General features: G+C 55.7%; 51 protein-coding genes (1 of these 51 running past the window's edge). 34 read left to right on the top strand and 17 right to left on the bottom strand.

Annotation, left to right across the window (positions count from 1 at the left end; genetic code table 11):
- Positions 1 to 39: the start of an AraC family transcriptional regulator gene (locus tag BM395_RS12745; RefSeq protein ID WP_090512374.1), read on the bottom strand. The gene continues 951 nt to the left of window position 1, outside the view; the window shows 39 of its 990 coding nt (coding positions 1–39); the start codon lies at positions 37 to 39; the stop codon falls past the left edge of the window.
- 157 nt (positions 40 to 196) lie between these two features.
- Complete coding sequence (gene adhP / locus BM395_RS12740; protein WP_090512371.1) at positions 197 to 1,219, bottom strand: alcohol dehydrogenase AdhP; 1,023 nt, start codon at positions 1,217 to 1,219, stop codon at positions 197 to 199.
- A gap of 274 nt (positions 1,220 to 1,493) precedes the next feature.
- Here adhP and purE point away from each other — a divergent pair, with 274 nt between their 5' ends.
- The 4 genes from purE (at position 1,494) to BM395_RS12720 (ending at position 4,155) form a co-directional block, all read left to right on the top strand.
- A complete protein-coding gene (purE, locus tag BM395_RS12735; protein WP_069899964.1) occupies positions 1,494 to 1,985 on the top strand; it encodes a 5-(carboxyamino)imidazole ribonucleotide mutase in 492 nt (163 codons plus the stop codon).
- A gap of 87 nt (positions 1,986 to 2,072) precedes the next feature.
- Positions 2,073 to 3,158: a 5-(carboxyamino)imidazole ribonucleotide synthase gene (locus BM395_RS12730; protein ID WP_090512369.1), complete on the top strand. Its 1,086-nt coding sequence runs from the start codon at positions 2,073 to 2,075 to the stop codon at positions 3,156 to 3,158.
- Positions 3,159 to 3,333: 175 nt separating this feature from the next.
- Complete coding sequence (locus tag BM395_RS12725; RefSeq protein ID WP_069899962.1) at positions 3,334 to 3,579, top strand: GlsB/YeaQ/YmgE family stress response membrane protein; 246 nt, start codon at positions 3,334 to 3,336, stop codon at positions 3,577 to 3,579.
- Between the two features lie 39 nt (positions 3,580 to 3,618).
- Positions 3,619 to 4,155 carry a DUF3299 domain-containing protein gene (locus tag BM395_RS12720; protein WP_090512366.1) on the top strand — a complete coding sequence of 179 codons (537 nt, stop codon included), beginning with the start codon at positions 3,619 to 3,621 and terminating at the stop codon, positions 4,153 to 4,155.
- Positions 4,156 to 4,238: 83 nt separating this feature from the next.
- Here the strand turns inward: BM395_RS12720 and BM395_RS12715 are convergent, their stop codons facing one another.
- Positions 4,239 to 5,522 (bottom strand): glycosyltransferase, encoded by a 1,284-nt coding sequence (locus tag BM395_RS12715; RefSeq protein ID WP_090512363.1) that lies wholly within the window; start codon positions 5,520 to 5,522, stop codon positions 4,239 to 4,241.
- Between the two features lie 139 nt (positions 5,523 to 5,661).
- Between BM395_RS12715 and BM395_RS12710 the strand changes: the two genes are divergently transcribed.
- A complete protein-coding gene (locus tag BM395_RS12710) occupies positions 5,662 to 6,147 on the top strand; it encodes an FAD/FMN-containing dehydrogenase (RefSeq protein WP_090512360.1) in 486 nt (161 codons plus the stop codon).
- 2 nt (positions 6,148 to 6,149) lie between these two features.
- Here BM395_RS12710 and BM395_RS12705 read toward each other — a convergent pair whose 3' ends face one another.
- The 3 genes from BM395_RS12705 to BM395_RS12695 form a co-directional block, all read right to left on the bottom strand.
- Positions 6,150 to 7,055 (bottom strand): D-hexose-6-phosphate mutarotase, encoded by a 906-nt coding sequence (locus BM395_RS12705; protein WP_090512358.1) that lies wholly within the window; start codon positions 7,053 to 7,055, stop codon positions 6,150 to 6,152.
- 528 nt (positions 7,056 to 7,583) lie between these two features.
- Positions 7,584 to 8,960, bottom strand: a complete 1,377-nt coding sequence (locus BM395_RS12700) for a TRAP transporter large permease (RefSeq protein ID WP_069899957.1) — start codon at positions 8,958 to 8,960, stop codon at positions 7,584 to 7,586.
- A complete protein-coding gene (locus BM395_RS12695) occupies positions 8,953 to 9,498 on the bottom strand; it encodes a TRAP transporter small permease subunit (RefSeq protein ID WP_090512355.1) in 546 nt (181 codons plus the stop codon). Before BM395_RS12695 ends, BM395_RS12700 begins: the two co-directional genes overlap by 8 nt.
- 396 nt (positions 9,499 to 9,894) lie before the next feature.
- Here BM395_RS12695 and BM395_RS12690 point away from each other — a divergent pair, with 396 nt between their 5' ends.
- Complete coding sequence (locus BM395_RS12690; protein ID WP_069899955.1) at positions 9,895 to 10,995, top strand: TRAP transporter substrate-binding protein; 1,101 nt, start codon at positions 9,895 to 9,897, stop codon at positions 10,993 to 10,995.
- A gap of 73 nt (positions 10,996 to 11,068) precedes the next feature.
- Here BM395_RS12690 and BM395_RS12685 read toward each other — a convergent pair whose 3' ends face one another.
- Positions 11,069 to 11,470, bottom strand: coding sequence for an acyl-CoA thioesterase (locus BM395_RS12685; RefSeq protein WP_090512353.1), 402 nt, complete (start codon positions 11,468 to 11,470; stop codon positions 11,069 to 11,071).
- Between the two features lie 367 nt (positions 11,471 to 11,837).
- On the opposite strand from BM395_RS12685, the gene BM395_RS12680 reads away from it, so the two are divergent.
- The 6 genes from BM395_RS12680 to BM395_RS12655 all read left to right on the top strand — a co-directional run bounded on the left by BM395_RS12680 (position 11,838) and on the right by BM395_RS12655 (position 19,866).
- On the top strand, positions 11,838 to 12,806 hold the full coding sequence (locus BM395_RS12680) for a phosphate ABC transporter substrate-binding protein PstS (protein WP_069899952.1): 969 nt from the start codon (positions 11,838 to 11,840) through the stop codon (positions 12,804 to 12,806).
- A 170-nt stretch (positions 12,807 to 12,976) separates the two neighbouring features.
- Complete coding sequence (locus tag BM395_RS12675) at positions 12,977 to 15,262, top strand: ABC transporter permease subunit (RefSeq protein WP_090512350.1); 2,286 nt, start codon at positions 12,977 to 12,979, stop codon at positions 15,260 to 15,262.
- A 75-nt stretch (positions 15,263 to 15,337) separates the two neighbouring features.
- A complete protein-coding gene (gene pstA / locus BM395_RS12670; RefSeq protein WP_090512347.1) occupies positions 15,338 to 16,954 on the top strand; it encodes a phosphate ABC transporter permease PstA in 1,617 nt (538 codons plus the stop codon).
- 105 nt (positions 16,955 to 17,059) lie between these two features.
- Entirely contained in the window at positions 17,060 to 17,893 is an 834-nt protein-coding gene (pstB, locus tag BM395_RS12665) for a phosphate ABC transporter ATP-binding protein PstB (protein WP_090512345.1), read from the top strand.
- A gap of 214 nt (positions 17,894 to 18,107) precedes the next feature.
- Positions 18,108 to 18,854, top strand: a complete 747-nt coding sequence (gene phoU, locus BM395_RS12660; protein WP_090512342.1) for a phosphate signaling complex protein PhoU — start codon at positions 18,108 to 18,110, stop codon at positions 18,852 to 18,854.
- A gap of 118 nt (positions 18,855 to 18,972) precedes the next feature.
- Positions 18,973 to 19,866, top strand: coding sequence for a response regulator (locus tag BM395_RS12655; RefSeq protein WP_069899947.1), 894 nt, complete (start codon positions 18,973 to 18,975; stop codon positions 19,864 to 19,866).
- A 157-nt stretch (positions 19,867 to 20,023) separates the two neighbouring features.
- Here the strand turns inward: BM395_RS12655 and BM395_RS12650 are convergent, their stop codons facing one another.
- Positions 20,024 to 21,511: a succinyl-CoA:acetate CoA-transferase ScpC gene (locus BM395_RS12650; protein ID WP_069899946.1), complete on the bottom strand. Its 1,488-nt coding sequence runs from the start codon at positions 21,509 to 21,511 to the stop codon at positions 20,024 to 20,026.
- 234 nt (positions 21,512 to 21,745) lie between these two features.
- Here BM395_RS12650 and BM395_RS12645 point away from each other — a divergent pair, with 234 nt between their 5' ends.
- Positions 21,746 to 22,642, top strand: a complete 897-nt coding sequence (locus tag BM395_RS12645; protein ID WP_069899945.1) for a peptidoglycan DD-metalloendopeptidase family protein — start codon at positions 21,746 to 21,748, stop codon at positions 22,640 to 22,642.
- 263 nt (positions 22,643 to 22,905) lie between these two features.
- Here the strand turns inward: BM395_RS12645 and BM395_RS12640 are convergent, their stop codons facing one another.
- The gene (locus BM395_RS12640; RefSeq protein WP_069899944.1) at positions 22,906 to 23,820 is read right to left on the bottom strand and encodes a LysR substrate-binding domain-containing protein; all 915 of its coding nucleotides are present in this window, start codon (positions 23,818 to 23,820) and stop codon (positions 22,906 to 22,908) included.
- 382 nt (positions 23,821 to 24,202) lie between these two features.
- Between BM395_RS12640 and BM395_RS12635 the strand changes: the two genes are divergently transcribed.
- The 5 genes from BM395_RS12635 (at position 24,203) to BM395_RS12615 (ending at position 29,955) form a co-directional block, all read left to right on the top strand.
- Complete coding sequence (locus tag BM395_RS12635; RefSeq protein ID WP_090512702.1) at positions 24,203 to 25,693, top strand: aldehyde dehydrogenase; 1,491 nt, start codon at positions 24,203 to 24,205, stop codon at positions 25,691 to 25,693.
- Positions 25,694 to 25,745: 52 nt separating this feature from the next.
- The gene (locus BM395_RS12630) at positions 25,746 to 27,128 is read left to right on the top strand and encodes an aspartate aminotransferase family protein (RefSeq protein WP_069899943.1); all 1,383 of its coding nucleotides are present in this window, start codon (positions 25,746 to 25,748) and stop codon (positions 27,126 to 27,128) included.
- A 141-nt stretch (positions 27,129 to 27,269) separates the two neighbouring features.
- Positions 27,270 to 28,256, top strand: coding sequence for an ABC transporter substrate-binding protein (locus BM395_RS12625; RefSeq protein WP_090512340.1), 987 nt, complete (start codon positions 27,270 to 27,272; stop codon positions 28,254 to 28,256).
- A gap of 71 nt (positions 28,257 to 28,327) precedes the next feature.
- On the top strand, positions 28,328 to 29,131 hold the full coding sequence (locus tag BM395_RS12620) for an ABC transporter permease (protein WP_090512337.1): 804 nt from the start codon (positions 28,328 to 28,330) through the stop codon (positions 29,129 to 29,131).
- A complete protein-coding gene (locus BM395_RS12615) occupies positions 29,119 to 29,955 on the top strand; it encodes an ABC transporter ATP-binding protein (RefSeq protein WP_069899940.1) in 837 nt (278 codons plus the stop codon). Before BM395_RS12620 ends, BM395_RS12615 begins: the two co-directional genes overlap by 13 nt.
- 78 nt (positions 29,956 to 30,033) lie before the next feature.
- On the opposite strand, the gene BM395_RS12610 is transcribed toward BM395_RS12615, so the two are convergent.
- The 7 genes from BM395_RS12610 to glcC all read right to left on the bottom strand — a co-directional run bounded on the left by BM395_RS12610 (position 30,034) and on the right by glcC (position 37,117).
- Positions 30,034 to 30,828 carry a hypothetical protein gene (locus BM395_RS12610; RefSeq protein WP_069899939.1) on the bottom strand — a complete coding sequence of 265 codons (795 nt, stop codon included), beginning with the start codon at positions 30,826 to 30,828 and terminating at the stop codon, positions 30,034 to 30,036.
- Positions 30,829 to 31,059: 231 nt separating this feature from the next.
- A complete protein-coding gene (locus BM395_RS12605; RefSeq protein WP_090512335.1) occupies positions 31,060 to 32,400 on the bottom strand; it encodes a hemolysin family protein in 1,341 nt (446 codons plus the stop codon).
- A 127-nt stretch (positions 32,401 to 32,527) separates the two neighbouring features.
- Positions 32,528 to 33,835, bottom strand: a complete 1,308-nt coding sequence (phoR, locus tag BM395_RS12600) for a phosphate regulon sensor histidine kinase PhoR (RefSeq protein WP_090512332.1) — start codon at positions 33,833 to 33,835, stop codon at positions 32,528 to 32,530.
- Between the two features lie 113 nt (positions 33,836 to 33,948).
- On the bottom strand, positions 33,949 to 34,638 hold the full coding sequence (gene phoB / locus BM395_RS12595; protein WP_069899936.1) for a phosphate regulon transcriptional regulator PhoB: 690 nt from the start codon (positions 34,636 to 34,638) through the stop codon (positions 33,949 to 33,951).
- Positions 34,639 to 34,730: 92 nt separating this feature from the next.
- Positions 34,731 to 35,621 carry a 4-hydroxybenzoate octaprenyltransferase gene (gene ubiA / locus BM395_RS12590; protein ID WP_090512330.1) on the bottom strand — a complete coding sequence of 297 codons (891 nt, stop codon included), beginning with the start codon at positions 35,619 to 35,621 and terminating at the stop codon, positions 34,731 to 34,733.
- Positions 35,622 to 35,737: 116 nt separating this feature from the next.
- Positions 35,738 to 36,292: a chorismate--pyruvate lyase family protein gene (locus BM395_RS12585; RefSeq protein WP_090512327.1), complete on the bottom strand. Its 555-nt coding sequence runs from the start codon at positions 36,290 to 36,292 to the stop codon at positions 35,738 to 35,740.
- Positions 36,293 to 36,343: 51 nt separating this feature from the next.
- On the bottom strand, positions 36,344 to 37,117 hold the full coding sequence (gene glcC, locus BM395_RS12580; RefSeq protein ID WP_069899933.1) for a transcriptional regulator GlcC: 774 nt from the start codon (positions 37,115 to 37,117) through the stop codon (positions 36,344 to 36,346).
- A 254-nt stretch (positions 37,118 to 37,371) separates the two neighbouring features.
- Between glcC and glcD the strand changes: the two genes are divergently transcribed.
- The 16 genes from glcD to BM395_RS12495 all read left to right on the top strand — a co-directional run bounded on the left by glcD (position 37,372) and on the right by BM395_RS12495 (position 57,171).
- Positions 37,372 to 38,871 carry a glycolate oxidase subunit GlcD gene (gene glcD / locus BM395_RS12575; RefSeq protein WP_069899932.1) on the top strand — a complete coding sequence of 500 codons (1,500 nt, stop codon included), beginning with the start codon at positions 37,372 to 37,374 and terminating at the stop codon, positions 38,869 to 38,871.
- Positions 38,871 to 39,926 carry a glycolate oxidase subunit GlcE gene (gene glcE / locus BM395_RS12570; RefSeq protein WP_090512323.1) on the top strand — a complete coding sequence of 352 codons (1,056 nt, stop codon included), beginning with the start codon at positions 38,871 to 38,873 and terminating at the stop codon, positions 39,924 to 39,926. The genes glcD and glcE overlap by 1 nt, the downstream gene beginning before the upstream one ends.
- Positions 39,927 to 39,928: 2 nt before the next feature.
- Positions 39,929 to 41,146, top strand: a complete 1,218-nt coding sequence (gene glcF / locus BM395_RS12565; RefSeq protein ID WP_090512321.1) for a glycolate oxidase subunit GlcF — start codon at positions 39,929 to 39,931, stop codon at positions 41,144 to 41,146.
- 9 nt (positions 41,147 to 41,155) lie between these two features.
- A complete protein-coding gene (locus BM395_RS12560) occupies positions 41,156 to 41,557 on the top strand; it encodes a heme-binding protein (RefSeq protein ID WP_069899929.1) in 402 nt (133 codons plus the stop codon).
- Positions 41,558 to 41,602: 45 nt separating this feature from the next.
- Positions 41,603 to 43,777, top strand: coding sequence for a malate synthase G (locus tag BM395_RS12555; protein ID WP_090512318.1), 2,175 nt, complete (start codon positions 41,603 to 41,605; stop codon positions 43,775 to 43,777).
- A 172-nt stretch (positions 43,778 to 43,949) separates the two neighbouring features.
- Positions 43,950 to 45,650 (top strand): L-lactate permease, encoded by a 1,701-nt coding sequence (locus BM395_RS12550; protein WP_069899927.1) that lies wholly within the window; start codon positions 43,950 to 43,952, stop codon positions 45,648 to 45,650.
- 143 nt (positions 45,651 to 45,793) lie between these two features.
- The gene (locus tag BM395_RS12545) at positions 45,794 to 45,961 is read left to right on the top strand and encodes a rubredoxin (RefSeq protein ID WP_069899926.1); all 168 of its coding nucleotides are present in this window, start codon (positions 45,794 to 45,796) and stop codon (positions 45,959 to 45,961) included.
- Positions 45,962 to 46,078: 117 nt separating this feature from the next.
- A complete protein-coding gene (locus tag BM395_RS12540; RefSeq protein ID WP_069899925.1) occupies positions 46,079 to 46,246 on the top strand; it encodes a rubredoxin in 168 nt (55 codons plus the stop codon).
- A gap of 79 nt (positions 46,247 to 46,325) precedes the next feature.
- Positions 46,326 to 47,474, top strand: a complete 1,149-nt coding sequence (locus BM395_RS12535; RefSeq protein ID WP_090512315.1) for an NAD(P)/FAD-dependent oxidoreductase — start codon at positions 46,326 to 46,328, stop codon at positions 47,472 to 47,474.
- A gap of 188 nt (positions 47,475 to 47,662) precedes the next feature.
- Positions 47,663 to 47,935: an HU family DNA-binding protein gene (locus BM395_RS12530; protein ID WP_069899923.1), complete on the top strand. Its 273-nt coding sequence runs from the start codon at positions 47,663 to 47,665 to the stop codon at positions 47,933 to 47,935.
- A 212-nt stretch (positions 47,936 to 48,147) separates the two neighbouring features.
- The gene (locus BM395_RS12525) at positions 48,148 to 49,353 is read left to right on the top strand and encodes a site-specific integrase (protein WP_141124096.1); all 1,206 of its coding nucleotides are present in this window, start codon (positions 48,148 to 48,150) and stop codon (positions 49,351 to 49,353) included.
- 370 nt (positions 49,354 to 49,723) lie between these two features.
- Positions 49,724 to 50,971, top strand: coding sequence for a site-specific integrase (locus BM395_RS23165; protein WP_141124095.1), 1,248 nt, complete (start codon positions 49,724 to 49,726; stop codon positions 50,969 to 50,971).
- A complete protein-coding gene (locus BM395_RS12515) occupies positions 50,972 to 53,629 on the top strand; it encodes a hypothetical protein (RefSeq protein ID WP_090512308.1) in 2,658 nt (885 codons plus the stop codon). It abuts the gene before it with no gap.
- 2 nt (positions 53,630 to 53,631) lie between these two features.
- Positions 53,632 to 54,087 carry a hypothetical protein gene (locus BM395_RS12510; protein WP_090512305.1) on the top strand — a complete coding sequence of 152 codons (456 nt, stop codon included), beginning with the start codon at positions 53,632 to 53,634 and terminating at the stop codon, positions 54,085 to 54,087.
- A 1,255-nt stretch (positions 54,088 to 55,342) separates the two neighbouring features.
- Complete coding sequence (locus BM395_RS12500) at positions 55,343 to 55,675, top strand: DUF2790 domain-containing protein (protein WP_090512300.1); 333 nt, start codon at positions 55,343 to 55,345, stop codon at positions 55,673 to 55,675.
- A 173-nt stretch (positions 55,676 to 55,848) separates the two neighbouring features.
- Positions 55,849 to 57,171 (top strand): OprD family porin, encoded by a 1,323-nt coding sequence (locus tag BM395_RS12495; protein WP_090512296.1) that lies wholly within the window; start codon positions 55,849 to 55,851, stop codon positions 57,169 to 57,171.
- A 164-nt stretch (positions 57,172 to 57,335) separates the two neighbouring features.
- Here BM395_RS12495 and BM395_RS12490 read toward each other — a convergent pair.
- Positions 57,336 to 57,671 (bottom strand): integrase core domain-containing protein (locus tag BM395_RS12490; RefSeq protein ID WP_141124094.1); only part of this gene is annotated, 336 nt, incomplete at its 5' end.

Below are 57,671 nucleotides of genomic sequence, written 5' to 3'. Positions count from 1 at the left end.
CATGGACACTACGTGCAGAGTTGTCACTTGGGCGTGCATCGTTGCCGAATCCAATGGCTGAGATTGGCCAATAAACAGCAAGATGTATGCCGCCGCCCGCGTGCAGGACACCAACAGCAGAGCAGAAGGGTGAATCAGGAGGGACGAAAAGAAATGCCTGGGCTAACCGCGCGACGAGGCATTTCTTCTCACGGTTTTAGAACTCCAGTACGGTGCGGCCTTCAATTTTGCCGGCGCGCATCTGGTCAAGGATGACGTTGATGTTGTCCAGTTTATCGGTGGTGCAGGTTGCCTTGACCAGGCCTTCTCCAGCGAACTCCATGGCTTCCTGCAAGTCTGCGCGGGTGCCGACAATGGAGCCGGTAATGCTGATGGCTTTAAGCACCACATCGAAAATCGGCGCAGGGAAATCACCTGGCGGCAGGCCGACCAAAGCAACCGTGCCGCCGCGCCGCGCTGCCCCAATGGCCTGACCAAACGCACTGTTCGAAACGGCGGTAACCAGTACGCCGTGAGCGCCGCCAATGTCGCGCTGAATCACCGTTGCGGGGTCTTCATTGCGTGCGTTTACGGTGAGTTCTGCACCGAGCCTGCGCGCGAGGTCGAGTTTGCTGTCGTCGACATCAATGGCCGCAACATGCAGGCCCATGGCGCGTGCGTATTGCACGGCAACGTGGCCCAAGCCGCCAATTCCGGAGATCGCGACCCACTGGCCAGGGCGTGCGCCGGTGATCTTCAGGCCTTTGTAAACAGTTACGCCCGCACAGAGAATCGGCGCGATTTCTACAAAGCCAATGTTTTTCGGCAAAATCCCCACGTAGTCAGGGTCTGCCAGTACATATTCGGCGTAGCTGCCGTTTACCGAGTAACCGGTATTTTCTTGGCTTTCGCAGAGGGTTTCCCAGCCAGTAATGCAGTGCTCGCAGCAACCGCAGGCGGTATACAGCCACGGCACGCCGACGCGATCACCTTCCTTCACCCGAGTGACGCCACTGCCCACGGCAGCCACATAACCCACGCCTTCGTGGCCCGGTATAAACGGCAGGCTTGGCTTCACGGGCCAGTCACCCTCGGCGGCGTGCAAGTCGGTATGGCAAACCCCGGTGGCTTCGATCTTGACCAGAATCTGGCCCGGCCCGGGCATCGGCACTTTGACTTCTTCAATGCGTAAAGGCTCACCGAAGGCATGCACCACGGCTGCTTTCATGGTCTGTGGCATGTTGAAACTCCCATGACAATGTAATCGGTGGAGTTTGCTCCGCTGGTAAGCGAGACAATTGACACAGAACATAATCTAGTTAGTTTGCACTGGCGGCCCGCAGACTCTGGACAAACGGTCAGTGGCACTGCTCATTGCCATCACCTTTGCGGTATACTGCGCGGCCTTTGGCTGGCAGAGCCCAGCCTGAACTATTCACAAGCCACGCGAGTTTGACTCACGTGGCTTGTTGGTTTTAGACGCGCCAGCGGGCGCACAATGAAGAGGCACGACGATGAGCGCACTGGTTGGCGTGATCATGGGCTCCAAGTCCGATTGGTCCACCCTTAGCCACACCGCCGAGATGCTGGACAAGCTGGGCATTCCTTACGAAGTTAAAGTGGTGTCTGCCCACCGCACTCCGGATCTGTTGTTTCAATATGCTGACGAGGCAGAAGGCCGTGGCATTCAGGTGATCATCGCCGGTGCCGGTGGTGCAGCCCACCTGCCGGGCATGTGCGCCGCCAAGACCCACTTGCCGGTTCTGGGTGTGCCGGTGCAGTCGTCCATGCTCTCGGGAGTGGACTCACTGCTGTCTATCGTGCAGATGCCTGCCGGTGTTCCGGTGGCGACGCTGGCGATTGGCAAGGCCGGTGCGGTCAACGCGGCATTGCTCGCGGCGAGTATTCTCGGCCACCAGCATCCGCAGTTCCACACGGCGCTGAAAGCGTTCCGTGAAGAGCAAACCGAGACCGTTCTGGCTAACTCGGACCCGCGCAACGCATAAGTTTAACGGGCCCTCGCGGCCCGTTTTCAATGGCGTTGTAGCGGTAAAATTTTGGTTGATCTGCCACCTGCGAAAAGGGGCCTTGCAATGAAAATCGGTGTAATCGGTGGCGGCCAGTTGGGCCGTATGTTGTCACTGGCGGGCACGCCGCTGGGCATGAACTTCGCCTTCCTTGATCCGGCCCCGGATGCTTGCGCGCAAGCGTTGGGCGAGCATATCCGTGCGGATTACGCGGATCAGGATCACCTGCGCCAACTGGCCGACGAGGTTGATCTGGTCACGTTCGAATTCGAAAGCGTGCCGGCCGAGACCGTCGCCTTTCTTTCGCAGTTCGTGCCCGTATATCCAGGCGCCGAAGCCCTGCGCATTGCCCGTGATCGCTGGTTCGAAAAGTCGATGTTCAAGGACCTGGGCATTCCGACCCCCGCGTTCGCCGATATTCAGTCGCAAGCCGATCTCGACGCCGCCGTTGCCAGCATCGGCCTGCCAGCCGTGATGAAAACCCGCACGCTGGGTTACGACGGCAAGGGCCAGAAAGTGCTGCGCAGCGAGCAGGATGTAACCGGAGCATTTGCCGAGTTGGGCAGCGTGCCGTGCATTCTGGAAGGCTTTGTGCCGTTCACCGGTGAAGTCTCGCTGGTGGCTGTGCGTGGCCGTGATGGCGAAACGCGTTTCTACCCGTTGGTGCACAACACGCACAACAGCGGGATTCTGGAACTGTCGATTGCCAGCACCGATCACCCCCTGCAAAGCCTCGCCGAAGATTACGTTGGCCGTGTGCTCAAGCAGCTGGATTATGTTGGTGTGATGGCGTTCGAGTTCTTCGAAATCGACGGCGGCCTCAAGGCCAACGAGATTGCCCCGCGCGTGCACAACTCCGGTCACTGGACCATCGAAGGCGCCGAGTGCAGCCAGTTCGAAAACCATCTACGGGCGATCGCCGGCCTGCCGCTGGGCTCAACCGCCAAAGTGGGCGAGAGCGCCATGCTCAACTTCATCGGTGAAGTGCCGCCTGTGGATAAAGTGACCGCCATTGATGACTGCCATCTGCATCACTACGGCAAGGCATTCAAGGTTGGTCGCAAAGTCGGTCACGCTACGCTGCGTTGTGCTGACCGCGCCACGCTTGATAAGAAGATCAGCCAAGTGCAGAGCCTGATCAAAGCCGTTTGATCCGCCCAATGCGCGCCTCTCTCCGTGGCGCGCATTGAACCTCTGCGGTTGTAGGCTATCTGATAGCCTGTCGCCATGTTTGAACTAGAATAATTCCTGTTCAACACCGCAGAGCCGCAGCGCAAGGCCGTTAGCTGCCTGCATTGGACGACCCCATCTACACGGAGAGCACGCTATGGGCATTATCGGCACGATTTTCATCGGACTCATTGTTGGGCTGCTTGCACGCTTCCTCAAGCCGGGCGATGACAGCCTCGGCTGGATCATGACCATCATTCTGGGTATCGCCGGTTCAGTGGCTGCGACCTATGGCGGTCAGGCGCTGGGCATATACCAGGCCGGGCAGGGCGCAGGGTTTATCGGTGCCGTTGTGGGTGCTGTGGTCCTGTTGTTCATCTACGGCATGATCAAGAAGAAATAATCGGCTGAAACCGCCTACTTCATAAGGAAACTCGAGTTGATGCGCCGTCTGTGGATAACTTCGCTGTTGTTGGCCAGTAGTGTTGCGATGGCGCAGTTACCCGAGACGGACTGGCTGGAGTTGATGCCGCCGGACGATCGTCAGGCGCTGGAAGACATGCCAGAAATCACGCATGACACCCCAGAGCAAGACGGTACGTTCTATTCGCCGGGCGGCCTCAAGCAGCAGGATAAAGAGCTGCCAGCCGTGATGTACTCGGCTAAAACCGTGGCCGCCCTCGATGGCAAGGTCATGCGTTTAGGCGGATACCCAGTGCCGCTCGAAACCGACAATCAGGGCCGCAGTACCGAGTTCTTCCTCGTGCCTTATCCGGGCGCCTGCATTCATGTGCCGCCTCCACCGCCCAATCAATTGGTGCTGGTGCGTTATCCACAGGGCATCGAACTCAGTGATATCTACGCGCCAATCTGGATCAGCGGCAAGTTGCAGATCGAAACCGTGAATAACGACCTCGCCAACGCGGCATACGCCATGACCGCCGACAGCGTGCGGATGGTGGAAGAAGACGACCTCTGACGCTGTTGATTCAGGGCTTGCCAGTATTCACAACTCAGGTGTGCAGACTTCCCCGCATGCTCAAGCGCGGCCTTTTGTAGCGCCTACTTTGCCGCGGTTTTGGCGGCTATCCATTGCGACATGTATTGAGTGCTTTTGAGCGTGTGATGGCGCAGCATGCGGCCAATAAAGTTATCCACACGGTGCTGTTCGCGTTGCTCAAATAACCGCTGGAGTCGCGCAATCAACTCATCGCCCAACGGCTCACGCGCAAAGCGTTGCTCAAGAATGGCCCGGCCATTGTCCTGGGCTTCATGCCACAATTTCGGGTCTTCATGCAGCGCTACAGCCGCCTCGGCAAATGTTTCGGCGTCCGCCACGATTGCCCCGCCCCAGGCCAATTCACCGTGCATACCTTCGCTGCCAATCGCCGTGGTGACATTGGGCGTGCCGCAGGCCATTGCATCGGCCAGCTTGCCCTTGATGCCCGCGCCAAAACGCAGCGGCGCAAGGCACACGCGCGCTCGCGTCATCACTTCATGTGCATCATCCGCCCAGCCCAGCACCAGAAAACCCTGTTTGGGGTTATGCAGTGCGGTGGCTTTCGGCGGTGGATAAGCGCCATAAACGTGCAATTGCGCATTGGGCAGGCGTTGGCGCACCAGTGGCCACAACACGTTCTTCAGCCATAACACCGAATCCCAGTTAGGCGCATGGCGGAAGTTGCCAATGCTGATGAAGTGCTGGCGCTGCTCGAAAGGTAACGGCTCTACTACCGGCGGAATCAGCATTAACGGGTTGTGCATGAGCAATGCTGGCGGCACGCCAAAGCGCTGTTGCAGCAGTTGCACCTCGAAATCAGAAATCATCAGCGTCAGGTCGCTGCGGTAGATCGCGGCGATTTCGCGCTGGGCCATGTCATGGCTGGCCATCACCTGATAAAGCGTGTCCATGTCGGCCGTTACTGCCGGCACCTGATGGCGTTCAGCTTCCGAGTCGCAGGCTTGCTGGGCGGTTTTCAGCAGATGCTGGCGGGCATCGCGCAGGCAATGCAGGTCACTGGTATCGAGCACGCGCAGGGCTTGCGGCCAGGCCCGCTCCACTCGCCAGGCGAATTGTTCTTCGGTGAAGTAACGGTCGAACAGCACCATGTCTGGCTGCAACTCGCTCACCAGCGCATCAAAGCTGTCGCAGTTGAGGGCGATTTGCAGCTCCGTGATTTGCAGCGAGCTGAGGTCTGCACGGTGCTCTGATAACGCCGCAGCACTGGCAAAACTCACGCTCCAGCCCTGCTTTCGGAACAGTTCGAGCAACTCGATCATGCGGCTACCCGCCGCGGATGAGCGGGGTTCGGGCCAGACGTAACCGATTACCAGAATTTTGTGCATGCGGGCGCTTATCAAAAGGAGCTGAGGTCGGCGATTATACAGAGGCTGGCTTGGATATCCGGCAGGCATTGTGGCCCATCGGGAAGCCGTAATCAGTGCTTTAATCTGCCTGCGGCTAATTGGTTAACGGGAGTGAGTCATGAAAGCATTGATGCTGTTGATGTTATGCCTGCTATCGAGCGCGGCGCTGGCGCTGGAGAAAGGAGAGCGCCTGGAGTCCTGGACCTTGCTGGATCAGTTCGAGCAGCCCTACACATTGGATAACCAACTGCAGGTGCTTTTGGTCGCTCGCGACATGGAGGGCGCCGAAATGCTTGAAGCGGCGTTGCAGGGTCAGCCCAAAGGCCATTTGCAGCAGCGCAACGCGGTGTTTCTCGCCGATATCAGCAAGATGCCCAGCTTGATTGCCAAGATGTTCGCAGTGCCTGCCATGCGTGATTACAACTATCGGGTGCTGCTCGATCGTGAGTCCCGAGTGGTGCCGCGCTATGACGTCGCGGAATCGACCGTGATGTGGTTGCAACTCAAGGATGGCAAGCTGCAAGAGCTGCATCACTTTACCGATGCAGCTGCATTGCGTGGCGCATTAGAGGCCGCCCCGCAAGACAGCGGGGCGGGCGACTGAAATCAGTCGCTATACGCCTCGCTCCACAGGCTGATCGCCAGATGGTGCTCGGCCCCGGGCTTTAGTTGCACCAAGTCGTCCATCACGTTGGCGTGCTCAATACAGAGCATGTCGAGCCAGGCGTTGTCGGCAAACTCGCTGAGCTGCTGGGCCTTTTTGACCCAAGGATTCCACACCACCGCCGAGCGCGTGCCGCTGCTGCTCATGCGAATCCGGCGTTGCCAGTGGCTGTCGACGATGCTCAGCTCGTTCGGCGTGTTGAGGTAGATGCGGTCGGTTTCGCCGTGGAACTTGATGTTGCCGCGCTGCTCGCGAATCTCCCAATCCGCCAGCGTTTCGATGTAGCGGCAATCGGCGAGGCCTTCGACTTCAACCTGACGAATATCACTCACTGCAAAGTAGCTGTGCAGCGCCTGGCTGATATTCAACTGGCTGTCGCCGATGTTCTTGCAGTGCAGGTCGATATGCAGCTTCTCGTCGAGCCGGATGTGCAGACGCAGATCAGCCTGATGCGGCCAGCCTTCCAGCGGCGTCTCAGCGGTGTTGAGGCTGAACTCCAGCGTTACCCCGGCAGAGCTGCTTTCGATGTCGACCAACTGCCAGTCGATGTTCCGCACCAGGCCATGAAAAGGCGCATTCTGCGGGTCGGTGTGCATGGCTTGAGTGATCGCCGGATTGCGCTGCAAATCGCCAAACCACGGCCAGCAAACCGGTACGCCACCCCGTGGACTCTTGCCAGCTTGCAGCTCGGCCAAATCACTCAGCCAGATCACCGGCGGCTCACCGTCGCGCTGATAACTGAGAATTTGCGCGCCTTGCTGAGTCACCAATAACTCGGCAGCGCCGTAGCGAACCTGCCAGCAATTCAATCCGCCCAGTTCGAGCCGTTCAACGTTATATGTCGTCATGAGCGTATTCCTGAAAAAGCATTGATGACCATTGGAACGCAGCCGCCCCCTAAAAGCAAAACGCCCATCGACTGACGGGCGTTTGAGTAATGCGGCTACCGCTCTGATTGTGACTGTGATCAGGTTGTTCTATCGAGCTTCTCGCTGCTCTCGAATTGCCCATCAAAAAAACGCTCTTGCCCTTAACCATCTCTAGCACTGCTTTTCGCCCATAAAAAACGCCCATCAAATGATGAGCGCTTTTGCTTCTAACCAAATGTCACCGAAATGGTGGAGTCAGGTTCTTGTACCTGAGGTGCGGCACTGACGTGGCTTGTATCTAAGCTGCTTTCGCAGGGCTATTCGCCAATCTCTAAATGCCCATCAAAAAAAGCGCTCTTGCCCTTAACCAAGCTATCACCGAATTGGTGGAGTCAGGTTCGTGAGCCTGAGGTCCTGAGACAAGGCGCTGCACCGAGCCATAGCCATCTATGGCGAGGTGCAGCAACGCAGTATCAGGCCCTCAGGGGCCGACCCTGACCCGCCAATTTAGTTGCCGTAAACCTGCTCAGGCAACCACGTGATCAAGCCTGGATACATGTAGGCAATCACCAGCAGGAACAGCTGAATCAGGATAAACGGCACGACACCTTTGTAGATCGTGCTGGTCGGAACCGACTGTGGCGTAACACCACGCAGGTAGAACAGCGCAAAACCAAACGGTGGCGTCAGGAAGGATGTTTGCAGGTTGAGTGCAATCATGACCCCCAGCCAGATCGGGTCGAGGCCCATCGCCAGCAACACCGGGCCCACAATCGGCACCACCACGAAGGTGATTTCGATGAAGTCGAGGATGAAGCCGAGGAAGAAAATCACCACCATCACCAGGAAGAACGCACCCAGTACGCCGCCAGGCAATTGCGCGAATACGTCCTCGATCAGGATTTCGCCGCCGAAGCCACGGAATACCAGGGAGAACAGCGAGGCGCCGATGAGGATCATGAAGACCATCGCGCTGATTTCGGTGGTGCCGTAAGCCACTTCACGCAGTTGGGTGAAGTTCAGCTTGCGCTTCACGGTTGCCAGAACCATTGCGCCCAAAGCACCCAGCGCCGCAGCTTCTGTAGGAGTGGCGTAACCGGCAAGGATCGAGCCCAGCACGGCCGCAATCAGAATCAGCGGCGGGATAAGTGCATTGGCCAGCTTGCCCCACTCGATCGGGCCGAGCTCTTCCTGCGGCAGTGCCGGCAGTTTTTTCGGCTGAAAAATGGCTACCGCGATGATGTACAGAATGTACATGCCCACCAGCAGCATGCCTGGCAGGAACGCACCAACGAACAGGTCACCCACCGAGACGGTCTTGGGCGAGAAGATGCCCATCTTCAACTGCGCTTGTTGGTAGGCGCTGGACATTACGTCACCCAGCAAAACCAGCACGATCGACGGCGGGATGATCTGGCCCAACGTGCCGGTCGCGGCGAGTGTGCCAGTCGAAATGGCCGGGTCGTAACCGCGACGCAACATGGTTGGCAATGCCAGCAAACCCATGGTGACTACAGTTGCACCCACGATACCGGTGGAGGCAGCAAGCAGTGCGCCTACCACGCAAACCGAGATGGCCAGACCGCCACGCAGCGTGCCGAACAAACGCGACATCGACTCCAGCAAGTCTTCGGCAACCCTGGATTTCTCCAGCATCACTCCCATGAACACGAATAGCGGCACCGCCAACATGGTCTGGTTGTTCATGATGCCAAACAGACGGTTGGGCAGGGCGCTCAGATACGTTGCATCAAAGGTGTTGGTCAGCACGCCAATACCGGCGAAAACCAGCGATACACCACCGAGGGTGAACGCCACCGGATAGCCGGCCATCAAGGCCACGCAGATACAGATAAACAGCAGAATCGGCATCAGCTCAGCCATGTTTCACCTCCGGCTCGGGCAGGCGACCGGCGAGCAGATAAATACCTTTAATCAGATCGGAGATGCCTTGCAGAACCAGAGACACAACCAACACCAGAATGATGCTTTTTTGCAGATAGACGTAATGCAGGCCGCCTGACTCGCTGGACGCTTCATGCGTTGCCCACGAGTTGGCGACGTAATCCCAGCTGCTCCAGCCGAGGAACAGGCACAGCGGCAGCAGGAACAGCAGCGTGCCGCCGATGTCGACCAGCGCCTGACGTTTCGGGCTGAACTTCTGGTAGAAAATATCCACTCGAACGTGGGCATTGCGTTGCAGTGTCCAGGCGGAGGCACCCATGAACACAAGGGCGTGTGCGTACAACACCGCTTCTTGCAGGGCGGTGGCGCCAATCCCGAAACCGTAACGCAGAACCACAACGATGGCTGTGCCAAGCACCAGAAATACGGTGAGCCAGGCACACGCCTGACCGAAGCGCATGTTCAGTGCATCGATGAAACGAGCGATTGCTAATGGAAGTGGGGGCTTGTCGGACATAAGGAGTCCTTATCGTTATAGGGTTTGAATTGCAGGCACAGGCTAGCTGAAACCACGACGCGCGATCATGTAGCAATTAGTTGCAGTGATATTGTTGTTCAGTTTCTACTCTGCAGGCACTAAAAAACTGCCCAAGGCAGTTATCAGATTGTCCCTAATCTGCAGAGGGGCCAGGCCCGGAGCAAAAGTTGAGCGTATTTCAGCCCATTTTCGCCACGCAAAACTGTACGCAGTGAAAAGTCAGGCGATTCTAGGCACCTGTTGATAATGCGGCAATGGCACTACAACTTTAGTCGAATCTACTAGGCTTGAGCGCTAGTTCACCCTATGTTAGTCAGGCGTGGTCTGCCAACAGTGATCCTGTGGTCAGACCAATACAACAAGAAGGAGCATTGAATGAAACGTCGTCAAATACTCGCGGCCGCGGGTGTAGGTCTGGCAGCTACTGCTTTGGCAGGCTGCAAAGAAGAGGCTAAAACTGCTGGCGAACCCCAAAAAGGCGCGGGTGGTGAGACTTTTAACTGGAAGATGGTTACTTCGTGGCCAAAAAACTTTCCGGGCGTTGGCGTAGGTGCCGAACGTTTCGCCACGCTCGTCAATGAGATGAGTAATGGTCGTCTGAAGGTCAAGGTTTACGCCGCTGGGGAGCTGGTGCCGGCACTTGAAGTCTTCGACGCTGTTTCGCGTGGTACTGCTGAAATGGGCCACGGTGCTCCTTACTACTGGAAAGGCAAAGTGCCTGCTGCCCAGTTCTTCTGCGCCTTGCCATTTGGCCCTAATGCCCAGGAAATGAATGCCTGGCTGCACAAGGGTGGCGGCATCGAATTGTGGGAAGAGGCGTATAAGCCTTTCGGCGTACTGCCAATGGCGTGCGGCGCTACCGGCGTGCAAACCGCTGGCTGGTTCAACAAAGAAATCAACTCGGTTGATGACTTCAACGGCCTGAAAATGCGTACTCCGGGCCTGGGCGGCGAAGTGCTGACCAAAATGGGCGGTACTGTGGTCAACATGCCAGCGGGTGAAATCTTCACCGCACTGCAAACCGGTGCCATCGACGCTACCGAGTGGATTGGTCCGTACAACGATCAGGCGCTGGGTCTGCACAAAGCAGCCAAGTACTACTACACACCAGGCTGGCAAGAGCCGAACGTAACGTTCGAACTGGACGTCAACATCAAGGCATGGGAAAGCCTGCCAAAAGACCTGCAAGCCATCGTGCGTGCAGCGGCCCGTGATGTGAACGGCGACATGCTCGACGATTACAACACGCGCAACATGGAAGCCATGGAACAGCTGAAGAAAGAAGGCGTCGACGTGCGTCGTCTGCCGGATGACGTGCTGGCCAAGCTCAAGGAAGTGGCATCGGGCGTCGTCGACGCCACTGCAGCAGCCGACCCGGTTGCGGCCAAGGTTTGGGCTCAGCAGAGCGCATTCCTTGAGCGTATGTATGAATACGCCGAGGCCAACGAGAAAGACATCTACAACATCCGCGGCTAATTTAGCGGATATGCAAAAACGCCGACTTTCGAGTCGGCGTTTTTGTGTCTGCTGGCTGTGCTTTTCAGACCGCTCAGCGGCGCGGAGGGAGTGAGCGGGTTCTCCCGCTGCCATCAATAGCGACGAATACGAAAACGGCTTCGGTTACCTTGCGCCACTCGCTTGAGAGCGGATCATCGCTCCACACCTCGACCATCATCTGGATCGAGCTGCGGCCGACTTCCAGTGCCTGGGTATAAAAAGATAATTGCGCGCCAACGGCTACCGGCACCAGAAACGCCATGCGGTCGATTGCAACGGTTGCAACACGTCCGCCAGCAATCTTGCTGGCCATTGCCGTGCCTGCCAAATCCATTTGAGCTACCAGCCAACCGCCGAAAATATCACCAAAACCATTGGTTTCACGGGGGAGGGCGGTGATCTGAAGGGCCAGATCGCCTTGTGGTATCGGGTCTTCCTGTTCGAAATCGTTCATCTAATTAACGGCTCTCAGCGCGGTTATTGTTATCAGCGCGTATCAGCTCGGTAAAAATGCTTGCGAGGCACCTGAGTGCGACGCATAAACCGGCACATGCTTGGCGCTGGTCTAAAGGCTGCGCTGTCAAATAGCTAGCAGACCCTCAAAGCATGGGCATGCAGAGTATACCGACTGAGCAGTCGCTGGGCGACTGCCAGCACAGCTTATGTCGTGCTGTTCGCCGACTTTTGCCATGTTTTAAGCATAAAAAGTGGCAAAAGGATGTCACGGTCATCTAACTGTCACATTGCTTTCATAGATTGGTCACAAGGCCTGCTGATAATGGCCCCGTTCTTTCCAACACCCTTTCTGCTAGGAGCAAGGCATGAATCTGAAGCGTTTGATGGCGGCCATGACTTTTGTCGCCGCTGGCGTCGCCACCGCCAATGCGGTAGCCGCTATCGACCCGGCACTGCCGACCTATGAAAAGACCTCGGGCGTCTCGGGTAACTTGTCGAGCGTAGGCTCTGACACCCTGGCCAACCTGATGACTCTCTGGGCTGAGAACTACAAGAAACTTTACCCCAACGTAAACATCCAGATTCAGGCTGCTGGTTCTTCTACCGCGCCACCTGCACTGACTGAGGGTACTTCCAACCTCGGCCCGATGAGCCGCAAGATGAAAGATGCCGAGCTGCAGGCTTTTGAAGAAAAGTATGGCTACAAGCCAACTGCAATCCCGGTGGCTATCGACGCCCTGGCTGTATTCGTACACAAAGACAACCCGATCAAAAGCCTGAGCATGCAACAGGTTGACGCGATCTTCTCGAGCACCCGTCTTTGCGGCGAAGCTAAAGAAATCAAGACCTGGGGTGATGCTGGTCTGACTGGCGACTGGGCTAGCAAGCCGGTTCAGCTGTTCGGTCGTAACTCGGTATCCGGCACTTACGGTTACTTCAAAGAAGAAGCCCTGTGCAAAGGTGACTTCCGTTCGAACGTGAACGAGCAGCCTGGTTCGGCTTCGGTTGTGCAGTCGATCTCGAGCACAGTTAACGCCATCGGTTACTCGGGCATTGGCTACAAGACTTCCAGCGTTCGTGCTGTCGCGCTGCTGGACAAGAACGGTGTGGCTGAAGAAGCTACTGAAGGTAACGCTCTGGCAGGTAAATACCCGTTGTCGCGCTTCCTTTACGTCTACGTGAACAAGGCTCCAAACAAGGCTCTGAGCCCGCTGGAAGCTGAATTCGTGAAGATGGTTCTGTCCAAGCAAGGTCAGGAAGTTGTGGTCAAGGATGGTTACATCCCGCTGCCTTCCAAAGTGGTTGCCAAGACCATGAAGGACCTGGGCCTGTAAGGCGTCTTCAAGACTTCTTATAGCCTCCAGCAGCAACGCCCGCCCTCCTTTGGAGAGGTGGGCGTTGTCGCGTCACCTCTCTGTAATCTTTCTGTCACACAAGATCGTTAAATTCATGCTTCCGCTTTAATCAGCGGCGCGAGTGCGTAACCCGCCCCAGAGATTTTTGTATGAACGACTTGGCCAATGAAACCATGACCGCTCCTTCGAACAGCAGCCAACGGCTGGACTTCAATACGCCCGCCTTGCTGCGCAAGCGTCGCTCACGTGCGCTCAAAGACCGCATGGCGCGCTGGTACGTTTCAATCGGCGGCCTGGCCGTTCTGGCTGCAATTACCCTGATTTTCTTCTACCTCGCCTACGTGGTTATGCCGATCTTCTCTGGCGCCAGTATCGAGGCAAAAACCGAACAGCAGCCTGGCTGGCTGGCTGGCGAAGGCAAACCGCTGATGCTCGCGGTGGAAGAGCAGAACAAGGTTGCCATGCGCCTCAATACTGAAGGCCACGTGCAGTTCTTTGCCATGAAAGATGGCTCGGCCCTGACCAACTTTGATCTGCCGCTGCCAGCGGGTGCCACCATCACCTCGCACAGTGAAGATCAGCCGGGTAGCCGCCGCACCATCATTGGTCTGTCGAATGGACAGGCGCTGGTGTTCAAGCAGAATTACGCCGTCAGCTACCCCAACAACGTAAAAACCATCACCCCGGTTTTGCAATATCCATTCGGTGAAGAGCCAATCGCCCTTGACCCGCAGGGTCGTCCGCTTGAGCACGTGGCGATGAACCTGAATGGCGATAACCTGATTATTTCGGCATCGACCGGCAATGAATTGCACGTATTGTCGATGACCAATGAAGAAAATGAATTCACCGGCGAAGTCTCGCAGTCGCAAGAGCGCCTGAGCCTGCCGCAGATGGCCGAGCCGATCAGTTCGATGCTGATCGACCCGCGTCAGCAGTGGCTTTATGTGTTCAATGGCAAGTCTGCCGCCAGTGTGTTCGACCTGCGCAGCAAAACCCTGAATGGCCGTTACAACCTGCTTTCGGGCAATGCCGAAGTAACTGCAGTGAGCCCATTGCTGGGCGGTATTTCGCTGCTGATTGGTAACAGCCTGGGCGGCATTGATCAGTGGTTCATGGTGCGTGACAACGACGGCAAGTCGGCACTGACGCACATTCGCGGCTTCCAGATGAGCGACAGCCCGATTACCCAATTCATGCCGGAAGAGCGCCGCAAGGGTTTCATGGCGCTGGACGCGAAAGGCAATATGGGTATTTTCCACAGCACCGCTCACCGCACCCTGCTGGTTGAAAAGGTTGCTGATGGCGATGCAGTCGCGGCCCTGTCACCGCGTGCATCGCGTGTGCTGGTCGAGTCGAATGGCACGTTGCAGACTTACAAGATTGATAACCCGCACCCGGAAGTTTCCTGGAGTTCGCTGTGGGGTAAGGTCTGGTACGAAAACTACGACGAGCCCAAGTACATCTGGCAGTCGACCTCGGCCAACAGTGATTTCGAGCCGAAGCTGAGTCTCGCGCCGCTGACGTTCGGTACTCTGAAAGCAGCCTTCTACGCGATGCTGCTGGCTGCGCCACTGGCAATTTGCGCTGCAATCTATACCGCCTACTTCATGGCGCCGGCCCTGCGCGGCAAGGTCAAGCCGGTCATTGAGCTGATGGAAGCATTGCCGACGGTTATTCTCGGTTTCTTCGCCGGCCTGTTTCTGGCGCCGTATGTCGAAGGTCATCTGCCCGGCATATTCAGCTTATTGTTGCTAACGCCAATCGGCATTCTGCTTGCCGCCTATGGCTGGAGCCGCTTGCCTGAGCGCATCCGCCTGATCGTTCCGGATGGCTGGGAAGCCGCTCTGCTGATTCCGGTGATTCTGCTGGTAGCCGGCGGTTCGCTGAGCATGAGCGGACATATGGAAAACTGGTTCTTCGGCGGCGACATGCGCCTGTGGCTGAGCAACGATCTGGGCATTGCCTTCGATCAGCGCAACGCACTGGTGGTTGGTCTGGCGATGGGTTTTGCGGTCATCCCGAATATCTACTCGATTGCTGAAGACGCCGTGTTCAGTGTGCCCAAGAGCCTTACATTTGGCTCCCTGGCACTTGGCGCAACGCCTTGGCAGACCCTCACCCGCGTGGTGATCCTGACAGCCAGCCCGGGTATTTTCTCGGCACTGATGATCGGCCTGGGCCGTGCGGTTGGTGAAACCATGATTGTACTGATGGCCACCGGCAACACCCCGATCATGGACATGAACATCTTTGAAGGCCTGCGCACGCTGGCCGCCAACGTCGCGGTGGAAATGCCGGAATCGGAAGTGGGCAGTAGCCACTACCGCATCCTGTTCCTGTCGGCGCTGGTGCTGTTGAGCTTCACCTTCGTGATGAACACGCTGGCTGAAATCATTCGTACCCGCCTGCGTAAGAAATACGCTTCGCTCTAAGACTCGGGAAGGTAGACGTCTGTGAAAAAGCAAAACCTCAAATCCTAGTTCAAGAGCGGTTCTCCTTGGGTCTGGATGACAGCCGGCGGTGTTTCCATCGCCGTGATCATGACCATCGGCCTGTTAGCTGTCATTGCCACGCGTGGTCTGGCGCACTTCTGGCCAGCCGATGTAATTGAAGCCACTTATCAAATCCCGGGCGAAGCGCCACGGGTGATGGCTGGTGAACTGGTGCAGGCTGAAGAAGTCCCGCGCGCACGTCTGGCAGCTGCCGGCTTGCCGGTGGAAGTCAAAGGCGGCGAGTTCATGACCCGTGAACTGTTCAAGGTCGGTAACCGTGATGTGTACGGTGCTGACTTCAGCTGGGTGGTCGATGAGTGGATGAGCGACAAGAAGACCCCAGAGAAGATGGTGGTCATGGAGCGCCGTGAGTGGGGCAACTTCTACGGCTATCTGGTCAATGTCAAAGAGTCCGGCAATTTGGTCGCTGAGGGCGATGCAGCATGGGATGAGCTGCAAAAGCGCATCACCCGCATCGACGAGCTGCATGCCGAGATCACCAAACTTGAGAAGAAAGACATCGGCCGCATCAACTACGGCTTGGAAGGCCTGCGCCTGAAAAAGCGCAGCCTAGAACTCAAGGATGAACTCAGTCCGGCCGCTCAGGCGGATCTCGACGCTGAGCGTGCACAGTGGGATGCCGAGTACAAAGTGCTCGAAACCCAACTGGTCGCGCTCAACAAGGAGTTCAATCGCGACACCGTAACAGTGAAGACTGTTGATGGCCGCGAGCAGGAAATCAGCCTGGGCAAAGTGGTTCGTGCTTATCAGCCTAACGCCATGGGTATTGGCCAGAAACTGAGCTTCTATGGCGCCAAGGTGTGGGAGTTCGTCAGCGATGATCCGCGTGAGGCTAACACCGAAGGCGGTATCTTCCCGGCGATTTTCGGCACCATCATGATGACCTTGATCATGGCGGTCATCGTCACACCGTTTGGTGTACTGGCGGCAATCTACCTGCGTGAATACGCCAAGCAAGGGCCGCTGACCCGCACGATCCGTATCGCGGTAAACAACCTTGCCGGGGTTCCGGCGATTGTTTACGGGGTGTTTGGTTTGGGCTTCTTCGTCTATGTACTGGGCGGCTCGCTCGACCGGATCTTCTTCCCCGAGGCCGCACCGGCACCTACTTTCGGTACGCCTGGCTTGTTATGGGCATCGTTGACGCTGGCCATTCTGGCGGTACCTGTGGTGATTGTGGCGACCGAAGAAGGCCTGGCACGGATTCCCCGCGCTCTGCGTGAAGGCTCACTGGCGCTCGGCGCAACCAAGGCTGAAACCCTGTGGAAAGTGGTGCTGCCAATGGCCAGCCCGGCGATGATGACCGGTCTGATTCTGGCGGTTGCCCGCGCAGCCGGTGAAGTGGCACCGCTGATGCTGGTGGGTGTGGTCAAGCTGGCGCCGTCGTTGCCGGTTGATGGCAACTACCCCTACTTGCACCTCGACCAGAAGATCATGCACCTGGGCTTCCATATTTATGACGTTGGCTTCCAGAGCCCTAACGTCGAGGCTGCCCGCCCGCTGGTATACGCCACAGCGCTGTTGCTGGTGCTGGTGATTGCGCTGCTTAACCTCAGCGCGGTATTCATCCGTAACCACCTGCGCGAGAAGTACAAGGCGCTGGATCATTAATCATTTTTTCGCAGATGCCCGCATCTGCGCAGACAGAAACTGCTGAAACCTGATTGCCTGAGTTTCAGTGGTTTCTCAACAAATTGTTAGCGTAGGGAGCATCCCATGCAGCACGGAACACCCACACACGGTATCGACATTTCAGCCCTTGGCCGCGAAAAGCAGAGCCTTGATCTCGCCTCGGAAACGACCGCGATCGAAGTGCCGGGCCTGAACCTTTATTACGGCGACAAGCAGGCTCTGTTTGATGTCAGCCTGAACATTCCGAAGAAGCGTGTTACTGCCTTCATCGGTCCGTCGGGTTGCGGCAAGTCGACCCTGTTGCGCACCTTCAACCGTATGAATGACCTGGTTGATGGTTGCCGCGTTGAAGGCGAAGTGAACCTCGACGGCACCAACATCTACCGCAAGGGCGAAGACGTTGCCGACCTGCGTCGTCGCGTTGGCATGGTGTTCCAGAAGCCGAACCCATTCCCGAAAAGCATCTATGAAAACGTGGTCTACGGCCTGCGTATTCAAGGCGTGAACCAGAAGCGCATTCTCGATGAAACCGTTGAGTGGGCACTGAAAAGTGCTGCGCTGTGGGATGAAGTAAAAGACCGTCTGCACGAGTCGGCACTGGGCATGTCCGGTGGTCAGCAACAGCGTCTGGTGATCGCGCGTACTGTTGCGGTACAGCCAGAAGTTCTGCTGCTCGATGAGCCTTGCTCAGCCCTCGATCCGATCTCGACGCTGAAAGTTGAAGAGCTGATCTACGAACTGAAATCCAAGTACACCATCGTCATCGTGACCCACAACATGCAACAGGCGGCGCGGGTTTCCGACTACACCGCGTTCATGTACATGGGCAAGTTGATCGAGTATGGCGACACCGATACGTTGTTCACTAATCCAGACAAAAAGCAGACCGAGGATTACATCACCGGTCGCTACGGTTGATGATCGCTTCGGCCCCTTTCAGGCGCACTGAGCGGCGGCAGGCCTTCTTGCTCGGCACTGCCTGACAGGGCCCGACTCTGGCGAAGCGCCCAAGGCTTGAGCCCTTGGATCAAGCGTCGGGTTTGACTTTGACGAGTAGCGTTTTGGCAGTGGGTTTGAGATTTGGCTTTCGGTTTTTTGGGTTTAACTAATTTCGCGTCGCAAGGGCTTGAGCATGATTAATAAAGACAGTCTTACCCATCACATTTCTCAGCAGTTCAATGCGGAGTTGGAAGAGGTGCGCAGCCATCTTCTGGCGATGGGTGGGCTGGTTGAGAAGCAGGTTAACGATGCGGTGACTTCGCTTATTGAAGCGGATTCCGGTCTGGCGCAGCAGGTGCGCGAGATGGATGAGCAAATCAATAAGATGGAAACCAACATCGACGAAGAGTGCCTGCGCATTCTTGCCCGTCGCCAGCCGGCGGCGTCTGATTTGCGACTGATCATCAGCATCTCAAAGTCGGTAATCGACCTGGAGCGCATTGGTGATGAGGCGAGCAAGATCGCCAAACGCGCCATCGAGTTGTGCGAAGAAGGCGAAGCGCCGCGTGGTTATGTTGAGGTTCGCCACATTGGTGATCAGGTACGTCGCATGGTGCAGGAGTCGCTCGATGCCTTTGCCCGCTTTGACGCTGATCTGGCGCTGAGCGTTGCCCAGTACGACAAGACCATCGATCGCGAGTACAAGACGGCGCTGCGTGAGTTGGTGACCTACATGATGGAAGACCCGCGTTCGATTACCCGCGTGTTGAGCATTATCTGGGTGTTGCGCTCGCTCGAACGTATCGGCGATCACGCGCGCAATATCTCCGAGCTGGTGATTTATCTGGTACGCGGTACCGATGTTCGCCACATGGGCCTCAAGCGCATGGCGGAGGAAGTTGAAGGCACCGCCAGCAACCCAGACAACAAAGGCCAATAAGCTTTTTAGCGGCCTCTCATACGCAAGTTGAGGGGCTGCTAATTTATACCGCGATAGCGCTGGTGTTTTTAGCTGCACTGCCGATACCTTGCAGGTAACTGTTTGCAAGGTAGGTCTGATGAGCAAAGTCCGAGTACTGGTAATTGATGACGCCAACTTCATCCGCGATCTGGTGAAGAAGGCGTTGCGCGACCATCTGCCCGGCGTGCAGATCGAAGAAGCGATTAACGGGCGCAAAGCCCAGCAGTTGCTCAACCGCCAACCTGTAGAGCTGATCCTGTGTGACTGGGAAATGCCGGAAATGTCCGGCCTTGAGCTACTCACCTGGTGCCGTGGACAGGACAGTCTGAAGACCACGCCGTTCATCATGGTTACCAGCCGCGGTGACAAAGAGAACGTGGTGCAGGCCATTCAGGCCGGTGTTTCCGACTTCATCGGCAAGCCGTTCTCCAATGAACAACTGATCACCAAGGTTAAAAAGGCCCTGCATCGTTCTGGCGTTTTGCAGAATCTGGAACCGCGCACGCCACCGAAAATGCTCAGCAGTGGCTCTTTCGCCAATGACTCGCTGTCGGCACTCACCGCCGGTAAGACCGAAAGCGCGGCGCCCCCAAGCGCTGCGCCGACGCAGGCGCGTGAGTCTGTTGCACCGCCAATACCGAAGAAGACGGCCGCCGGTTACGGTCAGGGTCAGTTGCGCCTGGCTGACTCAAGCACGGCTTGCGTGATCAAGGCGCTGAGCCTCAAGGAAGCCTTGCTGGTGGTCAAGCGCACTGAGTCGTTGCCGCAAGTGCTGGCCAGCGCAGTGCTGGATCTGGAGCAGGGCGATAACGCCGAAGTTGCCCGCTTGAATGGTTACCTGCATGCCGTTGCCGCCTTCGAGCCGAAGCCGGACAGCGAATGGCTGCAACTGACGCTGCGCTTTGTTGACAGCGATGCGCAGAAACTCGATTACCTGTCGCGCATGATCGCTCGCGGCTCCCCGCAAAAGCACTTCATCCCCGGAGCTTGAGAACGCCTTGCAGGTGAGTTGCGCAACTCACAGCTTGCCCACTGGTGCAAACCACCGGTTTGGGGTTTTTGCTGCGGCCAATGGCGAATAGGTAGATCGTGCGATTTGGCGAGGGTGACAAAACAAGGCCCGCATTGCGCGGGCCTTGTTTTAGCGATTAGCTTGCAAGCATGCGTCCGCATTCTTCCAGATTGATGTGCCAGCTCATGGCCTCGCGCAGCAAGTGCGGAGTATGGCCGCCCTTGGCGCACGCACGATCGAAATAATCCTGCAGCGGTGCGCGGAAGTCCGGGTGCACGCAGTTTTCGATAATTGCCCGGGCCCGTTCGCGCGGTGCCAGACCGCGTAGATCCGCCAACCCTTGCTCGGTGACCAGAATGTCGACGTCGTGTTCGGTGTGGTCAACATGGCTGACCATTGGCACCACGCTGGAGATCGCGCCAGCCTTGGCAATCGACTTGGTGACGAAGATCGCCAAGTGCGCATTACGAGCGAAGTCACCCGAGCCGCCAATGCCATTCATCATCTTGGTGCCGCCCACGTGGGTCGAGTTGACGTTACCGTAGATGTCGAACTCCAGCGCCGTGTTGATCCCGATGATGCCCAGACGGCGAACCACTTCCGGGTGATTGGAAATCTCCTGCGGGCGCAGTACCAGTTTGTCCTTGTACTTATCCAGATTGCCGAACACATCGGCATTGCGCCGGCCCGACAAGGTGATCGAACTGCCCGAGGCAAAGCGCAGCTTGCCCGCGTCGATCAGGTCAAAGGTCGAGTCCTGCAGCACTTCGGAGTACATGCTCAGGTTCTCGAATGGCGAGTCGATCAGACCGCACATCACTGCATTGGCGATGCTGCCGATACCCGCCTGCAACGGGCCGAGTTCGTTGGTCATGCGCCCGGCAGTCACTTCGGCTTTGAAGAACTCGATCAGGTGATCAGCGATGCCCTGGGTTTCGGCGTCTGGCGGCAGCACGGTAGACGGCGAGTCTGGCTGATTGGTGATCACGATCGCGGCAATTTTCGCCGGGTCGATGGCGATAGCCGGTGTGCCGATGCGCTGTTGTACATCCGTCAGTGGAATCGGCGTGCGGGTCGGCCGGTACGTCGGAATATAAATGTCGTGCAGGCCTTCGAGATTCGGATTGTGCGCCATGTTGATCTCAACAATGATGCGCTTGGCGAAAATCGCGAAGCTGGCCGAGTTGCCCACCGAAGTGGTCGGCACAATATGGCCCTGCTCGGTGATGGCGACAGCCTCGATAACGGCAATGTCCGGCAGCTTGAGTTGGTGATTACGCAGCTGCTCGACCGTCTCTGAAAGGTGCTGGTCGATAAACATCACGCTGCCGTCGTTGATTGCCTTGCGCAAGGTCGAGTCCACCTGAAACGGCATGCGACGGGCCAAAACTCCGGCTTCGGTGAGTTGCTTGTCGAGATCGTTGCCCAGGCTGGCGCCCGTCATCAGGGTAATTTGCAGGGGCTGCAAGCGAGCGCGCTCAGCCAATGCTTGAGGAACCGCCTTGGCTTCGCCGGCACGGGTGAAACCGCTCATGCCAACGGTCATGCCGTCTTCGATCAGCAGGGCGGCGTCGGCCGCACTCATTACTTTGTCCATCAGGGCGGGTAGGCGAACACGGTGCATGCAAAACCTCAGAACACGGCCTAAATAAAGGGCCGCAGTCTAGGCGCACCGAGCCGTAAAGCCTCTAGTACATAAGTCCAATAGCCCGCTCTATTCTGCCTGTTGTGGATGACCGGTCGTCGGTTTTGCCCGAGAGATAGCGCACAACCTCGGCCCGCGCATCTCGCACCCAAACAACGGGGCTGCTAGTCTGCAAATCGGCATATCTCACAAATACATAAGATCAGAATTTTTATGCTAGGGCGTTTCATACTGTTGTGCATGATGCTGGTTGCAGCCGGGGAGGCTGCGGCTCTGACCATCTACAAATACACCGACGCAAATGGGGTGGTGACATACACCGACCAGGAAACGGCGGGTGCCAAGGTGTTCGTGTTTCGTGACCGAATGGTTGAGAAGCTCGATAACCAGGTCAAACTTGAAGTGAAAAAGCATCAGGCCGGTGAAACTCTGATTGTGCGCAACGACCTCTATGCGCCCGTGCAAATCCGGCTCAATCTGAGCAACCTGAGTAATGTCACCGGCGTATCCGAAGGCCCGATTGAGTGGATTCTGCAGCCCCGCAGCAAGATTCGTCTGGCCACGCTGGCAGCGCTCGACCCAACCAAACCCTTCAAATACAAAACCTCACTCAACTATGCGCTGGGTGATCCACGGCTGCTGCCAACCCAGAAAAAGTATCCATTACCCTGGCGCGGAGGCCCATTCCGCCTGTCTCAAGGGGCCAACGGCAAATACTCGCACTTCACTCCCAAAGGGCGTTACGCACTGGATATAGCCATGCCAGTCGGCACCCCGATTGTTGCGGCGCGTGGAGGCGTCGTGGTGAAAACCGAAAACCAGCAAAGTGGTCGCGGTAACAATCCCTCCGGCAACTACGTTCGCGTCCTCCACAGCGACGGCACAATGGGCGTCTACCTGCACCTCAAAAAAGGCTCAGTCAAAGTCCACGAAGGCCAGCACGTCAGCACCGGATCGCTCCTGGCGCTGTCCGGTAATACCGGCAACAGCAGTGGCCCGCATCTGCACTTCGTCGTGCAGCGCAACGTCGGGCTGGCGCTGGAGTCGATTCCTTTTGACTTTAATCAGCCCGTGAATTCGCTACCGAACTTTGCCGTAGGCGGCGACTAGATCGCTTCGAGGGGCTGTGAGCGTGTGATGCTGCGTTACTGCACAGCTCATTTGGTAGACCAAACTTCGCTGTTTGCGCCTTGCCTCACCCTGCCCACAGACCCTCGATATTTTGAATGGAGGGCAGGGGCGCTGGTTGGGCTGAGCAGATCTTAATGTCTTAGTTTTGTGTTGCTCTGTTCGCAGACCTTCCTTTTATGTTCTGGATAGAGGGCGGGGCGGCGTCGCGCTTATTTTGGGTGTGTTAGCGGAGCAGAGTGGGTTTATTCCTGAGCTGCGGGCGTTAGCTGCTCTTTGCAGTACTCGACAAATAACTGCGCGGGTTTGGTTAGTTGTGAGCGTTTTAGCCAGGCGGCGATCAGGCCGGAGCCGGTGACGGCGTCGGCGATGTCGACGGTGACGACTTTCTGGCCGTCGTAGGTGCATTCCGAATGCGGTTTGGTGACCAGAACCGAGAAGCCGAAACCTTGGCCGACCATGCCGCGGACCATTTCTATCGAGGGTGAGCTGAAGCCGATGTTCGGGTTCAGCCCAAGCTCCTCGAACAGGCTGACGAAGTAGGTACGGCTGGGCTGTACGTCGAGCAGGATCATGGGTTCGAGGACCAGATCACGCAGGGAAACTTTGGCTTGTTGGGCGAAGCGATGGCCCGCAGGCAGCAGCGCGTAGGGCGGCTGCGGCGGCATCAGGGGTGCGGTTTCGATGGTGGCGTCGAGGTCGTGGTCGTAAACAATTGCCAGGTCGAAGCGTCCGGCGGTCAGTCCTTGTACCAGTTCCTGTTGTTCGCCATCGAAGATGCGAATTTCAACGCCGGGATAGAGTTTGCGAAAGCCGGCAATCAGGCGTGGCAAGTAGAGCGGGGCGACGGTTTCGAAGCAGCCGATGTCGATCTGGCCGCTGACTACATCGTTATCGGCGAGGGCGTTTTGCTCGAACTCGTGCGACATGCGCAGCAGTTCCTGAGCCTTGCGGTAAAAGCGTGCGCCACTCGGTGTGAGTGACACGCCCTGAGCGTGGTGACGGATGAACAGCTGCACGCCAAAGCTTTCTTCCAGGCCTTTGATAGCGGTCGAGATCGACGGCTGGGCGATGTACAGCTTGCGGGAAGCCTCGGCCACACTGCCGCATTCGACGGTGGTTACAAAGTATTTGAGTTGACGCAGGGTATAGGTTGCCACGGTTAGCCTCGAACGTGCCTCTGAGAAGTCTCAGGATGGGGCACGGGGTTAGTCACTATCTGCAGTTTGCATTGATCAGGTTCAAGCAAGGAGTGCGCCTTGCTGCCTGTGGATAACCCTCAATGCGCTGGTTTTATTGGGTTTCGTATTCATTGCAGCGCGGTAACGGCTATTGGGAAACTGACGCTACTGTCGCGACCGCTGTGATATGCACAATAACCCAGCATGGCGCACTTTGTTGGTGCTTGCCTGACCAGTTTTTTCATATACCCCGAAGACATATTTACTAATTTTCCTTCTTGGCCGCTTGAGCCACCATCTGCCTCATCGTAATTCAACTCGCCAGTACGCTTTGAATGTGGCACGGGAAGGGGATGTGAAAGTGTTGGAACTGACTGATTGGCAACAACGCGCTCAAGCGCTGAGTTTCATCGACAAGGCGCTGATCAATGGCGAGTTTGTAGCGGCCGAGTCGGGTGCCACTTTTGCCTCGGTCAACCCGGCCACTAATGAGTTGCTGGCCAATGTTGCAGCGTGCAGTGCAGGCGACGTTGACCGCGCTGTGAGTGTTGCCCGCGATACGTTCGAGAACGGTCCTTGGGCGCGTATGGCACCGGTTGAGCGCAAGCAGATTTTGCTCAAGCTGGCTGATTTGATGATGGCCAATCGCGAAGAGCTGGCGCTGCTCGACTCGTTGAACATGGGCAAGCCGGTAATGGATGCCTGGAACATTGATGTGCCGGGTGCGGCTAACGTGTTTAGCTGGTACGCCGAGAGCGTCGACAAGATCTACGATCAGGTCGCGCCTAGCGCTAGCAATGTATTGGCCACGATTACCCGCGAGCCGCTGGGCGTAATCGCCGCCGTTGTGCCGTGGAATTTCCCGCTGGATATGGCCGCCTGGAAGCTGGCACCGGCGCTGGCTGCCGGTAACTCGGTGATTCTGAAACCCGCCGAGCAGTCGCCATTCTCGGCGCTGCGCCTTGGTCAGTTGGCGCTGGAGGCAGGCGTTCCGCCGGGCGTATTCAACGTGCTGCCGGGGCTGGGTGAAGTCACCGGCAAGGCCTTGGGCCTGCACATGGATGTCGATTGCCTGGTGTTTACCGGCTCGACCGAGGTGGGCAAATACTTCATGCAATACGCCGCGCAGTCCAACCTCAAACAGGTGTGGCTGGAGTGTGGCGGCAAGAGCGCCAATCTGGTGTTTGCTGATTGTCAGGACCTCGATCTGGCAGCGGAAAAAGCGGCGTTCGGCATCTTCTTCAATCAGGGCGAGGTGTGCACGGCCAATTCGCGCTTGCTGGTTGAGCGCTCGATTCACGATGAGTTTGTCGAGCGGCTGATCGCCAAGTCTCGTCAATGGCTGCCCGGTGATCCGCTGAATCCGGCTAGCACCGCGGGTGCGATTGTTGATAGTCGTCAGACCACGCAAATTATCGCCGCGATTGAAACCGCTCGCAGCGAAGGGGCGCAGGTCGTCTGTGGCGGCAAGCAAAGCAGCTATAACGGCTCAAGCAATTTCGTTGAACCGACGATTATCTGTGGCGTTAGCAACGACATGCGCATTGCCCGCGAAGAGGTATTTGGGCCGGTGCTGGCGGTGATTCCGTTCGATGACGAAGACGAGGCCATCCGCCTTGCCAATGACTCGATCTACGCACTCGCCGCTTCAGTGTGGAGTGATGATTTGAACCGCGCTCATCGTGTTGCCCGCAAGCTGCGCGCCGGCACGGTGTCGGTGAATACCGTGGACGCGCTGGATGTCACCGTACCGTTTGGCGGCGGCAAGCAATCCGGCTTTGGCCGCGATCTGTCGCTGCATTCATTTGATAAATATACCCAGCTGAAAACCACCTGGTTTCAGCTGCGATAAGGCGATCGGCCTAACGATGCCAATCCCGAGAACTGTGTAGAGGAGCCTTGCAATGACTGCCCCGATCAACCCGCAACGTACCACCGAAGATTATCAGGCACTGGATGCTGCTCACCATATCCATGCCTTTGTTGACCAGAAAGCGCTGAATGAAGAAGGCGCACGGGTCATGGTCAAAGGTGAAGGCCTGAGCCTTTGGGATAACGACGGCAAGCGTTACCTAGACGGGATGTCCGGGCTGTGGTGCACCAATCTGGGCTATGGCCGCAAAGACCTCGCGGCCGCTGCGACGCGTCAGTTGGAGCAGCTGCCTTACTACAACATGTTCTTCCACACCACGCACCCGGCAGTTATCGAGCTGTCCGAATTGCTGTTCAGCTTGCTGCCGAGCCACTACAGCCACGCCATTTACACCAACTCGGGTTCCGAGGGTAACGAAGTACTGATCCGCACCGTGCGCCGTTACTGGCAGGTGCTCGGCAAGCCGCAGAAGAAGATCATGATTGGCCGTTGGAACGGCTATCACGGCTCGACTCTGGCCAGCACCGCGCTGGGCGGCATGGGCTTCATGCATGAAATGGGCGGCATGCTGCCGGACTTTGCGCACATCGGTGAGCCTTACTATTTCGCCGATGGCGGCGACATGACCCCGGCAGAATTCGGCCTCAAGTCGGCGCGTGAACTGGAAAGCAAAATCCTCGAACTGGGCGCCGAGAACGTGGCGGCATTCGTGGCCGAGCCGTTCCAGGGCGCTGGCGGCATGATCTTCCCGCCAGAATCCTACTGGCCGGAAATTCAGCGTATTTGCCGCAAGTACGACGTACTACTGTGCGCCGATGAAGTGATCGGTGGCTTTGGCCGTACCGGCGAATGGTTCGCTCACCAGCACTTCGGTTTCGAACCCGACACCCTGACCATCGCCAAGGGCCTGACCAGCGGCTACATCCCAATGGGCGGCCTGATTCTGAGCAAGCGCATGGCTGAAGTACTGGTCGAGCAGGGCGGAGTTTTTGCCCACGGCCTGACTTATTCCGGTCACCCGGTTGCAGCAGCGGTGGCGATTGCCAACCTCAAGGCAATCCGCGATGAGCAGATCGTCACGCAGGTGAAAAACGACACCGGCCCGTATCTGCACAAAGCCCTGCAAGAGAACTTTGCCAACCATCCGCTGATTGGCGAAATTCAGGGCACTGGCCTGGTTGCGGCGTTGCAGTTCAGCGAAGACAAAGCCAGCCGCAAACGCTTCGCCAATGAGGGCGACCTCACCTGGAAATGCCGTACCTACGGCTTTGAGGAAGGGGTGATTATCCGCTCGACGCTGGGCCGCATGATCATGGCGCCGGCGCTGGTTGCCAATCACGCTGATATCGATGAGCTGGTCGAGAAAACCCGCCGCGCCGTCGACCGTACTGCCCGCGATCTGGGCCTGCTGTAACCCTCCAAAAAGCCCCGTCAGAGGGTATATGCAATAACAAGGCGCCTGTCATCACGACAGGCGCCATGGAGAAACTTTGGCCTTTGGCCTGCTCTGCCACATCTAAACCAATAACAAGCCGAGAGGCTGTGGGAGTGCTCCATGAAGAAAACCTTGCGTAAAACACTCACCCGTTCCATCGCTTGCGCCGCTCTGGCCGCTGGCGTCAGTGCTACCGCTCAGGCGGGTACGCTGGAGATCGGCCACACCACTTGGGTCGGTTACGGCACCTTGTATCTGGCGCGTGATCTGGGCTACTTCAAGGAACAAGGCCTCGATGTAAAACTCACCACCATCGAAGAGGCGGCCATGTACATGGCGGCTCAGGCGTCCGGCCAGTTGTCGGGCTCGGCTTCGACGCTGGACGAGGTGCTCAAGTACCGCAACAAGGATTTCTGCTTCAAAGCGGTTGCCGCGCTGGATGAGAGCTATGGCGGCGATGGCGTTCTGGTCGGCAACGACGTGAACAGTCTGAGTGATCTCAAGGGCAAGCCGGTGGCGGTCAACGAGGGTTCGGTTTCGCAGTTCTGGTTGTCGTATTTGCTCAAGCAGCAAGGCATGAAAATGTCTGATCTGGATATCCAGAACATGACCGCCGATGACGCCGCTACCGCGTTTATCGCCGGGCGTATTCCGGCGGCTGTGACGTGGGAGCCCCATTTGTCGATGGTGCGCGCCAAAGGCGAAGGCAAAGTGCTGGTCGACAGCAGTAAAACGCCAGGCGTAATTGTCGATGTCGTGGCGTTGTCCTGCGATGTGATCGACAAGCAACCGGACGATGTGAAGGCGCTGGTCACTGGCTTGTACAAGGCGGTCGAGTACACCAAGGAGCATCCCGAAGACGCCTACAAAATCATGGCCAAGGGCGTCGGTGGTTATCTTTCCGATCCGGCTGAGCTGGCGGAAGCAGCGAAGGGCGTGCGTTTCTATGACCAGGCGATGAGCGAGAAACTGCTCGGCACCGCAGGCAAGGAAGGCGATATCAGCACCATCATCAAGATGGCTAACGAGACGTGGAGCGAGCTGCAAGGCAAGACTTACAACGTTGCCTATGACGAGTTGGTCGACAACAGTTTCGTCACCCAGTAAGCGTCTTTCGTGCGCAGCGCCACGGCACTGCGCACGGCTGCTATTTCTTAGCCTGATGTGGAGGTGGCGCAATGGCCACGCAAAAATCCTGGGTGCAGCGCTGCCTGACGCCCAAGGTCGATCTGCCGCATAAACTCACCCTTGCCGCCGGCGCACTCTGCTGGATTGTGGTGTTTGGTCTGTGGGCGATTCTTTCGTATGGCGCCATGGTGCCGAGCATGTTCCTGCCAACGCCCGGCGATGTGATCAGCGCCGGTGTGCGCCTCGCGAGCGATGGCACGCTGGGCAAGCATGTATTCGCCAGTGTTGAAGTGGTGGTTATCGGCTTTGTTGTTTCATCGCTGGTCGCTGTACCGCTGGGGTTGCTGATGGGCAGCTTCCGTATTGTTCAGGCGGTGCTTGAGCCGCTGGTCAACTTTATCCGTTACTTGCCAGTGACCTCATTCGTGCCGCTGTTCATCTTGTGGATCGGCATCGGTCTTGAGCAGCGCGTCACGGTGATTATCTTCGGTGTGTTCTTCCAGCAACTGGTGATGATTGCCGACGTGTCCAAAGGCATTTCCAAAGACCTGCTCAACGCCAGCTACACCCTCGGCGCGAGCCGTCGTGATGTGGTCATGCATGTCTTGGGTCCGGCATCGTTGCCAGGCGTGCTCGACACCCTGCGCGTGACCATGGGTTGGGCCTGGACGTATCTGGTGGTGGCCGAGCTGGTGGCCGCATCCAGTGGCCTCGGCTACATCAGCCTCAAGGCCATGCGCGGATTTCAGGTGGATGTAATTTTCCTGGCGATTGCGATTATTGGTTTGCTCGGTCTGATGACCGATCAACTGTTCCGAATTCTCCGACTGAAGGTGGCGTCATGGGCTCAGTAGCAGCGATGCAACTCGAACTTCCTACCTCGCTTGCAGCGCCGGATACAGCGCCCGCGCGACTGCGTGTAGACAACGTCAGCCTGCGCTATCGCACGCCGTCGGGCAGTACGTTCAGTGCGCTTGAAAATGTCTCTTTTGAGGTGCCGGATCAGCAGTTCGCGGTCATTGTCGGGCCTTCCGGTTGCGGCAAGTCCAGCCTGTTGTATCTCACCGCCGGCCTCGCTGAACCGAGTGACGGTGAAATTTATGTGGGAGGCGCCAAGGTCGACGGGCCCGGTGCGGATCGCGGCATGGTGTTCCAGAGTTACACCCTGTTCCCGTGGCTGACCGTGCGCGAGAACATCGAGTTTGGCCTCAAACGCAAACGGATTGCCGCTGCCGAGCGTAAGGAAATTGTTGATTTCTATCTCAATGAAGTCGGCCTTAATAACTTTGCCGATAACTATCCAAAGCAACTGTCGGGCGGGATGATGCAGCGTGTGGCAATTGCCCGCGCGCTGGCCAACGATCCGCAGATTTTGCTGATGGACGAACCATTCGGCGCGCTCGACAGCCAAACCCGCATGCAGATGCAGCAATTGCTGCTGCGCATTTGGGAGCACAGCAAGAAGACCGTGGTGTTCGTCACGCACGATATCGACGAGGCTGTGCTACTGGGCGATCGGGTGTATGTGATGGGCGCCCGGCCGGGGCGGATAAAGGAAATTCTCGATGTGCCTATCGAGCGGCCACGGACCATGGACATGGTCATGGAGCCGGACTTTATTCGCATGAAGCGCCAGATCCTCGGGTTACTTCACGATGATCTGCAAGAGGCGCATTAAGTTATAGCAAGACTGCGTGTCGGGTTATCCGCAGCTACGCGCTGGCTGTGGATAACCCGAGTTGCGCGATGGCTGTTATCAGTCAAGAAATTGCAGGTTCAGGCTCATGAAAACTTGCCATTCAGGCTGGCCCGGACCTCTGTCGGCAACTGATACCTGAGGCTCGATGAAAAAGTTGTAGACCGTTTTCTTCTGCTTGAACACCTGGCCGATACCGAGACCCAGCGGCACGCTGTAGTTGTCGTTCTCGATGTTATAGGTCCAGATTGGCGCCGCCCGCAGGTACGTGCCGCCGCCGAGTTGGTAGAAGGCGAATGGCTGGAACGCCGCTATATTCACGTCCTCGCGACTTTCATTGCCGGCGAAGCTTTGTTGCCACGACAACAAGTAGCCGTATTGAAATTTGGGCGAACTGGCATTGAACAGCACGTTAACCAGACCCCCTGACCACTTCTCACTGCCGAGTTCGTCATCGGTTGCGGTGCGCGCGGTCAATTGTGGGCCCACACCAAAGCTGACAGCAGGGTCGCCAGTGTCGATCAGGTAGGCGGCAAACAGGTTCAGGTCACCAATGCCTGTGGTGCGACCACTGCTGGTGGCAGACGGGAAACTGTTGATTGGTAACGAGGCACGCAACAACCAATTGCTTTCACCGACGCTGAAGGGCTTGGCGTAGCGAAACCAGAACTGGTCCGCTGACTTATCCGATTCGGTAAGTTCGCCGATGTAGTAATTCTGCAGGTTGAATGCCGTCATATTAGCGAGCGGGTTGTTCGCTTGCGCGGCGGAGTCGGTGGTCTCTTCTGCTGAAAGCGCGCCTTGAGAAAGCGCTAAAGCAGCGGCAGCAAGGGGGTATTTGAGCCTCGTAATCATCGCGTGAGTCCTTTTGTTTCCAGTCAAAAATTCGCAATTCCAGTGCACGGATCAAGCGTTACCTGCCCACAAATTAGCTTGGGCTTTGGGCGCTTTCAATGATTAGTTCAGATTAGACTCTTTCAGAATGAGTGTCGGAAAAAGTCTGAACTAAAGTGCTGTTGAGGCCAGGCAGCACTTAGTTCACAGGCAGGAAGTTGCGGTTCTGACAAAGGCTCAGCGCCTTTGTTATCAGTCGACTTTGAGGACTTTGGCGAGGATTATCTTCGGCCCTTTCATTTTTTTAACGATGATGCGCAAGCCATCGCTTTCGATCACTTCTTCTTCCTCTGGCATGCGCTTGAGGGTTTCGTAGATCAGGCCGGCCAGCGTTTCTGCGTCGAGGTGGTCAAGGTCGATGCCGAGCAGGCGTTCAATCTTGAACAGCGGTGTATCGCCGCGTACCAACAATTTGCCTGGCTGATAGGCGACGATGCCGCGCTCGGTTTTGCGGTGTTCATCCTGAATGTCGCCGACCAGTGCTTCGAGCACGTCTTCCATGGTCAGGTAGGCGATAACCTTGCCGTCGGCTTCCTCGACCAGCGCAAAGTGCGAGCCACCCTGACGAAATTGCTCAAGCAGATTCGACAGCGGCATATGCCGGCTGACGCGTTCGATCGGGTGCATCAGTTCGCTGATATTCAGCGCCGACGGGAGCATTTCCAGCAGCGACAAGTGCAGCAGCAAATCTTTGATATGCAGCACGCCGACATAGTCTTCGCGTTCGCTGTCGTACACCGGATAGCGGCTGTATTTGTGCCGGCGAAACACCGAGAACACTTCATCCAGCGGCGCCTTCAGGTCGATATGCACCAGGTCTTCACGTGAGTTGGCCCAGTCAACCACTTCCAGTTCACCCAGCTCGACGGCCGACGCCAGCACGCGCATGTCCTGATCGTTGGGGTCTCTGGCGCGGCTTGAGTGGAGGATCAGTTTCAGCTCGTCGCGGCTGTAGTGATGGTCGTGATGCGGGCCGGGTTCACCCTGACCGGCCACCCGCAAAATCGCGTTGGCGCTGGCGTTGAGCAAGAAAATCGCCGGGTACATGGCCCAGTAGAACAGGTACAACGGGCCTGCTGTCCACAGCGACAGCAGCTCGGGTTTGCGGATGGCCCATGACTTGGGCGCAAGCTCGCCGACCACGATGTGCAGGTACGAAATAATGAAGAAGGCGGTGAAGAAGGCGATACCGCTGACCAGCTTCGGCGAGTCGATACCGATGCTGCCCAGCAGTGGCTCGATCAGGTGCGCGAACGCCGGCTCACCGACCCAGCCAAGGCCGAGCGATGCCAGGGTAATACCCAGTTGGCAGGCAGAAAGATAAGCGTCGAGTTGATTGTGTACGGTGCGCAGAATGTGCCCGCGCCAGCCGTGTTTGGCGGCGAGGCTTTCCACTTTGGTCGAGCGTAGCTTGACCATGGCGAACTCGGCGGCAACAAAGAAGCCGTTGAGAAACACCAGAAAAATAGCGAACAGAACAAGCCCGAAATCGGCGAAGTAGGATGCAGCAGAGTAACTAGAGGAGGGGTCCATTAGGGTTTCAGTTGGCCAATGAGGACATTAGATTGGGGGCTTTGGCTCGGCTTTTCAAGAGCCAGATGCGCAAGTCAGATGCCTGAACGGATTAACCGGTACAGGCACCTGCTGGCGAGTCAGTTGGCTATTGGTTACGCCGGACCATCTGCGCGCTGGGGAAATGGCAGGTGAACGTGCTGCCCTTGCCCTGCGTGCTGCTGATGTCGAGCGTGCCGCGATGGCGCAGCAATACGTGCTTCACAATCGCCAGCCCGAGGCCGGTGCCGCCTGTGTTGCTGGCGCGGCTGGAGTCGACCCGATAGAAACGCTCGGTCAGGCGCGGCAAATGTTTAGCCTCAATGCCCAGGCCTGTGTCTTTGACCGCCATGTGCGCGCCGCGCTCATCGCCCCACCAGCGTATGTGGATTTCGCCTTCGTCCGGGGTGTACTTGACCGCATTGAACACCAGATTGGAAAACGCACTGTGCAACTCGGCCTCGCTGCCTTTGAGCTTGAGGTGCGGGTCTGCTTCCAGCGTGATGCGGTGATGGCGCTCAGCCGACAAGGCCTGCGCATCGTTCTTGATCGACAGCAGCATCAGGTCGATCGTCACCGGCGCGTTGTCCGACGGATAGTCTGTGGCTTCGAGCTTGGCCAGCAGGAGCAAGTCATTGAGCAGATTCTGCATGCGCCCACCTTGCTGCTGCATCTGTTGCAGCGCCCGCAGCCAGCGCGGATTGATGGCATCCACGTTGTCGAGCAAGGTTTCGAGGTAACCGGAAATCACCGTCAGTGGCGTGCGCAACTCATGCGATACGTTGGCGACGAAGTCTTTGCGCATCTGCTCCAGCTGGTGCAGGCGGGTCACGTCGCGCACCAACATCAAGTGCTCACGGTTGCCGTATTGGGTGATATGGAACTGCAAGCGGCGGCGGTCATTGACCGGCGAAGGCAGGTCCAGCGGCTCGGCGTAGTTCTCGCCGTCGAAGTATTCCTTGAAGCGCGGATCACGCACCAGGTTGGTAATCGGCTGGCCGCTGTCTTGTGGAGTTTTAAGCCCGAGCAGGGTTTCGGCGGCAATGTTCCACCAATCCAGATTGCCATCGCTGTCGAGCATCACCACGGCGTCTTTAAGTGCGGTGGTGGATTCCTGTACTCGGTCGATCACTGCTTGCAGGCGGCCACGTACGCGTTGGTCGCGACGTTGCAGGTGATAGATGCTGTCGAACACTTCACCCCAAAGGCCGTAGCCCACGGGCGGTGCTTCGTCGCCTTGCTGGGTCTTCAGCCATTCATGCAGGCGCAGCAGTTGGCGGAGGTTCCAGAACAGGTAAATGCTCAGGCCTGCGAGCAGGGACCATGCGTAATAGCCCGTCACCATGCCGACCAGTGAACTGACGAGTACGATCAGGATTACGCGTCGGATGATGATTGCACGCCAGTTTTGATTCACTTAGAGCTCATCCGCCAATTAGTCCTTATTGCCGGTTAGTTCACCGGTAGCCCCGGTAAGCATCCACTCTTGCTGCCAGCCGCTTGAGGGCGGCGCACAGGGTTGTCGCTGATTCAGCTCTTGGTCGAGAAACGGTAGCCAGTGCCGCGTACCGTTTGTACCAGATTTTCATAGGCATCGCCGAGGGCTTTGCGCAGACGGCGGATGTGCACATCGACTGTACGTTCCTCGACGTAGACGTTGCCACCCCAAACCTGATCCAGCAATTGGCCGCGGGTATAGGCGCGTTCCTGGTGAGTCATGAAAAACTGCAGCAGGCGGTATTCGGTCGGGCCCATTTCGGCAGGCTTGCCGTCGATGGTCACGCGATGGCTGACCGGGTCGAGCAGCAGGCCGCCAATCTCGATCGGGCCTTCGCTGTCGCTTGGCCCGGCGCGGCGCAATACCGCCTTGAGCCGTGCAACCAGCTCGCGCGGCGAGAAAGGTTTGGTGATGTAGTCATCGGCGCCGACTTCAAGACCCTGGATCTTGTTGTCTTCCTCGCCTTTGGCCGTGAGCATGATGATCGGAATGTCGCCGGTCAGCTCGTCACGCTTGAGGCGGCGCGCCAATTCGATACCCGAAGTGCCGGGCAGCATCCAGTCGAGCAGGATCAGGTCGGGTTTGCGGTCGACGATGATCGTGTGCGCCTGTTGGGTGTTTTCCGCTTCCAGGCATTCATAGCCTGCCATCTCCAGCGCAACCGCGATCATTTCGCGGATTGGCGCTTCGTCATCGACGATCAGAATACTCTTGCCAGCCATGGTTAAGCCTCGGTCCTTAAAACTGTCATGCGCCGCATTAGATAACGGAATTATTGCAGTGATATGACAGTGTGACGTTGCTTTGTCTGCAATCAGCGCATTGCGTAGTCGATAACCAGACCCAGAAAGATCGCTAAACCGGCCCAATGGTTGTGCAAAAATGCTTTGAAACAGACCATCGGCTCGCGGTTGCGGGTGCTCCAGAACTCCCAGATAAAGCAGCCAGCAGCGCCGATCAGGCCCAGATAGAAGTACAGGCCGAGCTCGAAACGTGCGCCCGCCATCAACAGGCAAAGCAGTGCCAGCGATTGCAGCAGCAGAATGACGATGCGGTCGGCATCGCCAAACAGAATGGCGGTCGATTTAACCCCGATTTTCAGGTCGTCTTCGCGGTCGGCCATCGCGTAATAGGTGTCGTAGCCCACTGTCCACAGCAGGTTGGCGATATACAACAGCCACGCTGCGGGCGGCACGCTGCCGGTTTCGGCGGTAAATGCCATCGGCATGCCCCACGAAAAAGCCGCGCCCAGCACCACCTGTGGATAAAAAGTATAGCGCTTCATGAACGGGTAGCAGGCCGCGAGTGCCAGCCCGCCGAACGACAGCCAAATGGTATTGGCGTTGGTAAACAGCACCAATATGAAGCTCAACGCCACCAGCACGGCGAACAACACCAGCGCCTCACGGCCTTTGATCTTGCCGCTGGCCAGGGGCCGCGCTTGCGTGCGTTTTACGTGGCCATCGAAATTGCGGTCGGCGTAATCATTGATCACACAGCCGGCAGCGCGCATCAGAACCACCCCGACCACGAAGATCAGCACGTTCTTCACGCTCGGGTTGCCGTCGCCTGCAATCCACAAGGCCCAGAGTGTTGGCCACAGCAGCAGGTAAATGCCGATGGGCTTTTCCATGCGCGTCAGCTGGATAAAGTCCCAGGCGCGTGGGTGCAGGTGGTTGAGCGATTGCAGCAGGCGGGTATACATCTAATGCGTCTCCGTGGGAGTTGCGCGGATTATACGGATGCGCGCCGCACAATCGTAGAACACATGCCGGCGCTGTGGCGCAGTCGAGTTATCCACAGGCGCGAGGTGTGTGCGGGTTAACAGTCGACTTTCGCGGCGAGCCAGAAGTCCGGCAGAAATACCTCGGCCACCAGCACCGCCAGTTCGCCGCGACTAAAGCACGAGCGCCGCGCCCACAGCCGCTCGGTGCGAACCTCTGGCGGCAGGTGGGCGGCCGGATAATGGCATGCCTGGAGTTCACCGCGATCAAATGCCGGGTTGCTGAACAGCAACTCACCCAACGAGCGGCTGCCGAGCTTGCCCAGATCAAAGCCGGAACCTTGCAGGGCGCTGCGTGCGGCAACGCTGCGGGCAAATACCCAGGGTTGTTCATGGCCGCGCAAGTACACCTCGCGCACCCAGCCCTGGCTGCCTTCCGGCACATTCAGCGCGCTGCATTCATCGGCCCGCAGGCGCTGCCAGCCTTCATCCAAAGGCACTACGCTGAAATTGTTCGCCGACAAGCCAATCAGGCGCTGGGTCAGCGAGTCCTGATTGATGAACAGCCAGTTGTGCACGCCGGCGCTGGGGGCCGGTTGCAGTTGTTTGGCGGTTAGCCAGCGGGGCGGGTGAGCTAATACGGCGTGGGGCACGGGATTATTTCACGGCAATTTGGCGGGCTGCGAGTTTATCACGCAGCCGCATCACGACCAGCCTTCGAGGCGCATGGTAGCCCGGACCAGACGCTGTTCTTCGAGTTCGATGTCTTTCAGATTATCGCGGATGCTGTGGATATGTTCGCGGGCAGCCCGCTGCGCCTGCTCGGGCAAGCGCTCGATAATAGCGTGATAAAGCCGCGAGTGCTGGCGGTCGATCTGGCGCTTTTGCAGCGGCCGGTGATAGAGGTTGTTGACCGAGGCAAACACCGTGTTGAGCATCAGGTCGGTAAGCGATTGCAGGGTATACAGCAGCACCGGGTTGTGTGAGGCGTCGCAAATCGCCAAGTGAAAGGCATGGTCGAGCCGCGCATGTTCGCTGGGCTCCAAGGGCACTGGCTGGCTGTGTGCGGCGACCATTTCTTCATAACAGCGTGTCAGCAAAACAAAGTCGGCATCGGTGCCGCGCAGCGCTGCCAGGCGTGCCGATTCGGCTTCCAGCAATGCGCGCACTTCAAGCAGGTCGAACAATGTGCGCGGTTGCGAACTGAACAGGTGCATCAGCGGGGTGCTGTCGCGCGGCCCGCTGAGGTCGGAGATTCGTGAGTTGCGGCCTTGCGCCGTTTCGATAATGCCGCGCCCGCGCAGCACTTTAAGGCCTTCACGCAGCGCTGAGCGCGAGATGCCCAGCTTCTCGCACAGGCGTCTTTCCGAGGGCAGGGGCTGGCCGGCCTTGAGTACACCGTCGACGATCAGGCGCTCGATTCGTTCAGCAACGACATCGCTGACCTGACGGCGAGCAGCAGGTGTGTTTTCGGTCATTTATTGAATTTCCTACAACTGGTCGTACCAGTTTATACAGGCCTGTCTGTTTCGTCTTGCCGCATTCTCTCTGGCCTCTGACTATGGGCTATACAGGCACCTGTTGTGCAGTATGGCTGATTTTAAACTGGTATGACCAGTAAGTGTTTGAGTAGACGTCAGCGGTTCATCGGCTTATTTATGTTGGCATACCGCACGCTGCACTACGTCTGCTGCGCGCAATAAAAATGAACGTTGCCTGATTCGAGCCTGCCATGAGCATTCTGTACGACGAACGAGTCGACGGTGCGCTGCCCAAAGTCGATAAACCGGCTTTGCTCAGTGCTCTACGTGAGTCTCTGCCTGATCTTGAGGTGTTACACACCCAGGAAGACCTCAAACCTTACGAGTGTGACGGTCTTTCCGCCTATCGCACCACGCCGATGATGGTGGTGCTGCCCGAGCGCCTGGAGCAGGTCGAAACCTTGCTCAAGCTTTGCTACAAGCGGCAGGTCCCGGTGGTCGCACGCGGCGCTGGCACTGGTTTGTCCGGCGGTGCATTGCCATTGGAGCAGGGCATTCTGCTGGTCATGGCGCGCTTCAACAAAATTCTCGAAGTCAATCCGCAAGGTCGTTTTGCCCGGGTGCAGCCCGGTGTGCGCAATTTGGCGATCTCTAATGCTGCCGCCCCTTACGACATGTATTACGCGCCGGACCCGTCTTCGCAAATCGCCTGCTCGATTGGCGGTAACGTCGCCGAGAACGCGGGTGGCGTGCACTGCCTGAAGTACGGCCTGACCGTGCATAACCTGCTCAAGGTGGAGATTCTCACCGTTGAAGGCGAGCGCATGACGCTCGGCAGCGATGCGCTGGATTCGCCGGGCTTTGATTTGCTGGCGCTGTTCACCGGCTCCGAAGGCATGCTCGGGATTGTTACCGAAGTTACCGTCAAGCTGTTGCCCAAGCCGCAGGTTGCCAAGGTTTTGCTGGCCAGCTTTGACTCGGTTGAAAAGGCCGGCCGTGCCGTCGGCGACATCATCGCCGCGGGCATCATTCCGGGTGGTCTGGAGATGATGGACAACCTGGCGATTCGCGCCGCCGAAGACTTTATCCGCGCCGGTTATCCGGTCGAGGCAGAAGCGATTCTGCTGTGTGAACTCGATGGCGTTGAAGCCGATGTTCACGACGAATGCGAGCGTGTGCGTCTGGTGCTTGAGAAGGCAGGTGCGACAGAAGTGCGTCTGGCCAAAGATGAGGCCGAGCGCGTCAAGTTCTGGGCTGGTCGCAAGAATGCATTCCCGGCAGTTGGGCGTATTTCGCCGGACTACTACTGCATGGACGGCACTATTCCGCGCCGCGAATTACCCGGCGTTCTTAAAGGCATTGCCGAAATCTCCGCTGAGCACGGCCTGCGTGTCGCCAACGTATTCCACGCCGGTGACGGCAATATGCACCCGCTGATTCTGTTTGATGCCAATCAGCCAGGCGAGCTTGAGCGTGCTGAAGCTGTGGGCGGCAAGATTCTCGAATTGTGCGTCAAGGTCGGCGGCAGCATCACCGGCGAGCACGGCGTAGGCCGTGAAAAGATCAATCAGATGTGCGCGCAGTTCAACAGTGATGAGCTGACCTTGTTCCACGCCGTAAAAGCCGCCTTCGACCCGAGTGGCCTGCTTAATCCCGGCAAGAACATTCCGACTTTGCACCGTTGCGCCGAGTTCGGCTCGATGCACGTGCACCACGGCCAGCTGCCATTCCCTGAACTGGAGCGTTTTTGATGTCTGCTTTCGATGCCAGCCAGGCGCTGCTGGAACAGGTTAATCATGCCCTTAACAATCAGGGCACATTGCGCATTCAAGGCACCAACAGCAAAGCATTTCTCGGCCGCCCGGTAAGCGGTGAAGTGCTCGACATGCGCAGCCACAGCGGCATTGTCAGCTATGACCCGACCGAGCTGGTGATTACCGCTCGCGCCGGTACGCCGTTGGCAGAGCTTGAGGCCGCGCTGGACGCTGCGGGGCAGATGCTGCCATGCGAGCCGCCGCACTTTGCCGAAGGCGGTACGGTCGGCGGCATGGTGGCTGCGGGGATTTCCGGGCCGCGTCGGCCGTGGGCGGGCTCGGTGCGTGATTATGTATTGGGTACACGGGTCATCACCGGGCACGGCAAGCATTTGCGCTTTGGCGGCGAAGTGATGAAGAACGTCGCCGGTTACGACCTGTCGCGTTTGCTGTCCGGCAGCTTCGGCTGCCTCGGCGTGCTCACCGAAGTGTCGCTCAAAGTGCTGCCAAAACCCCGCCAATGCCTGAGCCTGCGGGTGGAAATGGACACTCAAACCGCGTTGCTGAAACTGGCTGAATGGGGCCAGCAGCCAGTGCCGATCAGCGCCGCCTGTCACGACGGCAGCGCGCTGTATTTGCGTCTTGAGGGCGGTGAAGGATCGGTTGCAGCGGCGCGTGAGCGCATTGGCGGTGAAGAGCTGTCAGCCACATTCTGGAGTGACCTGAACGAGCAGCGTTTGCCGTTCTTTGCAGGCGCCAAGACGCTGTGGCGTTTGTCGGTGCCGAACAACACCGGGGTATTGGAGCTTGAAGGTGAGCAGTTGCTCGACTGGGGTGGCGCGCAGCGCTGGCTCAAGTCTGATGCCGACGCGCAGGCGATTCGCGCGGCCGTGAGCAAGGTTGGCGGCCATGCCACATGCTTCACTGCGGGCGCCAGCGACAGCCCGTTCCAGCCTTTGGCAGCGCCACTGCTGCGTTATCACCAGCAGCTCAAAGCGCAACTCGACCCGCAGGGGATTTTTAACCCCGGGCGTATGTATTCGGAAGTTTAAGTATGCAGACTAATCTAAGCGAACAAGCCAAGCGTCTGCCGCGCGCCGCCGAGGCAGAAAGCATTCTGCGCTCCTGCGTGCACTGTGGTTTTTGCAACGCAACGTGCCCGACCTATCAATTGCTTGGCGACGAACTGGACGGCCCGCGTGGGCGTATCTATCTGATCAAGCAGGTGCTCGAAGGCAACGAAGTTACCGCCAAGACTCAGCAACATCTCGACCGCTGCCTGACCTGCCGCAACTGTGAAACAACCTGCCCGTCGGGTGTGCAGTATCACAACTTGCTCGATATCGGTCGCGCCGTGGTCGATGCCGCAGTACCGCGCCCGTTGGGTGAGCGCATGCTGCGTGAAGGTCTGCGCATGATGACGCCGAACCCCGGCGTGTTCAAAGCCATGACCCAGCTCGGTCAGGTGTTCAAGCCGGTGTTGCCCGAAGCCCTGAAGAACAAGCTGCCGCGTGAAGTACGCCCGGCCAAGCCCCGCCCTGAGATGCGTCATGCACGTCACGTATTGATGCTCGAAGGCTGTGTGCAGCCCGGTTTGTCGCCTAATACCAATGCGGCGACTGCGCGGGTTCTCGATCGTCTGGGCATCAGCGTCAAACCGATTGCTCAGGCCGGTTGCTGCGGCGCGGTGGACTATCACCTGAACGCGCAGGAAGCTGGTTTGCAGCGGGCGCGGCGCAACATCGATGCCTGGTGGCCAGCCGTCGAGGCGGGCGCAGAAGCCATCGTGCAGACCGCCAGTGGCTGCGGCGCATTCGTCAAAGATTACGCGCACATGCTCAAGGACGACCGCGAGTATGCGAAGAAAGCCGAGCGTATCAGCGCCCTCAGCAAAGATCTGGTCGAGGTTCTGCGTGAAGAGCCATTAGAGACATTGACAGGCACGGCAGGCAAGCGCCTGGCGTTCCATTGCCCATGCACCTTGCAGCACGCCCTGAAACTGGGCGGCGAGGTCGAGGCGGTGCTCAGCAAGCTCGGTTTCAGCCTGACCCAAGTGCCAGACAGCCATCTTTGCTGTGGCTCTGCCGGTACCTATTCAATCACCCAGCCAGAGCTTTCCAAGCAGCTGCGTGACAACAAGATGAATGCCCTCGAAAGCGGTAAGCCCGAGGTTATCGTCACCGCCAATATCGGTTGCCAGACCCACCTCGACGGAGCCGGGCGTACGCCTGTGCGCCACTGGATCGAGCTGGTCGAAGAAGCCCTGAACTAGGAGATTTACATGCAAACCAAAGCCGTACTGGGTCTACAGGAAGCCAGCCAGATCATCGCCGCCGCACGTGCCGAGGCCGAAGCCAACAACTGGGCTGTGGCCATTGCAGTAGTCGATGACGGTGGCCATCCGCTGGCGTTGGAGCGTCTCGATGGTTGTGCGCCAATCGGTGCCTACATCGCTCAGGAAAAAGCCCGCACCTCTGCGCTGGGCCGCCGCGAATCGAAAATTTATGAAGACATGGTCAATGGCGGTCGCAATGCGTTCATTTCAGCGCCATTGCTGACCTCGCTGGAAGGCGGTGTACCGGTTGTCGTAAACGGCCAGATCGTAGGCGCCGTGGGCGTGTCCGGCGTTCGCGCCGATCAGGACTCGCAGATTGCCAAGGCGGGTGCTTCGAGCGTGGCATAAGCCGCTGCTCGCACCCCTTGCAACCCATTGAAAGGAGATTTTGAAATGACCGATCGAGTTAATTGCCACGGCCTGCAAGTGGCCAGCAACCTGCAGCGTTTTGTTGATGAAGAAGTGCTGCCGGGCAGTGGTCTGGAGCGCGAAGCATTCTGGAGCGGCTTTGCGGCGCTGGTGCATGACCTTGCACCGAAGAATCGTCAGCTGCTGGCCGAGCGCGATCGCCTGCAAATTGAACTGGACCAGTGGCACCGCGCTAATCCGGGCCCAGTCAAGGACATGCCGGCTTACCGTAGCTTCCTTGAGTCGATCGGTTATCTGTTGCCGCAACCTGCAAGCGTGCAGGCCAGCACCGCCAATGTAGACTCGGAAATCGCCACTCAGGCAGGTCCGCAGTTGGTCGTGCCGGTGATGAATGCGCGCTACGCGCTCAACGCCGCCAACGCCCGTTGGGGTTCGCTGTATGACGCGTTGTACGGCACTGACGCTATCTCCGAAGCTGACGGCGCAAGCAAAGGGCCGGGCTACAACGAAGTGCGTGGCGCCAAGGTTATTGCCTTTGCCCGCGGTTTCCTCGATCAGGCAGCGCCGCTAGCCAAGGGCTCGCACGTTGATGCTGTGCGTTACCAGATTGCCGATGGCCAACTGCTGGTGAGCTTGCGTGATGGCAGCGAGAGCGGCCTGCGCGAGCCACAGAAGTTTGTCGGTTATCAGGGTGAAGTTGCTGCGCCCACCGCGTTGCTGCTGAAGAACAACGGCCTGCATGTCGAGATTCAGATCGATGCGCAAAGCCCGATCGGCAAAACCGATCCGGCTGGCGTCAAAGACCTGCTGATCGAGGCGGCGCTGTCGACGATTCTCGATTGCGAAGATTCGGTTGCCGCAGTTGATGCCGACGACAAAGTGGTTATCTACCGCAACTGGCTCGGCCTGATGAAGGGCGATCTGCGTGAAGACCTGGAGAAGGGCGGCAAGGTTATTACTCGTAGCCTCAACCCTGATCGTCAGTACATCGCGGTGGATGGCTCGGCGCTGACCCTGCATGGTCGTTCATTGCTGTTCGTGCGTAACGTCGGCCATCTGATGAGCAACCCGGCGATTATCGACGCTGAAGGCTTTGAAATCCCCGAAGGTATTCTCGATGGCGTGATGACCACGCTCATCGCCATGTATGACCTGCAGCGCAAAGGCAACTCGCGCACTGGCAGCGTTTACATCGTTAAGCCGAAGATGCATGGCCCGGCAGAGGTGGCGTTTGCCAACCAACTGTTCGGCCGCGTTGAAGCGCTGTTGGGCCTGCCAGCCAACACCGTGAAAATGGGCATCATGGATGAAGAGCGCCGCACCTCGGTTAACCTCAAGGCGTGTATCGCTGAGGCCGCTGCGCGCGTTGCATTCATCAACACCGGCTTCCTCGATCGCACCGGTGACGAGATGCACACGGCGATGGAAGCGGGCCCGATGCTGCGCAAAGGCGACATGAAGAGCAGCGCATGGATTCAGGCCTACGAGCGCAATAACGTGCTGGTTGGTCTTAACTGCGGCCTGCGCGGCAAGGCGCAGATCGGTAAAGGCATGTGGGCCATGCCGGATCTGATGGCTGCGATGCTCGAGCAGAAAATTGGTCACCCGAAAGCCGGTGCTAACACCGCCTGGGTGCCATCGCCAACGGCTGCGGTACTGCATGCATTGCACTATCACCAGGTTGATGTGCAGGCGGTTCAGCGTGAGCTGGAGATGATTGATCTCAACGCTCAGCGCAATAGCTTGCTCAATGATCTGCTGACAGTGCCGGTCAGCGCTGAGCGCAACTGGAGCGCAAGCGAGATTCAGCAAGAACTCGACAACAACTGTCAGGGTATTCTCGGCTACGTTGTACGTTGGGTTGAACAAGGTGTTGGTTGCTCGAAGGTGCCGGATATCCACAACGTCGGCCTGATGGAAGACCGGGCTACGTTGCGTATCTCCAGCCAGCACATTGCCAACTGGTTGCGCCACGGTGTGATCAGCGAAGCGCAGGTTGAGCAAAGCCTGCTGCGCATGGCCGAGGTGGTTGACCAGCAGAATGCGGGTGATCCGGTGTATCGTCCAATGGCAACCAATCCACAGCAATCCGCAGCCTTCCAGGCTGCAAGTGATCTGGTATTCAAGGGCTGTGAACAACCCAGTGGTTATACCGAACCTTTGCTGCATGCTTGGCGTTTGCGCTTCAAGCAGCAGTAAAGTGACATAGCAACAAGATTCGCCCCGCCAATTAACGTTGGCGGGGCTTTTGAGCATTAGCCCATACAGTAACTCTGTTGGGCTTCGGGGCAGAAGGAATGCCCTAGATGCGTGGCGCCGGGTTATCGCCCGGGAAATTAGCGGTTCACAAAAAAAATAAGGGACCCACAAAATGAGTCAAACCTTGCTCTCGATCCTGGCATTCGTGCCGTTGGTGCTGGCGGGTGTTTTGCTGATCGGCTTTCGCTGGCCAGCCAAATACGCAATGCCGGTGGTTTTTTTACTTACGGCAATCATCGGGTTAACCGCCTGGGACATGTCACTGGTACGGGTAGTGGCTTCAAGTCTGCAAGGCTTGGTGCTGACCGCGTCGATCCTGTGGATCATCTTTGGCGCGATCTTGCTGCTCAACACACTCAAACATTCGGGTGGCATCAGTGCCATTCGCCGTGGTTTTTCGGGCATCAGCCCGGACCGCCGCGTGCAGGCACTGATCGTGGCCTGGCTGTTTGGTTGCTTCATTGAAGGGGCATCCGGCTTCGGTACGCCGGCTGCGGTGGCTGCGCCATTGCTTGTCGCGCTGGGTTTCCCGGCTCTGGCAGCAGTGGTTTTGGGGATGATGGTGCAGTCGACTCCGGTATCCTTCGGTGCCGTGGGTACGCCGATGTTGGTGGGTGTTGCGGGTGGTCTGGATAAAACCGGCCTGACCGAACAGCTGGCAACACTGGGCAGCAGCTGGGACATCTTCTTCCAGATGATCGTCTCGCGTGTGGTAATCCTGCACGGCGTGATCGGTCTGCTGATGCCGCTGTTCATGCTGTCGATCATGACCCGCTTCTTCGGTAAGAATCAGTCGTGGAAGGAAGGCCTGCAAATGGCCCCGTTCGCGATCTTTACCGGTCTGGCTTTCTCGCTGCCGTACATGGCTGCCGGGGTATTCCTGGGTCCTGAGTTCCCGTCGATGATCGGTGCTCTGGTAGGTCTGGCAATCGTTATTCCAGCGGCCAAGGCCGGTTTCCTGCTGCCAAAGGAAACATGGGACTTCGCTGACGCCAAAGACTGGCCTGCCGAGTGGATGGGCAAGATCGAGATGAAACTCGATGACATCGCCGGTAAAACGCCGATCTCCGTGCCGATGGCATGGGCGCCGTACCTGCTGTTGGCGGTGTTCTTGGTTGCATCGCGGGTGTTCCCGGACCTGAAGAACGCGCTCAGCGCAGTGAGCTTCGGTTGGACTGACATTCTCGGCGAAGCCGGCGTGTCGGGTGCCATCCAGCCGCTGTATCTGCCAGGCGGGATTCTGTGCATGGTGGTGTTGGTGACCTTCTTCCTGCACCGCATGCGCTTCTCCGAACTGACCGCTGCCATCAGTGAATCGAGCCGCACCCTGCTGGGCGCTGGTTTCGTGCTGATCTTCACCATTCCGATGGTGCGTATCCTGATCAACTCCGGCGTCAACGGTTCTGATCTGGTGTCCATGCCGGTGGCGATGGCGCAGTTGGTGGCTGACAGCGTGGGCGGTATTTACCCACTGTTCGCGCCTGCAGTTGGCGGTCTCGGCGCGTTTATCGCCGGTTCAAACACCGTTTCCAACCTGATGCTCTCGCAGTTCCAGTTCAACGCAGCAGGCCTGCTGGGCGTGTCGGGTGCGATGATGGTGGCCGCGCAGTCGGTAGGTGCCGCAGCCGGTAACATGATTGCGATCCACAACGTGGTCGCAGCTTCGGCAACGGTCGGTTTGCTTGGTCGTGAAGGGATTACCCTGCGCAAAACCATGCTGCCAACGCTGTACTACCTCTTGGCTGCTGGCAGCCTGACGATGATTGCGATGTACGGCATGTCCATCGTTGATCCGTTGATGGCGGCTAAGTAAGCGCTTGAGTCAGGTGTCTGGCGGTCTTTGTGGGCGTCAGGCACCTGGTGGATTAATACACGTTCGTCGTGGCGGTGCTTGGCGGGTTCGGCTAATTACGTTAGTTTGCTCGCGCAATTACCCTGCGATTACCTGAGGTTGAAATGAAAAAGTGGCAATGTGTAGTCTGTGGGCTGGTATACGATGAAAGTCAGGGCTGGCCTGATGAAGGCATCGCCGCCGGCACAGCATGGCAGGATGTACCGGAAGACTGGCTTTGCCCGGATTGCGGTGTTGGCAAGATGGATTTCGAAATGATCGAAATCGGTTAATTCAGATTTCCCCAACGGCGGCCCTTGGCCGCCGTTTTTATTGGTGGTTCTGGCCAAGCGAGGCCACTGCGATAGACAATAGAGCAATGCTTACCGGCAACTCTGGCGGAGGTTCACATGCGTAAGTGGCAATGTGTGGTCTGCGGTTTCATCTACGACGAAGCCGAAGGGCTGGTTGATGAAGGCATCGAGCCCGGTACCGCGTGGGAAGACATACCAGCAGACTGGGTGTGCCCGGATTGCGGGGTTGGCAAGGCTGATTTCGAGATGATCGAAATCAGTTGAAACCGGGCCAGCCAACTATTGCTTAACTGCTTTTTGGCTGGTTGCAGCCGTTATAAATCTAATCAAGAGGCGAAAAATAATGACTGCACCGGTCGTAATTATCGGCACCGGCCTGGCTGGCTATAACCTGGCGCGTGAGTTCCGCAAGCTCGACAGCGAAACCCCTTTGTTGCTGATTACGGCAGACGACGGTCGCTCCTATTCCAAGCCAATGCTCTCCACCGGCTTCGGCAAGAACAAGGATGCCGACAGCCTGAGCATGGCCGAGCCCGGCGCGATGGCCGAGCAGTTGAATGCCGAGGTGCGCACCCACACCCAGATCACCGGAATTGACCCTGGCCACAAACAATTGTGGATCGGTGAAGAAGCTGTGGCGTACCGCGATCTTGTCTTGGCGTGGGGCGCGGAAGTGATTCGGGTGCCGGTTGAGGGCGATGCTAGTGAGCAGGTTTTCCCAATCAATGACCTTGAAGACTACGCACGCTTTCGTGCGGCGGCCGAAGGTAAAAAACGCGTGCTGTTGCTCGGCGTCGGCCTGATCGGCTGTGAGTTCGCCAACGACCTGATGCTCGGCGGCTATCAGGTCGAACTCGTTGCGCCGTGCGAGCAAGTGATGCCCGCGTTGTTGCACCCGGCCGCCGCAGCTGCCGTGCAGGCAGGGCTCGAAGGGCTTGGCGCGCGTTTCCATCTGGGGCCGGTGCTTACGCGTCTCAACCATAAAGGCGAGGGGCTTGAAGCGGTGTTGTCGGATGGCACGGTGATCGAATGTGATCTGGTGCTTTCGGCAATTGGCTTGCGGCCGCGCACGGCGCTGGCGATGGCGGCAGGTCTGGAGGTTAATCGTGGCGTGGTGGTTGACCGTGAGCTGCGCACCTCGCACAGCAACATCTTCGCGTTGGGCGATTGCGCCGAAGTCGACGGTCTCAATTTGCTCTACGTCATGCCGCTCATGAGTTGCGCACGGGCGCTTGCGCAAACATTGGCCGGTAACCCGACTGCAGTGAAGTACGGCGCCATGCCGGTTACGGTCAAAACCCCAATTTGCCCTCTGGTTGTGTCGCCAGTGCCGCACGGTTTGCAGGGTGAATGGACGGTTGAAGGCAGCGCTGGCGACATCAAAGCCCTGTGCCGAAATGCCTCGGGAGAACTGCTCGGTTACGCACTAACTGGGACTGCCGTTCAGGAAAAATTGGCCCTGAATAAGCTACTTCCGGCCCTTTTGGCGTAATTAGCTTCCTTTCTGTCGGGTACGCCACAAAATCATCTTATTTTCCTGTAGGACGATGCTGGCATATCCCTTGAACGCATGCCATCCTCCAACGTGATTGCAGCAGCGTAGAGCCGCTGCATCGCCTTGGGCGCTGTTCAACTGGAACAGCCCGGACAAAACAACAACAAACCGTCATAGGGGCATTTATGCGTAAACCAGAACTTGCTGCAGCGATTGCAGAAAAAGCTGATCTGACTAAAGACCAGGCAAACCGCGTATTGAACGCAGTGTTGGAAGAAATCACCGGTGCACTGAACCGTAAAGACAGCGTCACGCTGGTCGGTTTCGGTACATTTGTGCAGCGTCATCGCGGTGCGCGTACCGGCAAGAATCCGCAAACCGGTCAGCCTGTGACCATCAAGGCCAGCAACACCGTCGCTTTCAAACCGGGCAAGTCCCTCAAAGATGCGGTAAATTAAACACAGAGTGTTTCATTTTCTGTGGATAAGTTCTGCAAAGCCTCGTGATTCGGGGCTTTGTGCTATCTGGGGTAAGTGAAAGTATCGAAACAGTGTTTCATTAAGTATTCAAAAGAAAAAGTGATCGCATTGAAGCAGTAGCGTTTCATTCTTGACGCCCATTTAGCCTGTCTATAGGCTTCCGTGCTCGTGAAAAAAGCGCGGTGTTTCATTTGAACAATTCAGTCTTTTCACTCACTACCGTCGTCTTTGATAAATTGGGCGGTATAAAACTAAAGTTAGTAACTGAAAGTAGCCAGGTTGATATATTTGCCGGCGCGTATGCTTTGCAACGATTCGACAATGGCTCGAAGCCAAACACCATAAGAGTTGATCAGAGTTCTATTTTGATCCTCTATCGATTCTGTGAAATTCAAAAAATAAATTTGATTGAGCGCGTTGCAAATCTTAATCCTCTTACAATCGGGGAGATTGAAGCTTTCTCATCGTATTGCGGCTTTGCTCAACAGACTGGCGAACAAGTTAATCCAAATTGGTATGGTGCCCGCATGCGAGGCGCAAAAAAATTTGTAGATTACCTATGGCTGTTCTATGAGGGGCGGTGTGCTCGAAACTTAGAACAACTTAAAATTGCTAAGCGTTCGTTTGAGAGCATGACTGCCGGCTTCAAGTTGTATATGAAAGCTCCTTACAGGGGCGATAAAAAAGACAGGATTGGCCTTACTCCTGAGCTTCAGGCTAAGTTCATTGCCATTATTGACCCTGATGCAAGCAATAATTTAAATCCTTGGAAAATTTATAAGGTGCGATGGAGAAATTATATTCTCCTGCTTCTTTTGATGTTGGGCGGAAATCGTAAAGGTGAGACGTTGTTGTTGAAATTGAACAATTTTCAGCTTACTGGGATGCGAAAGTATTACGATATCGTCAAGAGTAAAGATGTGATTGATTATCCCCGCGCTGAGTCTCCTTCAGTTAAAACCCTCGGTCGGCAGGTAGTGTTACATGATCAGCTCGCTGCGCTGGTTGAACACTACATTGTGAATATCAGAAAAGAATTCATCGGCTGGCAGTCAACAAGCTATGTCTTCTTGTCTTACCGGGATGGGCGTCCTCTTTCAGTGCAGACTCCTAATTCAATTCTTAATGAGCTAATTAAACAATATCCAGAGTTTGTGGGCCTTCTCAGCCCTCATCGTCTTCGAAATACATTTCATGATCTTTTGAATCAGGCACTGGATAGAAAATTTAAAGGTGAAAGCGGTTTAAGTCGTAAGCTTTTAAAAGCCCCTATTCAGGAAGCGGCAGGCGGCTGGGCTAAGAACAGTAATATGCCAGATCATTATGCAAAGGGATCGATACAAGCCAAAGTAGCTGAGTTACAAGCTCTGCTTCAACAAGAAACGCTTAAGGCGTAATCGGTTAATTAAATGAATGGACTTCAGACTCAGTGGGCGTTGGCTGCAAACGATGAGCTTTCAGATCTGTGGCCAGGAGGAGCTTTTGTAAAAAGTCGGCTTGGCTATGAAATCGAACTATTTGATGATCATGGGGGATTTCGATCTGTAATAAAATTGCCAGATGATACGGGTGAGTTTATTTATCTTAAATCACAGTATCTTAATCTTCTGGATACTGAATTAAGAGAGGTTGTGAGGAGTTACCTAAGGTATATATTGGAGCGGTATCACACTTCAACCGTTAGAATTAAATATAAATTTCTGGTTTTTTTTTGCCTGTGAGATTTCTAAAGGAGTTCATATCAACGACTTCTTGGGCGGACTTTCTGTGCTTGAAACTAAAGAAAAGGCGGCATTCATCTCTGCTTGTAAGGAATTCTTGAATTTTCTATTGCTTTGCGGATATGAAGATCTTTCGTTAGAGTCATATGAGGAGTTTCATAAGCTCCGAAATTATTCAGGTAAAGTAAATTCGTATTTATCTCTATTTGTAATGGATGAAGCCAGAGGCCCATTTACAAGAGAGGAAATTTCCGTACTGTCGGATCAGGTTAATAATCAGCAGCTTCCGTTAGAATTTCGTTTGCTGTTAGATCTATGTTTATGTTTTGGATTGAGGCCGATACAAGTTTCTTTATTGAAACGAAAAGACTTCATTAAGGACGGTAAAAGCGGATTAAAATATCTTAACGTGCCGCGCGTGAAGCAAAATTCGCGCAATCGGCGAGTTCAATTCAGCTCTCGAATACTTACAGAAAGAACTGCAAGTCTTATCCAGGCTCACATGGTTTCTACAAAATTACCTGATGGTATTAATCCCGCAGAGCTTCCACTTTTTATTAGTTCAAATCCGATACATTTAGAAAGAGACGGCAATTCCTTAGGAAGTCACTACTGGGAAGATACAGAGCGGCTGTCAAGTGACTATTTTTCAGATGAGTCAAAGCGAGCCGTACTTTACCAAAAGTCGAGTGCCAGAATTAATTATATTCTCTGGGGAAATGAACATAGGCTGCCATTTTCCCCTCGTACCGGAAAGCAATTCAATTTATGTGCATATAGATTTCGTTATACGGTTGGCACGCAAGCAGTAATGTCCGGCTGTTCCCCTGAAGAGCTTGCCGATTTACTTGATCACAATGATACAAACAGTATTAAACACTACTTCAGATTCACTCATGAGATGTGGGAAATTCTCGAAAATGCCACGTTGAGTCGCATTGAACAGAAGCAATTCACAGCTGCTTGGATGAGAGAAGGTGACCTTGTAAATAATATATATAGTCATGTATGTGAGCCAAGAAATTTTAATGTTATAGGGAAGTGCGCGGCTCAATCAGTATGCTTCGAAGAACCAGCGGTAGCTTGCTATTCGTGTGACAGATTTTGCCCTAATAAAGATGTAGCAGCTCATGAAAGTGCTTTAGAGGGTTTGGTCGAGCGAAAAGATCAATTGTTAACTGTCAGCACCGCTAATGTAGTTTCAGTTATTGATCAGGCAATAGCTGGTTGCCGTGCTGCAATTGCCTACTCTGACGGGCAGGACGTGGTCCTAATTAATGTTAAGGAAATCTGAATGCAAAATGTAATGGCACAGGATATTTTGCATGAGGAGCTTCGGATTAAGCTAAGCCGTCTTGCCAGCATAGCTGAAGTGAGATTTTCAAAACTCGCATGCTTTAAAGGATCAAAGTGGGAGGATTTTTCCTGGTTATATAACGGCAGGCATAATGTTTATTTATTGGCTCGTGGAGAAACTAACCCAGAGTTAATGCTGCTGAACAAGGTCTTCTTGGTAAGTTATCTCTGGGGCAGAAGGTCGGATCACAATGGGATACCGGCTGGCCGTGTTATGGACTTGGCTGCTGCTGTTAAGTACATGGCTGTTCAGGGTGTTGTCAGCCTTAGAGGGATTGATCAATCTTCCTACATGACAACGTTCAAATATCTTATAGCTCACTATAAGTCACCTGCTGGAGCGTGTAGAGCGCTAAATTATTTTATTAGATTTGTCTTCGATTCTTCCTTGATCGTTAGCAATTTTGACCTCATAGGTATACAGGATTTACAAGATAAAGATAAGTATGGCCGTGTTGCCCTTGGAGAAAAACTGCCGCTTCCTGAGTTGGTCAAAACAATCATTGCGTTGAAGTGGGCGGTACAAGAGCAGTGGGATGGCAGCTTTCGTGCTCAGATGGATATGCTGTCTGTTCTGACTCAGGCATTTCAATATGGTTTAGGCTTAAGAATTGGCGAGGTTTTGCGGTTACCTAAGAATTGCTTAGTTACAATAAGTGGCGAACTGTATTGTAGAGTATGGACAGAAAAGGGTACGGCGCCGATCGCTAGGTATGTCCCTACTATCTGGAGAGATGCAATCTGTGAAGCGGTTCTGCGAATTGATGAAATTTGCGGACCCTATAGAGAGCAAGCGTTGAGCATTGAAGATGGTTCCTATGCCGAAAATCTGGATAATCGGTTTCAGACAAGAATAGAAGTGATTGATCGGCATGTTCAGTCTGCTTTAGACCGTCTTTATAAAAAAATTGAGTCTAATGCCTCAGAGGCTGAGAGGCAGTTGCGTCTTCTTAAGTATCTGCCTGATGATGAACTTGTCGAACTTAAAAATTTGGGTGAATACTTACCATTTGCCTCAAAATCAAGAGACTCAAATGCGCTCCTCAAATTTTACAAAAAAAACGGCTTTAAGGTGACTTCAAAATCGCTAGGAAAAGTAAAGTGTGCTTATTATTTACGAGGCTTTGATGTTAAGCAGCGTCTTGTCCAATTGATAGAGCTCCGCCGAAATGTTGTTTTATATTCTGAGTTTTTTGAGGTGCTTCATAATCGTAAACCTGAAGGAAGTCGTTCTAAGGATGTGCACGCTCTAAAAGATAGGTTGAAGTCGCAAAACCTGGCTTCTCTGGAGGCCTTTGCTTTGACAGGTGAGCCGTGCCTTCATGGCGCAAGAATCGTATATCTTAGTAGTGACGACGCAGTCGCAGCAATACGCACTATTGTCAGTGGTGGTTATAATTACGATGCTTATATCCCGATATTAGATGCTGAAAAGCTCTACCCAGAACTGTTTAACCAGAAGACTATGACCTCCATCGCAAATGGTAGTGAAACTGGATTTTACTCGTTTTTAAGAGTCACAGAGGAGCGAAAGACTTTTTACAGACCGGCCCCGGATAACATTAGGCTAAAATATCATGCCGTTTCTGGGTTCTTAGTGGAACAGTCCAGCATTAAAAGCGCTGTTGAAGATGCTTTCGTTTCAGTCAATACCAAAATTAAGTCTGAACTTATTGAGGAGATTAAAGAGGAGCTTCTAGCAGATGGAATAGAGATCGGTTCGGCCACATTTGGGATAAATCAAAAGGTTTCTGATTATTTATTTGTTGTTCCCAGTAATCTTGGCGGTGTGTATAACGAGCACATTCCAACTGTCCTCGGTTATTACTCTGTTTTATATGCGATAAAACCAGCTAAGCAGGGGCAGTCAGCATTTCTCCGTTATGGTGTTGTAGCCAATGAAGAGATTGTAAGTACGTTTCAGACTCACAAGGGTCGACATTGGCAAACTAATTCACTTTTCCGATCCGGTTTGGCTGCAAGTATTGTCAATAAGTGGATGGGGAGATCTGACAGTCAAGGTGAACATTACGATCATCAGACTGCTAAAGAACGTGCTGAGAAAGTTAGTGAACTTATGCTTTCTGAACAGTCCCGATTTATTGGTGATTTGGCGAATAAGGTCAAGATTTGGAATGACAACAGTATTCCGCCCCAGAATGTTCAGACCTTCCTAACCGATATGCTGCAAACCGTACATTACGGTCCACTTGGACATTGTTTTCGTGATATTAATTTAAAGCCTTGCGAATTTCATCTGAAGTGCCTGACCGGTAATTCAGGAAAGGGCTGCAGAGAGTTCGTAGTAGATCTTTTAGATCCAGTACAAATTAAGCAAGTCGAGTCAGAGCGTAATAGATCAGAAATTGAGCTGGCGCGGCTTTTTGAGGCCTTGAATAGGCCCGGTATCCCGTTAGAGTCTGTTGAAATGCATATCGAGCATCAAATGGCGATTTTTAGAAATGCTTCTTATATTTTAGAAAAGTCTGAGGTTGTGCTCAACGATATTCAAGTTGAAAAGAGTAAGGACTATCAGCCATTTAGGGCTGGTGGCTCTGTTCCAAGCGACTGTGTATTCCAATGTGGAGTAGCTTGATTGTGACTACGTCTACCGAGCAATGGGATAAAGCTTTTTCTGTATTGCAACAATTTGAAAGACAACTGATAGATCCTTCAAACTTCGGGTGGAAGTATATTACCGATAAGTCTGGTGTGTCTAAGCCAACTCTGTGGCGAAATAAGGAATTTGAAAAAGAGTTTCAACGTATCAAGGATGTCGTCAAAAGTTATGCTCGTGGTGAAAAAAAGTTCGATCAAGAAACTTCACTTAAAGCGGCCAGAGATCGTGATCGAGATCAACAAATCGAGGTGCTCAAGGCACAGGTTCAAGAGTTGATGAAGCAATTGAATAGGGAGCGAGAACGACTTATATACGCCTCTATGATTGCTCGCCGTAAGAATATCGATCCTGCGGAATTCTTAGATGATAGCCCTGTGTTTCGTAAGCCTGCCAAAGGCGGCTCAGTTGTCAAGCTGCCGTCTAAGGGCGGCTAGCAAATGTCGGATGCCTTCAACTGGCTTTGTACCGGGTTTTAATGCATAGCTATCCTGCATGAGCCGCCACCAAATTGACTGGCATCAATTTACCGATTGATGATTCCAGGTAATACTCAAGGATTCTGTTATCGTTCGGCCAGTCTCCAGAATGACATACCGCATGCGACGACTTAGTTTTGTTCTAGCCCTGATTGTCAGCTTCACACTCCCTTCTTTTGGCAGCATGGCTTCTGGCATCACGATGGAGCCTTTTCTGATGCAAAGCGCCATGGCCGATATGAATTATGGCGGCAGTGAGCTCTCTTGCAGTGAGGACATGAGCGACACTTTGAGCTAGGTAACAAATCTCCTGCAAGTCCGGCCAGTCATGCAAAGCCAGTGTTCTCCTGCAAGCAGTGGCGATCTTACCCTTCGCCCCGTCCATACTTTTACGCAAACAGCGCTGATACAGCGGCTACTTTAATGATAGCCCGCCGGTCTTTCGTCACTACCGCGCGTCTCCTGACGCTTTGATCTGAAGTGCGCTCCGCTAACCGGGCGCTTTGTTGCCGCCTGCATTTGGCGGTATCGATCAAGGTCATTGGAGACGAAAACATGTCTGCTTTTTTTATCGCACGCCGTGAATGCTCAGGCATGCTGGCTGTGGGTGGGTTCTGTTCTCAATATGCAGGCGGAGTCCCTCACATTCGGCCGCGCTCAAACCCTGGCCGAGCGTACGGCCCCTGAAAATATTGCCTGGCAGGCTCAAGTCGAGTCGGCACAATAAGCTGTACTGCCGTCGGGTGCTCTGCCTGACCCCAAAAATGATCCTAGGCGTGGATTACCAGCCGATTTAATGCCCGGATCCTTACTCGCTTAGCCATTGCGGCGGGTGGAACCGCTGGTGGTTTCTAGCTGGGCAAACAAAGCTCGGTGGCGGTGATCATTGCCGGTCTATTGGCGATTGATTCTCTGTGGCGATGATGCCGGCTCCGAGATAATGAGTCGCATTGCCGCACCGTTGTTTTCGATGCTGGTGTTGCCGGCTGCCAATTGGTTTATGCGACGCAAAACGGGAAGAGACTGATGTAGCAGGTCTGGGAATGACTCGGGTAACCGGAGAGTAAGTCTGAGTTACGCCCTGTCATTTAATATCTTTGAGCTACTAATAAGCCCCCTAATACTGCAATTACGAAGATGTAATTTTCGCTTCACTTTGATGACAGGTGCCTACGTTTATATTTTTACTACAACCTAAATAGAGGAATTAAACGTGAACACTCTTAAAGCTGTCATGGCGGTATCTATTCTTTCTGCATCGTCCCTGGCTATGGCCGAAGGCGGCGGTGACCGCGTCTATGGTCGAATGATTCAGGAGAATGAAAGGGCGATGCAGGAATACGCTGCTGCTCGTGGCAAGACTCCGCCCGAGGTAACTCACTATCGATACGGTATGAAGCTGGACATCGCGAAGGTTGTACATACGAGCCCTACAGGCTCTGGTTGCGAGGTAATGCCCGCTCAGATGACCTATGAGGACTCCAGCGGCGATTTGCAGACTATTGAATATCGGGCAATGGGCACAGCCTGCCGGAATCAAAACTGAGCTACATAGGAGCTTACAGGTCACTGACTTAAAAGTAATTTTCAAGTCACCCTGACGTTATTTGGCGTGTGGAAGTATGGCGTGAGCGCGCACGGGCGATTCCTGGTGCGCTACGGCAACTACTACAAGAAATCTCACCGAGATAAAACTGCCAAATAATTCAGGAGTGTCACATGAATAACCCCCTTTTTTGCTTATCGCTGATAGCTCTGAGTATCGGCACCGGACAGGCTGCAATTGCCGCCGAAGAAAAGGCCGAGGGCTTCGTCGAGGGCAGCAGCCTCACTATTCTGAACCGCAACCTCTACTTCAACCGCGACTTTCGTAAGGGACAGTCGAGCGGCACAGGTAATGGTTACTCGGAAGAGTGGGCCCATGGAATCATCGGGCAGTTTGAGTCTGGATTCACCGAGGGTACCGTTGGCTTTGGTATCGACGCGTTTGCGATGCTGGGCCTGAAACTCGACTCTGGTGGTGGGCGATCCGGCGCAGGTGGCTCCGTTGATGTGATGCCTTATAACAGTGCAGGGCAACCCGAGGATGACTACTCCAAGGTGGGAGGTGCGGTTAAAGCCAGGTTTATGGATACAGTCATCAAAGCTGGCGATGTTTTTCCTGTCAGCCCAGTCGTTCATTACGGTGACTCGCGACTCCTGCCCGAAAGCTTTCGCGGTATCACCGTGGCCAACAACAGTATTGACGGCTTGGCCCTGCAAGGTGGCCGCTTGCATTCAATGAGCGAGCCCAACTCAAGCAGCATGCGCGATGGCTTTGCAACGTTCTATGCCGGCTCCGTCGACGCCCCCTGGATCGCCTATTTTGGAGGCGATTACTCGGTCAACGACAACGTTGGCATCAGCCTCTATACCAGCCGTCTCAAAGATGCCTGGAACCAGTACTATGCTGGCACCACGTTGAGCTATCCGCTCTCCGACGATGTTGCCTTGATCGGTGGTCTCAATTACTACAAAGCTGTCGATGAAGGGAAACAACAACTGGGCAGTTTCGATAACAACATCTGGAGCGGCAAGGCTGGAGTGCAATTTGGTGCCCATACCATCATGGTTGGCATTCAGCGCAATAACGGCGATGACGATTTCGATTACCTGCGTCAATCCGACTCGATCTACCTGGATAACTCCATCCAGTACAGCGACTTCAACTCGCCCAAGGAAAAGTCCTGGCAGGTGCGCTATGACTTGGACATGGAGCCTTTTGGTGTACCCGGCCTGAGCTTCATGACCCGCTACGCGCAGGGCTGGGATGCTGACTACACCAACGCCAACGAGGTTTACATGCGGCGCGACGATGATGGTAATCCGCTGACCGATCAGAAACGGTGGGAGCGCGACATCGAAGCCAAGTACGTCGTGCAAGCCGGATCACTGAAAGACATGTCCTTCCGCATTCGCCAGGCAACGACCCGTGCAACCGACTTCGAGTCGGATCTGGATGAGGTTCGCCTCATAGTCGAATACCCGCTCGAAGTGCTTTAAAGCGTTGTCGGCGAGTGCCTGCTGGAACTCGCCTTGCTCGGCTGCTGCCTCCTCAGTGCTCCTTTGGTTTGGAGGCAGCCTTCGGCACCCTCGGGTGCCTTTTTTCATATGGATCTATAGCGGCTAGTTGTGTCGCTAGTCGTGAAAGGCTGTATTTGTAGTGGTCAACTAATCCCGGACACGACGTTAAGTTTCTGCTCGGCCTGAGCGGGCGCTAGCCCGCCATTGAATGAATGAGGCCGTATCCAGTTGTAGCGATGCATCAAATAATGGCTGATGTCCCGTTGCGCCTGCTGAACCGACATATAACCCATTGAAGGTATCCACTCGGTTTTCAAGCTTCGAAATACACGCTCCATCGGCGAGTTATCGTAGCAATTGCCCCGACGACTCATGCTCTGGCTGATGCGGTACCGCCACAGGCGCTGACGGAAGTGACGACTTCCATATTGCGACCCCTGATCCGAATGAAACAGCAGCCCTTGAGGTCTCCCGCGTTG

It is taken from the genome of Pseudomonas marincola (genome assembly GCF_900116605.1).
GTDB lineage: Bacteria > Pseudomonadota > Gammaproteobacteria > Pseudomonadales > Pseudomonadaceae > Aquipseudomonas > Aquipseudomonas marincola.
The sequence above is the reverse complement of the archived record's forward strand: the minus strand, read 5'-3'. Positions and strand labels throughout refer to the sequence as shown.

Coding starts and splice junctions, on each gene's coding strand:
- adhP (WP_090512371.1), bottom strand. CDS start 1,219: ATGCCACAGACCATGAAAGCAGCCGTGGTGCATGCCTTCGGTGAGCCT.
- purE (WP_069899964.1), top strand. CDS start 1,494: ATGAGCGCACTGGTTGGCGTGATCATGGGCTCCAAGTCCGATTGGTCC.
- BM395_RS12730 (WP_090512369.1), top strand. CDS start 2,073: ATGAAAATCGGTGTAATCGGTGGCGGCCAGTTGGGCCGTATGTTGTCA.
- BM395_RS12725 (WP_069899962.1), top strand. CDS start 3,334: ATGGGCATTATCGGCACGATTTTCATCGGACTCATTGTTGGGCTGCTT.
- BM395_RS12720 (WP_090512366.1), top strand. CDS start 3,619: ATGCGCCGTCTGTGGATAACTTCGCTGTTGTTGGCCAGTAGTGTTGCG.
- BM395_RS12715 (WP_090512363.1), bottom strand. CDS start 5,522: ATGCACAAAATTCTGGTAATCGGTTACGTCTGGCCCGAACCCCGCTCA.
- BM395_RS12710 (WP_090512360.1), top strand. CDS start 5,662: ATGAAAGCATTGATGCTGTTGATGTTATGCCTGCTATCGAGCGCGGCG.
- BM395_RS12705 (WP_090512358.1), bottom strand. CDS start 7,055: ATGACGACATATAACGTTGAACGGCTCGAACTGGGCGGATTGAATTGC.
- BM395_RS12700 (WP_069899957.1), bottom strand. CDS start 8,960: ATGGCTGAGCTGATGCCGATTCTGCTGTTTATCTGTATCTGCGTGGCC.
- BM395_RS12695 (WP_090512355.1), bottom strand. CDS start 9,498: ATGTCCGACAAGCCCCCACTTCCATTAGCAATCGCTCGTTTCATCGAT.
- BM395_RS12690 (WP_069899955.1), top strand. CDS start 9,895: ATGAAACGTCGTCAAATACTCGCGGCCGCGGGTGTAGGTCTGGCAGCT.
- BM395_RS12685 (WP_090512353.1), bottom strand. CDS start 11,470: ATGAACGATTTCGAACAGGAAGACCCGATACCACAAGGCGATCTGGCC.
- BM395_RS12680 (WP_069899952.1), top strand. CDS start 11,838: ATGAATCTGAAGCGTTTGATGGCGGCCATGACTTTTGTCGCCGCTGGC.
- BM395_RS12675 (WP_090512350.1), top strand. CDS start 12,977: ATGAACGACTTGGCCAATGAAACCATGACCGCTCCTTCGAACAGCAGC.
- pstA (WP_090512347.1), top strand. CDS start 15,338: ATGACAGCCGGCGGTGTTTCCATCGCCGTGATCATGACCATCGGCCTG.
- pstB (WP_090512345.1), top strand. CDS start 17,060: ATGCAGCACGGAACACCCACACACGGTATCGACATTTCAGCCCTTGGC.
- phoU (WP_090512342.1), top strand. CDS start 18,108: ATGATTAATAAAGACAGTCTTACCCATCACATTTCTCAGCAGTTCAAT.
- BM395_RS12655 (WP_069899947.1), top strand. CDS start 18,973: ATGAGCAAAGTCCGAGTACTGGTAATTGATGACGCCAACTTCATCCGC.
- BM395_RS12650 (WP_069899946.1), bottom strand. CDS start 21,511: ATGCACCGTGTTCGCCTACCCGCCCTGATGGACAAAGTAATGAGTGCG.
- BM395_RS12645 (WP_069899945.1), top strand. CDS start 21,746: ATGCTAGGGCGTTTCATACTGTTGTGCATGATGCTGGTTGCAGCCGGG.
- BM395_RS12630 (WP_069899943.1), top strand. CDS start 25,746: ATGACTGCCCCGATCAACCCGCAACGTACCACCGAAGATTATCAGGCA.
- BM395_RS12625 (WP_090512340.1), top strand. CDS start 27,270: ATGAAGAAAACCTTGCGTAAAACACTCACCCGTTCCATCGCTTGCGCC.
- BM395_RS12620 (WP_090512337.1), top strand. CDS start 28,328: ATGGCCACGCAAAAATCCTGGGTGCAGCGCTGCCTGACGCCCAAGGTC.
- BM395_RS12615 (WP_069899940.1), top strand. CDS start 29,119: ATGGGCTCAGTAGCAGCGATGCAACTCGAACTTCCTACCTCGCTTGCA.
- BM395_RS12610 (WP_069899939.1), bottom strand. CDS start 30,828: ATGATTACGAGGCTCAAATACCCCCTTGCTGCCGCTGCTTTAGCGCTT.
- BM395_RS12605 (WP_090512335.1), bottom strand. CDS start 32,400: ATGGACCCCTCCTCTAGTTACTCTGCTGCATCCTACTTCGCCGATTTC.
- phoB (WP_069899936.1), bottom strand. CDS start 34,638: ATGGCTGGCAAGAGTATTCTGATCGTCGATGACGAAGCGCCAATCCGC.
- ubiA (WP_090512330.1), bottom strand. CDS start 35,621: ATGTATACCCGCCTGCTGCAATCGCTCAACCACCTGCACCCACGCGCC.
- glcC (WP_069899933.1), bottom strand. CDS start 37,117: ATGACCGAAAACACACCTGCTGCTCGCCGTCAGGTCAGCGATGTCGTT.
- glcD (WP_069899932.1), top strand. CDS start 37,372: ATGAGCATTCTGTACGACGAACGAGTCGACGGTGCGCTGCCCAAAGTC.
- glcE (WP_090512323.1), top strand. CDS start 38,871: ATGTCTGCTTTCGATGCCAGCCAGGCGCTGCTGGAACAGGTTAATCAT.
- glcF (WP_090512321.1), top strand. CDS start 39,929: ATGCAGACTAATCTAAGCGAACAAGCCAAGCGTCTGCCGCGCGCCGCC.
- BM395_RS12560 (WP_069899929.1), top strand. CDS start 41,156: ATGCAAACCAAAGCCGTACTGGGTCTACAGGAAGCCAGCCAGATCATC.
- BM395_RS12555 (WP_090512318.1), top strand. CDS start 41,603: ATGACCGATCGAGTTAATTGCCACGGCCTGCAAGTGGCCAGCAACCTG.
- BM395_RS12550 (WP_069899927.1), top strand. CDS start 43,950: ATGAGTCAAACCTTGCTCTCGATCCTGGCATTCGTGCCGTTGGTGCTG.
- BM395_RS12545 (WP_069899926.1), top strand. CDS start 45,794: ATGAAAAAGTGGCAATGTGTAGTCTGTGGGCTGGTATACGATGAAAGT.
- BM395_RS12540 (WP_069899925.1), top strand. CDS start 46,079: ATGCGTAAGTGGCAATGTGTGGTCTGCGGTTTCATCTACGACGAAGCC.
- BM395_RS12535 (WP_090512315.1), top strand. CDS start 46,326: ATGACTGCACCGGTCGTAATTATCGGCACCGGCCTGGCTGGCTATAAC.
- BM395_RS12530 (WP_069899923.1), top strand. CDS start 47,663: ATGCGTAAACCAGAACTTGCTGCAGCGATTGCAGAAAAAGCTGATCTG.
- BM395_RS12515 (WP_090512308.1), top strand. CDS start 50,972: ATGCAAAATGTAATGGCACAGGATATTTTGCATGAGGAGCTTCGGATT.
- BM395_RS12495 (WP_090512296.1), top strand. CDS start 55,849: ATGAATAACCCCCTTTTTTGCTTATCGCTGATAGCTCTGAGTATCGGC.